The organism is Hydrogenophaga pseudoflava NBRC 102511, assembly GCF_001592285.1.
GTDB classification, from domain to species: domain Bacteria; phylum Pseudomonadota; class Gammaproteobacteria; order Burkholderiales; family Burkholderiaceae_C; genus Hydrogenophaga; species Hydrogenophaga pseudoflava.
The window spans coordinates 1-54615 of record NZ_BCWQ01000008.1; the positions used below are offsets into that span (position 1 = coordinate 1).

General features: G+C 67.5%; 56 protein-coding genes, 1 pseudogene and 1 riboswitch (1 of these 58 only partly in view). Of the genes and pseudogenes, 28 read left to right on the forward strand and 29 right to left on the reverse strand.

What is annotated here, in order from left to right; genetic code table 11:
* The 9 genes from rfbD to HPS01S_RS11015 form a co-directional block, all read right to left on the reverse strand.
* Positions 1-857: dTDP-4-dehydrorhamnose reductase (gene rfbD, locus HPS01S_RS10975; protein ID WP_066155463.1), on the reverse strand; the 857-nt coding region annotated here is incomplete at its 3' end.
* On the reverse strand, positions 854-1918 hold the full coding sequence (rfbB, locus tag HPS01S_RS10980) for a dTDP-glucose 4,6-dehydratase (RefSeq protein WP_066155466.1): 1065 nt from the start codon (positions 1916-1918) through the stop codon (positions 854-856). The genes rfbD and rfbB, both read right to left, overlap by 4 nt.
* Positions 1919-2016: 98 nt before the next feature.
* On the reverse strand, positions 2017-2748 hold the full coding sequence (locus tag HPS01S_RS10985) for a glycosyltransferase family 2 protein (protein ID WP_207959203.1): 732 nt from the start codon (positions 2746-2748) through the stop codon (positions 2017-2019).
* Entirely contained in the window at positions 2745-3704 is a 960-nt protein-coding gene (locus HPS01S_RS10990) for a glycosyltransferase family 2 protein (protein WP_084397284.1), read from the reverse strand. Before HPS01S_RS10990 ends, HPS01S_RS10985 begins: the two co-directional genes overlap by 4 nt.
* Positions 3705-3735: 31 nt before the next feature.
* Positions 3736-4689, reverse strand: coding sequence for a glycosyltransferase family 2 protein (locus HPS01S_RS10995; RefSeq protein ID WP_084397286.1), 954 nt, complete (start codon positions 4687-4689; stop codon positions 3736-3738).
* Positions 4686-5756, reverse strand: coding sequence for a glycosyltransferase (locus tag HPS01S_RS11000; RefSeq protein ID WP_066155475.1), 1071 nt, complete (start codon positions 5754-5756; stop codon positions 4686-4688). The genes HPS01S_RS10995 and HPS01S_RS11000 overlap by 4 nt, the downstream gene beginning before the upstream one ends.
* Positions 5757-5766: 10 nt before the next feature.
* Positions 5767-7563 carry a GDSL-type esterase/lipase family protein gene (locus HPS01S_RS11005; RefSeq protein ID WP_066155478.1) on the reverse strand — a complete coding sequence of 599 codons (1797 nt, stop codon included), beginning with the start codon at positions 7561-7563 and terminating at the stop codon, positions 5767-5769.
* 30 nt (positions 7564-7593) lie between these two features.
* Positions 7594-8760 (reverse strand): nucleotide sugar dehydrogenase, encoded by a 1167-nt coding sequence (locus tag HPS01S_RS11010; protein ID WP_066155481.1) that lies wholly within the window; start codon positions 8758-8760, stop codon positions 7594-7596.
* 76 nt (positions 8761-8836) lie between these two features.
* Positions 8837-9742 (reverse strand): AEC family transporter, encoded by a 906-nt coding sequence (locus HPS01S_RS11015; RefSeq protein ID WP_066155484.1) that lies wholly within the window; start codon positions 9740-9742, stop codon positions 8837-8839.
* Between the two features lie 157 nt (positions 9743-9899).
* Here HPS01S_RS11015 and HPS01S_RS11020 point away from each other — a divergent pair, with 157 nt between their 5' ends.
* From HPS01S_RS11020 to HPS01S_RS11030, 3 genes are read left to right on the forward strand one after another with little or no spacing between them, the layout of a single operon-like run.
* Positions 9900-10877 (forward strand): tripartite tricarboxylate transporter substrate binding protein BugE, encoded by a 978-nt coding sequence (locus HPS01S_RS11020; RefSeq protein ID WP_066155487.1) that lies wholly within the window; start codon positions 9900-9902, stop codon positions 10875-10877.
* Positions 10877-11797: a site-specific tyrosine recombinase XerD gene (xerD, locus tag HPS01S_RS11025; RefSeq protein WP_066155489.1), complete on the forward strand. Its 921-nt coding sequence runs from the start codon at positions 10877-10879 to the stop codon at positions 11795-11797. The genes HPS01S_RS11020 and xerD overlap by 1 nt, the downstream gene beginning before the upstream one ends.
* 41 nt (positions 11798-11838) lie before the next feature.
* A complete protein-coding gene (locus tag HPS01S_RS11030; protein ID WP_169803940.1) occupies positions 11839-13071 on the forward strand; it encodes a BCS1 and AAA domain-containing protein in 1233 nt (410 codons plus the stop codon).
* A gap of 40 nt (positions 13072-13111) precedes the next feature.
* Here the strand turns inward: HPS01S_RS11030 and HPS01S_RS11035 are convergent, their stop codons facing one another.
* The 6 genes from HPS01S_RS11035 to HPS01S_RS11060 all read right to left on the reverse strand — a co-directional run bounded on the left by HPS01S_RS11035 (position 13112) and on the right by HPS01S_RS11060 (position 18945).
* Complete coding sequence (locus tag HPS01S_RS11035) at positions 13112-13696, reverse strand: DUF1439 domain-containing protein (RefSeq protein ID WP_157576257.1); 585 nt, start codon at positions 13694-13696, stop codon at positions 13112-13114.
* An 11-nt stretch (positions 13697-13707) separates the two neighbouring features.
* Positions 13708-13953 carry a DUF3297 family protein gene (locus tag HPS01S_RS11040; RefSeq protein WP_066155501.1) on the reverse strand — a complete coding sequence of 82 codons (246 nt, stop codon included), beginning with the start codon at positions 13951-13953 and terminating at the stop codon, positions 13708-13710.
* A 55-nt stretch (positions 13954-14008) separates the two neighbouring features.
* Entirely contained in the window at positions 14009-15418 is a 1410-nt protein-coding gene (dbpA, locus tag HPS01S_RS11045) for an ATP-dependent RNA helicase DbpA (protein WP_066155503.1), read from the reverse strand.
* 34 nt (positions 15419-15452) lie between these two features.
* Positions 15453-16940: a sensor histidine kinase gene (locus HPS01S_RS11050; protein WP_066155506.1), complete on the reverse strand. Its 1488-nt coding sequence runs from the start codon at positions 16938-16940 to the stop codon at positions 15453-15455.
* A complete protein-coding gene (locus HPS01S_RS11055; protein ID WP_066155512.1) occupies positions 16937-17965 on the reverse strand; it encodes a sensor histidine kinase in 1029 nt (342 codons plus the stop codon). Before HPS01S_RS11055 ends, HPS01S_RS11050 begins: the two co-directional genes overlap by 4 nt.
* Before the next feature lie 128 nt (positions 17966-18093).
* On the reverse strand, positions 18094-18945 hold the full coding sequence (locus HPS01S_RS11060) for a ferritin-like domain-containing protein (RefSeq protein ID WP_066155514.1): 852 nt from the start codon (positions 18943-18945) through the stop codon (positions 18094-18096).
* 45 nt (positions 18946-18990) lie between these two features.
* Between HPS01S_RS11060 and HPS01S_RS11065 the strand changes: the two genes are divergently transcribed.
* Entirely contained in the window at positions 18991-19515 is a 525-nt protein-coding gene (locus HPS01S_RS11065; RefSeq protein ID WP_066155517.1) for a gamma carbonic anhydrase family protein, read from the forward strand.
* 37 nt (positions 19516-19552) lie between these two features.
* Positions 19553-20533, forward strand: a complete 981-nt coding sequence (gene hslO / locus HPS01S_RS11070; RefSeq protein WP_066155521.1) for an Hsp33 family molecular chaperone HslO — start codon at positions 19553-19555, stop codon at positions 20531-20533.
* A gap of 4 nt (positions 20534-20537) precedes the next feature.
* Here the strand turns inward: hslO and HPS01S_RS11075 are convergent, their stop codons facing one another.
* The 8 genes from HPS01S_RS11075 to HPS01S_RS11110 all read right to left on the reverse strand — a co-directional run bounded on the left by HPS01S_RS11075 (position 20538) and on the right by HPS01S_RS11110 (position 27551).
* A complete protein-coding gene (locus tag HPS01S_RS11075) occupies positions 20538-21740 on the reverse strand; it encodes an AGE family epimerase/isomerase (protein ID WP_066155524.1) in 1203 nt (400 codons plus the stop codon).
* The gene (locus HPS01S_RS11080; RefSeq protein ID WP_066155527.1) at positions 21737-22411 is read right to left on the reverse strand and encodes an AAA family ATPase; all 675 of its coding nucleotides are present in this window, start codon (positions 22409-22411) and stop codon (positions 21737-21739) included. Before HPS01S_RS11080 ends, HPS01S_RS11075 begins: the two co-directional genes overlap by 4 nt.
* Before the next feature lie 8 nt (positions 22412-22419).
* Positions 22420-22704 (reverse strand): septum formation initiator family protein, encoded by a 285-nt coding sequence (locus HPS01S_RS11085; RefSeq protein ID WP_066155530.1) that lies wholly within the window; start codon positions 22702-22704, stop codon positions 22420-22422.
* A 46-nt stretch (positions 22705-22750) separates the two neighbouring features.
* Complete coding sequence (gene eno, locus HPS01S_RS11090; RefSeq protein WP_066155533.1) at positions 22751-24037, reverse strand: phosphopyruvate hydratase; 1287 nt, start codon at positions 24035-24037, stop codon at positions 22751-22753.
* Positions 24038-24084: 47 nt separating this feature from the next.
* Positions 24085-24372, reverse strand: a complete 288-nt coding sequence (locus tag HPS01S_RS11095; RefSeq protein ID WP_066155538.1) for a DUF1330 domain-containing protein — start codon at positions 24370-24372, stop codon at positions 24085-24087.
* Positions 24369-25223: a 3-deoxy-8-phosphooctulonate synthase gene (kdsA, locus tag HPS01S_RS11100; RefSeq protein ID WP_066155541.1), complete on the reverse strand. Its 855-nt coding sequence runs from the start codon at positions 25221-25223 to the stop codon at positions 24369-24371. Before kdsA ends, HPS01S_RS11095 begins: the two co-directional genes overlap by 4 nt.
* Positions 25224-25236: 13 nt before the next feature.
* Positions 25237-26892, reverse strand: a complete 1656-nt coding sequence (gene pyrG, locus HPS01S_RS11105; protein WP_066155547.1) for a CTP synthase — start codon at positions 26890-26892, stop codon at positions 25237-25239.
* Between the two features lie 116 nt (positions 26893-27008).
* The gene (locus tag HPS01S_RS11110; protein WP_127806337.1) at positions 27009-27551 is read right to left on the reverse strand and encodes a hypothetical protein; all 543 of its coding nucleotides are present in this window, start codon (positions 27549-27551) and stop codon (positions 27009-27011) included.
* Between the two features lie 101 nt (positions 27552-27652).
* Here HPS01S_RS11110 and coaBC point away from each other — a divergent pair, with 101 nt between their 5' ends.
* Both coaBC and HPS01S_RS11120 read left to right on the forward strand, forming a co-directional pair.
* A complete protein-coding gene (gene coaBC / locus HPS01S_RS11115) occupies positions 27653-28903 on the forward strand; it encodes a bifunctional phosphopantothenoylcysteine decarboxylase/phosphopantothenate--cysteine ligase CoaBC (protein ID WP_066156032.1) in 1251 nt (416 codons plus the stop codon).
* Between the two features lie 135 nt (positions 28904-29038).
* Entirely contained in the window at positions 29039-30112 is a 1074-nt protein-coding gene (locus tag HPS01S_RS11120) for an MBL fold metallo-hydrolase (protein WP_084397288.1), read from the forward strand.
* Positions 30113-30115: 3 nt separating this feature from the next.
* Here HPS01S_RS11120 and HPS01S_RS11125 read toward each other — a convergent pair whose 3' ends face one another.
* Positions 30116-31231 carry a substrate-binding domain-containing protein gene (locus HPS01S_RS11125; RefSeq protein ID WP_066155554.1) on the reverse strand — a complete coding sequence of 372 codons (1116 nt, stop codon included), beginning with the start codon at positions 31229-31231 and terminating at the stop codon, positions 30116-30118.
* A 118-nt stretch (positions 31232-31349) separates the two neighbouring features.
* Here HPS01S_RS11125 and HPS01S_RS11130 point away from each other — a divergent pair, with 118 nt between their 5' ends.
* Genes HPS01S_RS11130 through HPS01S_RS11140 form a run of 3 tightly spaced genes read left to right on the forward strand, consistent with a single transcriptional unit; the run spans position 31350 to position 33693 of the window.
* Positions 31350-32078 (forward strand): ABC transporter permease, encoded by a 729-nt coding sequence (locus tag HPS01S_RS11130; RefSeq protein WP_066155557.1) that lies wholly within the window; start codon positions 31350-31352, stop codon positions 32076-32078.
* On the forward strand, positions 32075-32857 hold the full coding sequence (locus HPS01S_RS11135; RefSeq protein WP_084397290.1) for an ABC transporter ATP-binding protein: 783 nt from the start codon (positions 32075-32077) through the stop codon (positions 32855-32857). The genes HPS01S_RS11130 and HPS01S_RS11135 overlap by 4 nt, the downstream gene beginning before the upstream one ends.
* Complete coding sequence (locus tag HPS01S_RS11140) at positions 32854-33693, forward strand: ABC transporter substrate-binding protein (RefSeq protein WP_066155559.1); 840 nt, start codon at positions 32854-32856, stop codon at positions 33691-33693. Before HPS01S_RS11135 ends, HPS01S_RS11140 begins: the two co-directional genes overlap by 4 nt.
* 9 nt (positions 33694-33702) lie before the next feature.
* On the opposite strand, the gene modC is transcribed toward HPS01S_RS11140, so the two are convergent.
* The 3 genes from modC to modA are packed head-to-tail and all read right to left on the reverse strand — an operon-like array spanning position 33703 to position 36249.
* Positions 33703-34806, reverse strand: a complete 1104-nt coding sequence (modC, locus tag HPS01S_RS11145; protein WP_066155563.1) for a molybdenum ABC transporter ATP-binding protein — start codon at positions 34804-34806, stop codon at positions 33703-33705.
* Complete coding sequence (gene modB, locus HPS01S_RS11150) at positions 34803-35492, reverse strand: molybdate ABC transporter permease subunit (protein ID WP_066155567.1); 690 nt, start codon at positions 35490-35492, stop codon at positions 34803-34805. Before modB ends, modC begins: the two co-directional genes overlap by 4 nt.
* A 1-nt stretch (position 35493) precedes the next feature.
* The gene (gene modA / locus HPS01S_RS11155) at positions 35494-36249 is read right to left on the reverse strand and encodes a molybdate ABC transporter substrate-binding protein (protein WP_066155569.1); all 756 of its coding nucleotides are present in this window, start codon (positions 36247-36249) and stop codon (positions 35494-35496) included.
* A 94-nt stretch (positions 36250-36343) separates the two neighbouring features.
* Between modA and HPS01S_RS11160 the strand changes: the two genes are divergently transcribed.
* From HPS01S_RS11160 to HPS01S_RS11240, 18 genes and pseudogenes are all read left to right on the forward strand, one after another.
* A complete protein-coding gene (locus tag HPS01S_RS11160; RefSeq protein WP_066155572.1) occupies positions 36344-36628 on the forward strand; it encodes a VF530 family protein in 285 nt (94 codons plus the stop codon).
* 372 nt (positions 36629-37000) lie between these two features.
* Positions 37001-37241, forward strand: a riboswitch (cobalamin riboswitch).
* Positions 37242-37478: 237 nt separating this feature from the next.
* Complete coding sequence (locus tag HPS01S_RS11165; protein WP_066155575.1) at positions 37479-38156, forward strand: energy-coupling factor ABC transporter permease; 678 nt, start codon at positions 37479-37481, stop codon at positions 38154-38156.
* Between the two features lie 13 nt (positions 38157-38169).
* Positions 38170-38952: a precorrin-4 C(11)-methyltransferase gene (cobM, locus tag HPS01S_RS11170; RefSeq protein ID WP_066155578.1), complete on the forward strand. Its 783-nt coding sequence runs from the start codon at positions 38170-38172 to the stop codon at positions 38950-38952.
* Complete coding sequence (locus HPS01S_RS11175; protein ID WP_066155581.1) at positions 38949-39839, forward strand: sirohydrochlorin chelatase; 891 nt, start codon at positions 38949-38951, stop codon at positions 39837-39839. The genes cobM and HPS01S_RS11175 overlap by 4 nt, the downstream gene beginning before the upstream one ends.
* Positions 39836-40516: a precorrin-8X methylmutase gene (locus tag HPS01S_RS11180; protein WP_066155584.1), complete on the forward strand. Its 681-nt coding sequence runs from the start codon at positions 39836-39838 to the stop codon at positions 40514-40516. Before HPS01S_RS11175 ends, HPS01S_RS11180 begins: the two co-directional genes overlap by 4 nt.
* Positions 40517-41716 (forward strand): cobalt-precorrin-5B (C(1))-methyltransferase, encoded by a 1200-nt coding sequence (locus HPS01S_RS11185; RefSeq protein ID WP_066155586.1) that lies wholly within the window; start codon positions 40517-40519, stop codon positions 41714-41716.
* Positions 41713-43068: a bifunctional cobalt-precorrin-7 (C(5))-methyltransferase/cobalt-precorrin-6B (C(15))-methyltransferase gene (locus HPS01S_RS11190; RefSeq protein WP_066155588.1), complete on the forward strand. Its 1356-nt coding sequence runs from the start codon at positions 41713-41715 to the stop codon at positions 43066-43068. The genes HPS01S_RS11185 and HPS01S_RS11190 overlap by 4 nt, the downstream gene beginning before the upstream one ends.
* Positions 43061-43867: a precorrin-2 C(20)-methyltransferase gene (gene cobI / locus HPS01S_RS11195; protein WP_066155590.1), complete on the forward strand. Its 807-nt coding sequence runs from the start codon at positions 43061-43063 to the stop codon at positions 43865-43867. Before HPS01S_RS11190 ends, cobI begins: the two co-directional genes overlap by 8 nt.
* The gene (locus HPS01S_RS11200; protein ID WP_066155594.1) at positions 43864-44646 is read left to right on the forward strand and encodes a cobalamin biosynthesis central domain-containing protein; all 783 of its coding nucleotides are present in this window, start codon (positions 43864-43866) and stop codon (positions 44644-44646) included. Before cobI ends, HPS01S_RS11200 begins: the two co-directional genes overlap by 4 nt.
* Positions 44643-45014: pseudogene (locus HPS01S_RS22420) on the forward strand (cobalamin biosynthesis protein); the annotation flags it as partial. The gene HPS01S_RS11200 and the pseudogene HPS01S_RS22420, both read left to right, overlap by 4 nt.
* A gap of 18 nt (positions 45015-45032) precedes the next feature.
* Positions 45033-45767 (forward strand): 5,6-dimethylbenzimidazole synthase, encoded by a 735-nt coding sequence (gene bluB, locus HPS01S_RS22425; protein ID WP_066156041.1) that lies wholly within the window; start codon positions 45033-45035, stop codon positions 45765-45767.
* Positions 45768-45810: 43 nt separating this feature from the next.
* Positions 45811-46830 carry a precorrin-3B C(17)-methyltransferase gene (gene cobJ, locus HPS01S_RS11210; protein WP_084397295.1) on the forward strand — a complete coding sequence of 340 codons (1020 nt, stop codon included), beginning with the start codon at positions 45811-45813 and terminating at the stop codon, positions 46828-46830.
* Entirely contained in the window at positions 46827-47177 is a 351-nt protein-coding gene (locus tag HPS01S_RS11215; RefSeq protein ID WP_066155596.1) for a (2Fe-2S) ferredoxin domain-containing protein, read from the forward strand. The genes cobJ and HPS01S_RS11215 overlap by 4 nt, the downstream gene beginning before the upstream one ends.
* Entirely contained in the window at positions 47167-47925 is a 759-nt protein-coding gene (cobA, locus tag HPS01S_RS11220) for a uroporphyrinogen-III C-methyltransferase (protein WP_066155599.1), read from the forward strand. Before HPS01S_RS11215 ends, cobA begins: the two co-directional genes overlap by 11 nt.
* Before the next feature lie 217 nt (positions 47926-48142).
* Positions 48143-48910, forward strand: a complete 768-nt coding sequence (locus HPS01S_RS11225; RefSeq protein WP_066155601.1) for a TOBE domain-containing protein — start codon at positions 48143-48145, stop codon at positions 48908-48910.
* A 229-nt stretch (positions 48911-49139) separates the two neighbouring features.
* Positions 49140-50660, forward strand: a complete 1521-nt coding sequence (adh, locus tag HPS01S_RS11230; protein ID WP_066155603.1) for an aldehyde dehydrogenase — start codon at positions 49140-49142, stop codon at positions 50658-50660.
* A 78-nt stretch (positions 50661-50738) separates the two neighbouring features.
* The gene (locus HPS01S_RS11235) at positions 50739-51119 is read left to right on the forward strand and encodes a DUF779 domain-containing protein (protein ID WP_066155606.1); all 381 of its coding nucleotides are present in this window, start codon (positions 50739-50741) and stop codon (positions 51117-51119) included.
* A 94-nt stretch (positions 51120-51213) separates the two neighbouring features.
* On the forward strand, positions 51214-53304 hold the full coding sequence (locus HPS01S_RS11240) for a TonB-dependent receptor family protein (RefSeq protein WP_066155609.1): 2091 nt from the start codon (positions 51214-51216) through the stop codon (positions 53302-53304).
* 13 nt (positions 53305-53317) lie between these two features.
* On the opposite strand, the gene HPS01S_RS11245 is transcribed toward HPS01S_RS11240, so the two are convergent.
* Positions 53318-54076, reverse strand: coding sequence for a lanthanide ABC transporter ATP-binding protein PedB/LutE (locus HPS01S_RS11245; protein WP_066155613.1), 759 nt, complete (start codon positions 54074-54076; stop codon positions 53318-53320).
* Positions 54073-54615: the 3' portion of a Bug family tripartite tricarboxylate transporter substrate binding protein gene (locus tag HPS01S_RS11250; RefSeq protein WP_165961736.1), read on the reverse strand. 516 nt of this gene lie beyond the right edge of the window; only the last 543 of its 1059 coding nucleotides appear in the window; its start codon lies beyond the right edge, outside the window; it ends in the stop codon at positions 54073-54075. The genes HPS01S_RS11245 and HPS01S_RS11250 overlap by 4 nt, the downstream gene beginning before the upstream one ends.

Here is a 54615-nt window from a genome sequence, read left to right on the forward strand (position 1 = left end):
CGCCATGGCGGCAGTTCAAAGCCAAAGGTGGAGCGAAACAGGGTGGTGTCCAAGCGCGAATTCGTCGGGCGTCGGGCTGCCGTGGGGTACTGGTCGGAGCCGATGGGGTGTACTTCGTTGGGAGTGACGCGCAGGGCGTGTCCCGTGCGCAGTGCGTACCCGATCACGAAGCGGGCGTAGTCGCACCAGCTGGTTTCCCCTCCGGCCGTTGCGTGGTAGAGGCCGTAGGGGAAAGGCTCCGTGCCCGTACGTTGCAGCTGGCGCACCAGATGCGCGGTCACATCGGCGATCAGCGCGGCAGAGGTGGGTGCCCCGAATTGGTCGCTGACCACGCGCAACTCGTCGCGCTCGGCCGCCAGGCGGAGCATGGTTTTGGCGAAGTTGTTTCCGTGAGCTCCGACCACCCAGCTGGTGCGCAGCACGATGTGCCGCGGAGTGCTGCGCATCAAGGCCAGCTCGCCATCGCGCTTGCTGCGCCCATAGGCCCCCAGAGGGGCGGTCGGATCCGTTTCCACGTATGGCGTGGCCTTGTGGCCGTCAAAAACGTAGTCGGTGGAGTAGTGGATGACTGCGGCGCCCAGACGCGCGGCTTCCTCACCCATGACGCCGGGGGCGATGGCATTGACCGCGGTGGCGAGTTGCCCGCCGGCTTCATCTTCGGCACGATCCACCGCGGTGTACGCGGCAGGATTGACGATAAGGTCCGGGCACGAGGCTCTGATCAGGGCTCGCAGCGCCTGTTCGTCGGCCAGGTCGCAGTCGCTTGAATCCACTGCATGAACGGTGCCCAGTGGCGCCAGGGCTCTCTGCAACTCAAACCCGACCTGGCCGTTTTTGCCGGTCAGGAGAATCTTCATGCAAGCGCTCCGTACTGCTGGCCGATCCAGTTCCGGTAGTCGCCGCTTTGCACGTGCGCCACCCAGTCGGGATGGTCCAGGTACCACTGCACGGTCTTGCGGATGCCGGTGTCGAAGGTTTCGGCAGGCTTCCAGCCCAGTTCGCGGTGAATCTTGGTTGCGTCGATGGCGTAGCGGCGGTCGTGGCCCGGCCGGTCCTTCACGTAGGTGATCTGCGTGGCATAGGACTGGCCGTCGGCACGGGGGCGCAGATCGTCCAGCAACGCGCAGACCGTCTTGACGATCTCGATGTTCGGCTTTTCGTTCCAGCCGCCCACGTTGTATGTTTCACCAGTCGCTCCGGCTTCGAGCACGCGGCGGATCGCACTGCAGTGGTCCTTGACGAACAACCAGTCGCGCACCTGCATGCCGTCGCCGTAGACCGGCAGTGGCTTGCCGGCCAGGGCGTTGACGATCATCAGCGGGATCAGCTTCTCGGGGAAGTGGTAGGGACCGTAATTGTTCGAACAGTTGGTGGTCAGCACCGGCAGACCGTAGGTGTGGTGGTAGGCGCGCACCAGGTGGTCGCTGGCCGCCTTGGAGGCCGAGTAGGGGCTGTTGGGCGTGTAGGGTGTGGTCTCGGTGAACGGAGCATCGTTCGGGCCGAGCGTGCCGTAGACCTCGTCGGTCGAGACGTGCAGGAACCGGAAAGCAGCCCTGGCTTCACCTTCAAGAGAACCCCAATACGCACGCACAGACTCCAGCAGGTGGAAGGTGCCGACGACGTTGGTCTGGATGAAGTCCTCCGGTCCGTGAATGGATCGGTCGACGTGGCTTTCTGCAGCGAAGTTCACCACTGCCCTGGGCTTGTGTTCGGCCAGCAGGCGGTCAACAAGGGAGCGATCGCCGATGTCACCCTGAACGAAGATGTGTCCGGGGTTGCCCTGCAGGCTGGCCAGGTTCTCGGGGTTGCCGGCATAGGTCAGCTTGTCCAGATTCACGACGGGTTCCTGGGACTGTGCGACCCAGTCGAGCACGAAGTTCGCGCCAATAAAGCCTGCGGCGCCGGTAACCAGAATCATCTTTTCTCCTGCTTGGTGTGTCGGGCGAGATCGTGGAAGTCCGTCACCCACCCATCGGGATGGAGCGGCTCTGAAGGGCTTGCGTCTTGAAAGGGTGGCTATACCAGTGGCAGGCGGCCCAGGTGCTTGCCAAAGTAGCGTGCCATGCTCGCAGCATGCCAGCGCATGTACCGGAAGCTGTGCCGGCTGGCGCGCTGGGCCTCATGCACCACCGTGACCCCCGGATCGCACATCACTTTCCAGCCCGATTTCCACAGCCGGGCGCAGATGTCCACATCCTCATAGTAGAGGTGGAATTTAGCATCAAAACCTCCCACATCCCGAAACGCCTGGGCGCGAAACAGCAGGAACATCCCTGCGACCCATTCGACCGGGCGGGCATCCGACTGGGGCATGAGGTGGTAGCGACCATCGTTCACGCCAGCGAGTTTCTGCGCCAGGTTCCAGGGGGTGGGAAAGCGCCGCGCGTTGTCCTCAGGCTGTCCGGCCGGGCCGAGCACCAGCGGAGCCACCAGCCCCACTGTAGGGTCTTGCATTGCGGCCAGGAGGCCCGGGAACGGGTTGATCGGCAAACGGATGTCGGGATTCGCTACGCAGTAGAACGCTTGTTCGCATCCCTCAAAGGCCTGGTTGTGGTTGCCCGCAAACCCCAACGGCAACGGGTTGTGGTGCGCGAGGACAGTCAAGCCGGGTGGTGGGTGCATGGGCGCGTCCGGGATGTTTTCCGTGACCACCAGTTCAGCCACTTCGTGTGTTCCGGTCAGGTCCTGCAGGAACTGGTTGGCCAGCCGGGCCTGGCCGTGGCTGACCATGGACAGGCGGATGCTCACAGGCGCCTCAGCACTCGGTAGATCAGGCGCTGCAGGGGCGGAAAAGGCAGCGACAGCTGGGATGCGAGCCAGGTGGTAAGCCGCTGGCGGGCGGTCAGCTCACCGCCGAAACGTACCAAGAAGCCACGCGCCTGGCGGGCGTTGAGGCGAAAGATCTCGCCGTGCCGGTCGTCGAACAAGCGGTGCACGATGGTTTTGAAGGCCACGGGCTTGTCTCGCGCCTTGGCGCCGATGGCATTGCTGGCGTGCTGGCGGTAGTCGATCAGCGACTGGTTCAGGTAGGTCCGGCTGCCCAGGGCGCTGGCCACCAGCGACAGCCACCAGTCGTGCATGATGGCTTCGGGAGGGACCGGCAGGGCTTTCTCCAGCAGAGCCCGGTTCATCAGGCTGGTGCAGCCGGTCAGCGTGTTGCTCAGGAGCTGGGCCGAGAGGCTGCTGAGGTCGGGGCGCAGGCCCTGGTAGCGGGCCATCGAAGGAGCGATCTCACGTCCGTCTTCTTCAATGACGCGCAGGTCGCTGTGCACGAGGGCGGGTGCTCCTGGGCGTGCGTGCTCAAGCGATTGAATGGCTTTGAGTCCGATGAGCAGTTTGTCGTGGTGCCAGACATCGTCCTGATCGGAGAGTGCAATGTAGTTCGCTCTTCCGAGGCCGTTTGGCTCCAGGTCCAGTGCCTGTCGCATGAGGCATGAGAAATTGCCGCTGGCGCCCAGGTTGCCCAGATCGTCCTCGACCACCGTGATGCGCTCGGGCCAGCGCAGCCGGAGTTCGTGCAGCAGTCCGGGTGATCCATCGCCAGAGCCGTCGTCTCGGCACAGGAGGTGGGTGCTCACGCCGCTCTGGTTCAGGATGGACTCCACCTGTTGCGTGAGGAAGCGCTGGCCGTTGTACACCGGCAGCAGCACCAGCACCCAGGGTGAAGCAGGGTCAGAAAAAGTAGGAACGGGAGACTGGCTCATGGAGAGTGATGGGTGGACCGCCGGGGCCAGGTCAAAGCTGGTTGAGGGCCAGGCCCAGCCAGAACGAGGCGCGGCCGGAACGGGTCTGCCGCCAGAGGCCGCTGTGGCGTCCGGCTTGCATGCGCCCGATCAGATCGGGGCGGCGGCGCATGTCCTGGAACTTGCGCAGCACATCCAGCGCCTTGGGCTGCAGTTCATTGGCGATGTCGTTCATGGCCGCTTCCGTCTGATCGCCCCAGGTGCGGTACTGCCCCTTGAACAGCATGCCCATGCGCAGCACCTTGTCCCAGGAGCGGCCCTGCGATCCGATCAGGTTGTCGGCATGCTGGCGGTAGAGCAGACAGGGCTCCGGATCGAAGTGCATCTGCCCGCCGCAGCCGGTGACGACTTGGTATGCCGTCCAGTCGTGCAGGACCGAATGCTCGGGTTTGACCCGGCGCATCAGCCGCAGCAGGGGCTGGTTGAACACCATGGTGTTGCCGCTGGCGACGTTCTGCAGCAGGGCGTTGCCGAAGCCCAGGGGGCGTTGTGGCAGGCGGCTCACGCCGATGGGCTCCAGTCGCTCGTTGACCAGGCGGGTGCGCGCCGCATACAGCGCCGGCTGGCCCGTGGTCGGCCGCAGGGCCCGCAGTGCGTCCACGGCGCGGGAGAGCTTTTCCGGTAGCCAGACGTCGTCCTGGTCGCTGAACGCGATCAGGTCGTGGTTGGACGTGGGTTCGACGGTGCGCAGGAGGTGGAAGAAGTTGGCGGTGGAGCGCCGCCCGGGTCCTTTGACGAGCCGGATGCGGTGGTCCCCGTGCTTGTCCGCGAAGGCTTCGCACAGACGCACGGTGTCGTCCGTCGATCCGTCGTCGCTGACGGTCAGCGTCCAGTTGGGGTGGGTCTGGCCTGCGATCGACTCCAGCTGCTCACGGATGTACCTGCCACCCTGGTAGGACGCCAGCAGCACATGAACGCAGGGCGCGGCACCGGACGCTTCACTCATTCGACGGTGCGTCGCGTACCCAGCACCTCGTGCAGGATCGCGGTGAAGCGTTTTCCGAAGGTCTCGGTGGCGCACTGCTGCCTGAACACCTTGTGGCCGGCGGCCGCGATGCGATGGCGCAGCGGCTCGTCGTTCTTGAGGCGCAGGATGGCATCGGCCAGCGCCTGAGGATCGGCGGGGTTCACCAGCAGCACGCTTTCGCCGTCCTTGAGCAGCTCCTGAACGGGCTCGTTGCGGCTGGTGATCAGGGGTTTGCCCACGCCGATCGCCTCGACGACCTTGTTGGTCAGCACCAGCTTGGCGCGCTCGTTGTCGCCGAAGATCCCCAGGCACACATCGGCCCGGGACATCAGCTCGGCCAGCTTGGCGTATGGCACTGGGTCCAGAAACTTCACATGCGGCAGGCCAAGTTCGCGGGCCAGTTGCATGTCCTCTTCGTAGGTCAGGCCTTTGCCCACTATCTGGAACTTCACACCATGTGGTTCCAGCAGCTTGGCGGCCTTGAGGATGTGACGCACGCCATGGAACGGGATGTATTCGCCATGGAAGTGCACGAGGAACTCGCCATCAGCGGGCCGCAAAGGCCCCGGCTTGATCACGCTGTCGTCCACGGCCAGGAAGAGCCGGCGGAACTTGCTGGTCTCGGTGTGGATGGTGCGCCCGAAATGGCCGATGACGTGGTGGCTGTCCAGGATGGATAGCTTCGTCATCTTGTAGGACAGCCAGTCGCTGAGGCCATAGATGCGGGCCTTGAACGAGCCGGGGGCCGCCTTCTCCCGGTCGAACACCATCGTGTCGTACGTGGTGATGTACATGTCGAACAGGATGGGCTTCCAGGTCAGCAGCCGCACCAGCGGCGCGAGCAACTGGCCGTAGAAACCCACCACAACCGCATCACAGCGGGGGGCGTTCAGTAGGGTCTTGAGCAACAGGCCCGGGTAGTGCTTGAATGACTTGTTGGGCGGCAGGCATTCGATCACCTCAAAGCCGTTCTGGCGCATGGCGTTGAGCACGATGCGGGTGCGTGAGTAGGCGGCCTCCCGTCCGGCGACATACAGGATTTTCATCAAGGGCGGATCAGAAGCGGAGGTTGGCCTTGAACACCACGCTCTGTGTCTTGCGCACGTCCTGCAATTGGGCGCCGTAGGTGGCGCTGAACTGGAGGTGGCGAGCCACGTCCATGGTGGCCTGCAGACCCAGCTGCGTGCGCTCGACCTTGGACAGCGGGAAAATCTCGCGCTGCACGACGTTGGGAGAGCCCGACTCGCGCATCGACACGGTCACGGTGTCGCGCGACAGGCTGGAGGTGTGGTGCAGGCTGCCGCCGAAACGCAGCTTGCGCTGGCCGCTCAGGCTGATCGGGTCGGTCTGCAGGTCCACGCCGATCCCCGAGAGCCACTCGTTGACCCGGTTGGAGCTGAACAGCACGTCGGTTGTGTAGAGGGTGGAGGTCAGGGCAGGGTCGAGACTGTGCGACTGGTTGGTCAGAGACACCCAGGGTGTGACGCTGAAGAAGTCGCCACGCATCGGGTAACGCATCTTGTTCTCGAACGACCAGGTGCTGCCGCGCTGGCGGTTTTCCAGCGTGCGGCGGACCAGACCGTCTTGTGCGTGGCTGGAAAAACTCAGGTCCAGGTGGGAGACCTGGCTGCTCATCACCCAGCCCGACACCGGCTTGTTCCAGTACAGCGACACGGCGTCGGAGGTGTACTGCTTGGAGTTGCGCATCTCGGTGGTGGACAGGTACTTGGCCTGGTCCTGCTGGAACACGGCGATGCCCATGCGGCTGCTCTGGGCGTTGTCGGCCGATCCGACGCGCATGTCGAAGGCCAGGCCGGTCGGCGCAGAGCCTTGCGGCGTCTGGGCGAACGGCTGGAACACCCGGCTGTTGCGTGCGTTGAACTGGAAGGCATCGCCCTCTCGCAGGCCCAGCGGCAGCAACCTGAAGCCAGGCTGCAGGGTCTTCTGTTCGGCCATGGACAGCACCAGCGTGCCGTTGTCGATGTCCTGGTTGATGCGCCCGGCCGAGTCGGCGCCGGCGCTCACGCTGTTGGCCCAGTCCCAGCCGCGGGTCAGGTAGTGCTGATAGACGCGGGTGATGATGTCCTGACCACGGTTGCCGAAGTGGGTGGCGTCGTGGTAGAGCGTGTCCACTGCCGAGCGGGAGGGGTTGGCCGTCGAGACGTTGTTGAAGCCGAATTTGCCGGGTTCGTTGAAGACGCGCTGGAACACGGTGTACATGTCCACCGCGATCACGTTGGGTGTGGCGTTGGCCACCGAAGCGATGTAGTTGTTCCAGCCAATCACCTGCTGGGAGGCAAGCGACGACACGCCCGGTCCGCGGCCCCAGTCGTGCAGCTGGGTGACAAACAGTCGGCGGTTGTCGGCCGCGGCGCCGGCCGCGATCAGGCGGGCCACGCCGTCGGAGTAGCCTTTTTTGGCGTTGGTGAGGTTGTTGTCCGGAGAGCCGTTGCGGCCCATGTCGTTGTGGCCCAGGTAGACCACGGTCAGGTCGCCGTCGCCAATCGCGCTGCCCCGGCTCTGCCAGTTGTCGATCTGCTTGTCGAAGGCGCGGGCTTCGCCGTAGCTGGCGCGTGCACCACCCAGCGCGTAGATGTCGGATTTCGTGACCGTGCCACGGCCCTGCATCTGCGTGGCCCAGTTGATGGTGCCGATGGAGTTCGTGAAGCGCGGATCGGAGTAGCTGTCGCCGAACACCCGCATGGTGTTCACATGCACCTCGCCCAGCGAGCTGCCGCCGCTGCTGCTGTAGGGGTTGGCGACCGCAGGGGTGGATCCGCCGGAGCTGGCACAGCCGGTGATCAGGGCTGTGACCGCCAAGGTCATGGCTGACAGCGCGTGGTGGGACTTCATGAAGGTTCTCCCCGAAAAGTGTCTGGTGGGTCAGTCGCTGCCGAACAGGTCGCGCGTGTAGACCTTGCCCTGCACATCGGCCAGCACTGGCGTGAGGCGGTTGGTGATGATCACGTCCGATTCCTTCTTGAAGGTTTCGAGGTCGTTGACCACCGGCGAGTGGAAGAACTCGTCTTCCTGCAGGGCGGGTTCGTAGATGATGACGCGGACGCCTTTGGCCTTGATCCGTTTCATGATGCCCTGGATGCTGGAGGACCGGAAGTTGTCCGAGCCCGCCTTCATGATCAGGCGGAACACGCCGACCGTCTTGGGCTTCTGCTTCAGGATGCTCTCGGCGATGAAGTCCTTGCGCGTGGTGTTGGACTGGACGATCGCCTGGATCAGGTTTTGCGGCACGTGCTGGTAGTTGGCCAGCATCTGCTTGGTGTCCTTGGGCAAGCAGTAGCCACCGTAGCCGAAGGACGGGTTGTTGTAGTGGTTGCCGATGCGCGGATCGAGTCCTACGCCCTCGATGATCTGGCGCGAGTCCAGGTTGTGCGCAGCAGCGTAGGTGTCGAGCTCGTTGAAGTAGGCCACCCGCATGGCCAGATAGGTGTTGGAGAACAGCTTGACCGCCTCGGCTTCGGTCGAATCGACGAACAGCACCGGAATGTCCTGCTTGCGCGCACCTTCCTTGAGCAGCCCGGCGAAGGTCTCAGCCCGCTCCGAACGCTCGCCCACGATGATGCGTGACGGGTACAGGTTGTCGTGCAGGGCCTTGCCTTCGCGCAGGAACTCGGGCGAGAAGAGCAGGTTCTGGCAGCCGGTCTGCTCGCGCAGCTTGGCGGTATAGCCCACGGGCACCGTGGACTTGATCACCATCACTGCCTGCGGGTTGATCTGCATCACGTCACGGATCACCGCCTCGACCGACCGCGTGTTGAAGTAGTTGGTCTCGGGGTCGTAGTCGGTGGGCGTCGCAATGATGACGAAGCTGGCGCCTTCGTAGGCTTCGTGCTTGTCCAGCGTGGCGCGCAGGTTCAGCGGCTGGTGGGCCAGGAAGTCTTCGATGTCCGCGTCGACGATCGGACTCTTGCGCGCATTGATCAGCGCCACCTTCTCGGGAACGATGTCCAGAGCGACGACTTCGTGGTGCTGGGACAGCAGCACGGCGTTGGACAGCCCGACGTAGCCGGTGCCAGCAACCGCAATCTTCATGAGAAACCTTGTGAAAGAGCTAGGCCTAAAACCTTGGAATTTTGCCATAGGGGCCTCTGAGACCCTTATGGGTTCCTTAGGCCAGGATTCCCAGCGCGAACGGAAGGCTGGCCATGCCCAGCAGTGTGGACAGGGTCACCAGACCGGCCACATAGGGCCCGTCGTAGCCCATCCGGGCCGCCAGCACGTAGCAGCTGGAGGCCGTCGGCACGGCAGAAAACATCAGCAAGATGGTGGTCTGTGCCGTGTCGAGGCGGAAGGCCATGGCCAGCCCGAAGGCGAGCAGCGGCATGCCCAGGTGCTTGACGCACAGCACCATCGCGCCGAGTTGCTTGGCCTTGGTCAGGCTGCCCAGCCGCATACCCGCGCCAGCGGCCATCAGCCCCAGGGCCAGCGAGGCCTGCCCGATGCGGTTGACCGTCGGTTCCAGCCAGGACGGAACCGTGAAGCCGAGCAAATTGGCGACGAGCCCGCTGGCGGTGGCGATGATCAGCGGGTTTCGCACCAGCTCGCGGGCGAAGCCCTTGTTGGCGCGGCGGGCCATCGGCCATACGGCACCCACGTTGAACAATGGCACGCAGACCCCGATCAGCACCGCAATCATCAGCAGCCCCTGGGGGCCGGCGATCTTGTCGGCCAGTGCCAGGGCGATGAAGGAGTTGAACCGGAACCCCACCTGTGCGCTGGCGGCGTGCAACCGCGGGTCCAGCCGGCGCCCCAGCCAGGGCCAGTGAGGCAGCGAATAGGACAGCGCGATGCCACAGATGCCCAGTGCCAGGCCGGCCGCCATCAGGCTGGAGGCGGCACCTATGTCCAGCGGGCTCTTGACGATCGAGTGGAAGAGCAGGACCGGGAACAGGAAGAAATACACCAGGCTTTCCAGTGGCTCCCACACCGTCCGGTTCAGGGCGGTAAAGCGGCAGACCAGGTAGCCGCAGAGGATCAGCGAAAAGTCCGGAAAGAGCAGTTGGGCAAAGTTCACCGGGCGAGCATAGCGCCCGGACGTGCCTGCTTCCGGGGGTTTGTACTTATGTAGTCTCCCCATGGTCAACCGGGTGCAGCCTGTCTACAGTCCCGGGGGGCTGGCAGGGGTAATATGACCGTTGCTATTGTTTTGTGTACAACGAAGGAGAGATCGCATGTTTGCTCGCCGTTCCCTGATGGGGCTGGGTCTGGTTGCCATGTCGCTGGGTGCGACCGGAGTGGCCTGGGCGCAGGCCTACCCGACCAAGGTCATCCGCCTGCAGGTGCCGTTCGCACCAGGCGGTACGACCGACATCGTCGCGCGCGTCATGTCCGAGCCGCTGGGCAAATCGCTGGGCCAGAGCGTGGTGGTCGAGAACAAGGCTGGTGGCGGCGGTGTGATCGGCGCCACCGAGCTGGCACGTGCCGCCGCCGACGGTTACATCATCGGCATGGCCACGGTGTCCACCACGGCGGCGAACCCGGCGATCAACCCCAAGATCCCGTACAACACGCTCACCGACTTCACCCCCATCACCAACATCGCCGCCACGCCCAACGTGATCGCGGTGCACCCCAGCTTCCCGGCCAAGGACTACAAGGCCTTCATCGCCGAGCTCAAGAAGAGCCCTGGCAAGTACAGCTACGCCAGCTCCGGCACCGGTGGCATCGGCCACCTGCAGACCGAGCTGTTCAAGAGCCTTGCGGGTGTGTTCATGACCCACATTCCCTACCGTGGCGCCGGTCCGGCCCTGAACGACACCGTGGGCGGCCAGGTGCCCATCATCTTTGACAACCTGCCGTCGGCCCTGCCGCACATCAAGGCTGGTCGCCTGGTGCCCATCGTGGTGGCCGCGCCGCAGCGCCTGCCGGTGCTGCCCGACGTGCCGACCTTCAAGGAAGTGGGGCTGGAGCCTGTGAACCGCATGGCCTACTACGGCCTCATCGGCCCCAAGGGCATGCCGAAGGACGTGGTGGACAAGCTCTACAACACCACCAAGACGGCCCTGACGGACCCGGCGGTCCGCAAGCGCATCGAGGACACCGGTTCGCTGATCGTGGCCAACACACCCGAGCAGTTCACGGCCCAGATCAAGGCCGAGTACGAGGTGTACAAGGAAGTCGTCACCAAGCAGAAGCTCTCGCTGGACTGATGGACCCCACGGCGCTCGCGCGCAGCGAAGAGAGCGCGGGCGCCTTTGTCGATGCCCTCTGGCTGGAGGAGGGCCTCTCGCGCAACACGCTCGACGCCTACCGGCGCGACCTCGTGCTGTTCGGCCAGTGGCTGGCGGCCCATGGCGCGCGTTCCCTGCCGCAGGCGGGCGAGGCCGACATCCATGCCTACTTCGCCAACCGCCACGCCGAGACCCGGGCGACCACCGCCAACCGGCGCCTCACGGTGTTCAAGCGCTATTTCCGCTGGGCACTGCGCGAGCGCCTCATCGACGCCGATCCGACTCTGCGGTTGACCGCGGCGCGTCAGCCGCTGCGCGTGCCCAAGACGCTGTCCGAAGCCCAGGTCGAGGCGCTGCTGAACGCACCCGACACCGCCACACCGCTTGGCCTGCGCGACCGCGCCATGCTGGAGCTGATGTACGCCAGCGGGCTGCGGGTGAGCGAGCTGGTGACGCTGCGCACCTTTCAGGTCGGCCACCAGGACCACGTGCTGCGGGTCACCGGCAAGGGCAACAAGGAGCGGCTGGTGCCGTTCGGGCAGATCGCGGGCGAGTGGCTGCAACGCTATCTGAAGGAGGGCCGCCCCGAGATCCTCGGTGGGCAGGCCAGCGAAGACCTGTTCGTCACCGCGCGCGGCAGCAAGGCCGGTGAGGCCATGAGCCGGGTGATGTTCTGGAACCTGGTCAAGCGCTACGCGCTGGCCGCCGGCATCACCTCGCCGCTGTCGCCCCACACGCTGCGCCACGCCTTCGCCACCCATCTGCTCAACCACGGCGCCGACCTGCGTGCCGTGCAGATGCTGCTGGGGCACGCCGACATTTCGACCACCACCATCTACACCCATGTCGCGCGCGAGCGGCTCAAATCGGTCGTGGCGCAGCACCATCCGCGCGGCTGAGGGGATGGTCCTGGGGGTATAACCCGGGTATGGATGGCTTCTTGCAAACCCCCGTGGCGCAGGCCGCGATGCTGGCGCTGGCCGGCGCGCTGGCGTTCTGGCTGAAAGACGTGCCCGGGCTGGTGGTGTCCTGGGGCAAGCGCTTTTTCATCTCCACACTCACCATCGACTCGCGCGACGAGTTCCTGTTTTCGGCGCTCGTGGAGTACATGGACACCCATCCCTCGCTGCGGCAGGTCAACCAGTTCACGGCCCGCAGCGTGCGCCAGGGCACGGAATACCAGAGCCTGGCCGAGGACCTGCGGGCCGGCCAGGCGCCCCGGGCCTATCTGTCGCCTGGCGAAGGCCTGCACATCCTCTGGATCGACGGCCGGCTGGTCTGGATCCGCCGCGAACTGCAGGTGACGCAAAGCGTGTTCGAGCGCATCAGCCTGTCGCACTTCGGTCGCTCCGGTGACTGGCTGTCGGCCTTCCTGCAGCGCGCCATCGACGCGCGCGCAAGCCGCGAGAGCGACACGCTCTCGGTCTATATCCCCAACCCGTTCCACGGCGGGGACTGGATGCGGGCACGGCTGGGCTCGCGCCGCCCGCTGTCGTCTGTGGTGCTCAAGGCCGGGCAGGCCGAAGCGCTGCTGGCCGACCTGCAATCGTTCTACGCCGCCCATGGGCGCTACGCCGAGCTGGGCATTCCCTGGCGCCGCGGCTACCTGCTCTACGGGCCTCCGGGCACCGGCAAGACCTCGCTGGTCACCGCGCTGGCGTCCGAGCTGCACCTGAACGTCTGCACGCTCAGCCTGGCTTCGCCCATCGTGACCGACGAGAAGATCCACACCCTGCTGGCGGCCGTGCCGCAGCGTTCGCTGCTGCTGATCGAGGATGTCGACGCCTTTTTCCGCCAGCGCGACGCGGCGCACGCCCAGGTGCGGCTGTCGTTCTCCGGTTTCCTCAATGCGCTGGACGGTGTGGCGACGCAGGAGGGCAATGTGCTGTTCATGACCACGAACCACGCCGAGCGGCTGGACGAGGCGCTGATCCGCGCCGGGCGCATCGACGAGCGGGTGGAGCTGGGCGCGTGTGATGAAGAGCAGCTGCGGCGGCTCTACCTCAAGTTCGATCCGGACGAGGTGGCGGCGCTGGCGTTCGCCTCGAAGCACGCCCCGCAGGGCCTGTCGCCGGCGCAGGTGCAGGGCATGCTGATGCGGCGCTTTGGCGCAGCATGTGGCCAGCCCCCACGCTCCGCCGCTGCGCGGGTCGCTGCCCCCCGAGGGGGCTGATCCGGCTTGGGGCGGCCTGGCGCCGGATCGTGCGCCCCGGCTATTGCGGCGGCCGCTGCACCAGCTCCACCAGCAGCCCCTGCTCGGTGACCGTGATCTGTCCGGGCCGCAGGCCCAGCAAGTCGGCCATGGCGGCTTCCTTCTGTGGCAGCTGGTAGAGCACCACTTCGCGCAGCGACTGCTCGGCCAGCGCGGGGGCGTAGGTGTTGAGAAGGTCCACCGCCTCGGGCTGCAGGCCGGGGAAACGGAAGCGGTAGACCTTGAGCTGGTGGGCCCGCAGCGAGCGGTCGCTGTGTTCGTAGCGCAGCGCGAAGTCGACCGTGAAGCTGCCCTGCTGGGTGCGGGCCAGCGCCACGCCGGCGGCGGTCACCGGCATCTCGGCGCGCAGCCGGTTCTGTGCCGGCAGCAGGCCCAGGCGCGGTGCGCCGAGGTCCAGGTTCACCAGGCCGGCGACCGGGTAGCGCACCGGAAAGCGTTTGGCCACCTCGGTCTGCAGCAGATCCTGCGGCACCGTGATGCGGGGCAGGGCGGGGGGCGGTTCGGCCGACGCGGCGCCGGTGGTCTGCGCCAAGCTGTGCCCGCACAGGCCCACCGTCACCAACGAAAGAAGCAGGCGGCGGCGCACGCGGACTCCGCTCAGCGGTAGAACACCTCGACTGGGCCCTTGAGCTGGATCAGCACAGGCTGGCCACGGCGGTCCACCGTCTTGCTCGACTGCACCTTGACCCAGCCTTCGCTGATGCAGTACTCGGCGACATCGAAGCGCTCCTTGCCGTTGAAGCGGATGCCGATGTCGTGTTCGAACACGGCGGCCACATGGTGGGGGCTGCGCGGGTCGATGCTCAGGTGGTCGGGGAGTTCGGGGCGGGCGGTGTCGGACATGGTGGCGGCGTGCGGGAATCGATAAAGCGCGATTGTCCCGCATCACGGCCGGCGTTCAGTCCTCCAGCACGCGCACCTTCACGCTTTTACCCTTGACCTTGGTGGTGGCCAGCCGGCTGGCCACCTGCTGCGCGATGGCGCGGTCCACCGCCACGTAGGTGGACCATTCGTTCACGTTGATCTTGCCCACCTGTTCCCGCGTGTAGCCCAGGTCGGCGGTGAGCGCACCCAGCACGTCACCGGGGCGGATCTTCTCCTTGCGCCCGCCCTGGATGTGCAGTGTTGCCATGGGGGGCTGCAGCGGCTCGGCGCTGGCGGGCACGAGTTCGCTCACCGGGTGCCATTCGGACTCGCGTTTCTGCAGCTGTTCGATGCGGCCCACGTAGCCCATCTCGTCCATGCTCACCAGGTTCAGCGCCAGACCGCTCTCACCCGCCCGGCCGGTGCGGCCGATGCGGTGGATGTGCACCTCGGGGTCGGGCGTCACATCCACGTTGATGACGGCGGCCAGGCTGGCGATGTCCAGCCCGCGCGCAGCCACGTCGGTGGCCACCAGCACGCTGCAGCTGCGGTTGGCAAAGCGCACCAGCACCTGGTCGCGTTCGCGCTGCTCCAGTTCACCGAACAGGGCCAGCGCGCTGAAGCCCTGGGCCTGCAGCACGGCCACCAGGTCGCGGCACTGGGCCTTGGTGTTGCAGAAGGCGATGGTGCTGGCCGGGCGGAAGTGCAGCAGCAGCTGGCCCACCACGTGCAGACGCTCCTTGTCGCTCACCTCGTACCAGCGCTGTTCGATCTGCGCGCTGCTGTGCTGGGCCTGCACGGCAATCGTCTGCGGATCGCGCATGAACTGCGCCGCCAGCTTGGCGATGCCTTCAGGGTAGGTGGCCGAGAACAGCAGGGTCTGGCGCTCTTTGGGGCACTGCTTGGCGACTTTGACGATGTCGTCGAAGAAACCCATGTCCAGCATGCGGTCGGCCTCGTCCAGCACCAGGGTGTTGAGCGCGTCCAGTTGCAGGCTGCCGCGTTCCAGGTGGTCCATGATGCGGCCCGGAGTACCCACCACGATGTGTGCACCGTGTTCCAGCGTCGCCAGCTGACCGCGCAGCGGCACGCCGCCGCAGAGCGTGACAACCTTGATGTTGTCCTCCGCGCGCGCCAGGCGCCGGATTTCGGTGGTCACCTGGTCGGCCAGCTCGCGCGTGGGGCAGAGCACCAGGGTCTGCACCGCGAAGCGCCGCGGGTTCAGGTTGGCCAGCAGGGCCAGGGCGAATGCGGCGGTCTTGCCGCTGCCGGTTTGGGCCTGGGCGATGAGGTCCTTGCCGAGCAGCGCAGGGGGCAGGCAGGCCGCCTGGATCGGCGTCATGCGCAGGTAGCCCAGTTGCTCCAGGTTGGCCAGGGTGGCGGGTGAGAGCGGAAGCTGGCTGAAACCGGCGTCGGAGGATGCGGCGGGGGAGGCGGAGGTCATCCGCGATTATCCGCACATGCCGGCTGTTGGGTGTTCAGGCGCTCAGGGTGAAGTGGAAGGCCGCCCCCAGCCCGGGCTCGGAAAACGCCCACACGCGACCGCCGTGGCGCATGACGATGCGCTGCACGATGGTCAGCCCGATGCCGGTGCCGATGTATTCATCCTCCCGGTGCAGGCGCTGGAAGGGGCCGAACAGGCGGTCGGCCGAGGCCATGTCGAAGCCGCAGCCGTTGTCGCGCACGAAGAACACCGTTTCCCCGCCGAGCGTCTTGGCACCGACGTCGATGCGCGTGATCTTGCTGTGGGCGCTGAACTTCCAGGCGTTGCGCATCAGGTTGTCGAGCAGGGCGCGCACCAGCGTCGGGTCCGCCATGGCCTCGAGCTTGGGTGAAATCCGGATCTCGGCGACACGTTGCGGCTCGGACTCCATCAGCTGGCTGGCGATCTCGCCGGCGATGCCGCTGATGTCGACCAACCGCAGCTGCATGGGCACCTGGTTCAGACGGGCCATGTGCAGCAGGGCGTCGATCAGCGCCCTCATGCGCTGGCCGGTGGCGGCAATCCGCTGGACCAGGTCGATCCCGTCCTGGTCGAAGCGGGTCGGCTGTGTCTGCAGCAGCATTTCGCTCAGGCCGATGATGGCGCGCACCGGCGCTCGCAGATCGTGCGCCACCGAATAGCTGAACGCCTCCAGCTCCTTGAGACTCTGGTGGAGCTGATCGGTGCGCGCCGTGACCAGATGCTCCAGGCTCTCGTTCAGGGTCTTGAGCCGCAGTTCGCTCTGCTTGCGCTCCGACACGTCCTGCACCACCCCGGTCACGCGCTGGTCGGAGACGTGGCCGGCGTCGATCTTGATCCACCGGGGCGTGCTGCCTTCTGCGAGCACACGGAACTCTTCGCTGAAATGCCTGAGGTCTTTCAGGCAGTGGTGGAGTTTGGCCGCGATGGCGTCCCGTTCGGTGGCGTCCACGCGCGCGAGCAGGTCGGGCAGTGTCAGCGGCTGGTCGTGTGGCCAGCCGATCAGGTCGGCGGTGCGGGGCGAAGGGGTGATGGTGGTGGTGTTCTTGTCCAGCTCCATGACCCCCAGGCTGGCGGCATCGAGTGCCTGCTGCAGCAGGCGGCGGCTGTCGTTCAGCTCGTTTTCCAGTCGCTGGCGCTCGAACGCCATCTGGATGGTGGCGTGCAGCTCGCGCTCCGAAAAGGGCTTGAGCAGGTAGCCGTAAGGTCGTGTCCTGCGGGCACGCTCCAGGGTCGAGTCCTCGGAGTAGGCCGTCAGGTAGATCACCGGGACAGCGTGCGTCTCGCGCAGCTTCGCGGCCACCTCGATGCCGTCCATGTCGCCCTGGATGTGGATGTCCATCAGCACCAGGTCGGGCCGCATCTGCGACACCAGATCAATGCTCTCCTGGCCCGAGACCGCGATGGCGGGCACGTCGTACCCCAGCATCGACAGGCGCTGCTGCAGGTTGAAGGCCACGATGCTTTCGTCTTCCACCACGAGGATGCGGGCGGGCTGGTTCATGGCGGGCCTCCGGGAGGGATGTGGACGGTGAACCGGGTGGGGTCGGCGCGCTGCACCTCCAGCGTGCCCTGCAACTGGCGTGTCAGCAGCCGCACGAGCTGCAGGCCCAGCGAACCGGTTCGCTCCAGATTCTGATCCTCCGGGATGGCGACGCCGTCGTTGCTGATGGAGAGACTGACACTGCCATCCTCTGCCTGCTCCAGCACCACCTGGATGGTGCCGCGCCGCTGGCCGGGAAACCCGTGCTTGAGCGCGTTGCTCACCAGCTCGTTGACGATCAGGCCACAGGGTATCGCCTCGTTGATCGGCAGCTTGACGTGGGTCGACTCGATGTTGATCGCAACATGACCCGCCACCATGCCGTAGGAGTCCATCAGGCTGGGCAGCAGCTCGCCCAGGAACTGCTGGAAATCGACCCGGGCAAAGTCGTGCGACTGGTACAGCGTCTGGTGGATCATCGACATCGAGCGGATGCGGTTCTGGCTGTCGCGCAGCATGGCCACCAGATCCGGGTCGCCGATCTTGAGCATTTGCAGGTCGAGCAGGCTGTGGATCACCTGCAGGTTGTTCTTGACCCGGTGGTGCACCTCTTCGAGCAGCAGCTCCTTCTCGCGCAGTGCGTCGCTGATGCGGCGTTCGTTCTGCTTGCGCTCGCTCAGGTCCAGGATCACCGACAGGATCATCGGGCCCTCACCGGTGTCCACCGGGTTGATGCCGATCTCCACCGGGAACTCGCTGCCGTCCTTGCGCAGTCCGCTCAGATCGCGTCCCGCGCCCATCGGTCTCGCGGTGGCCTCGGTCTGGAAGCCGCGTCTGTACCCGGGGTGTGCGTGCCGGTAGCGTTCTGGCACCAGCATTTCCACCGGCTGTCCCAGCATCTCTTCGCTCGTATAGCCGAAGGTGGCCTCGGCGAGCCGGTTCACGCGGGTGATCATGCCTTGCTGCGTGACCACGACCATGGCCACCGGAATGCGGTCAAACGCCTGTCCGAGGTATTCGTCCAGCTGGATGTTTCGTGTGCTCATGGCCAACGTGCGGGAGTGATGCCAGGTGGTGGCCCAGCATAAAGGGGAATGGGCCACGCTGCGCGGGGAAAAACACCGTCCGGGCGCGCGTCGCACCCTCGCTTGATACAAACGAATTCGTTTTCGGCTCAGGCGCTGAGCAGATAGTCGAGTTCGGCCTGACTGAAACCCGCCGCCCGGCGGGCCTCATTGTTGAAAGGCGGGCGCAGCCGGGGCGCCGTGTGCACGCGCGCCAGGTGCCGGTAGTGAGACAGCGGTTCCAGGCCCTGCCGTTCGCACAGCCAGCCATACCAGCGGTTGCCAATCGCCACATGCCCGACCTCGTCGCGCAGGATGATGTCCAGGATGTCCACGGCGCGCAGAGCGGCCGGGGTGCCGACCTTGCGCAGCCGGGCCTGGATCAGCGGCGTGGCGTCCAGTCCGCGCGCTTCCAGCGTGCGCGGGACCAGGGCCATGCGGGCGGTGATGTCGTGCTGCGTCTTCACGCACATTTCCCACAGGCCGTTGTGAGCGGGAAAGTCGCCGTAGTCGTGGCCCAGGCTCTGCAGGTGATCGCGCAGCAGCCCGAAGTGGGTGGCCTCTTCATCGGCCACGCGCAGCCAGTCGCGGTAGAAGTCGGCGGGCATGCCGGGGAAGCGCCAGACCGCGTCGAGCGCCAGATTGATGGCATTGAACTCGATGTGGCAGACCGCGTGCAGCAGGGCGGCCAGGCCTTCCGGCGTGAACGGTGAGCGCTGCGCCACCGCCATGGGCGGCACCAGCACCGGCTGCGCCGGGCGACCCGGCAAGACCCGGTCATCGGGCGCAAGGATGGACTGGGCTGGCGCCAGCGCCTGCTCGCGTGCGGCCTCGTCGGGCAGCGCCAGCAGCCGCTGCCACAGCGCATGGGCCGCCTGCACCTTGGCCTGAGGGACCGGCAGGCACAGGGCGTCGAGCGCTGCCTCGCGCAGGCTGGGTTCGGGGCTGGTGACGGTGGGCATCTCTACAATTCTAGGTTTGCCCCGCAGCCCACAGGAGACCTTCGCATGGCGATCTATGAACTCGATGGCACCCGCCCGCAGGTGGCCGAATCGGCCTGGGTGGCCGAGAACGCGCAGGTGATCGGCGACGTCCAGCTCGCGCCCGGCAGCAGCGTGTGGTTCGGCGCCACGCTGCGGGGCGACACCGAGCCCATCGTGGTGGGCGAAGGCAGCAACATCCAGGATGGCTCGGTGCTGCACACCGACAAGAACCTGCCGCTGACCATCGGTCGCCACGTCACCGTGGGTCACCAGGTCATGCTGCACGGTTGCACCATCGGCGACGAGTCGCTGATCGGCATCGGCGCCATCGTGCTCAACGGCGCGAAGATCGGCAAAAACTGCCTGGTCGGTGCGGGTGCGCTGGTCACCGAAGGCAAGGAATTCCCGGACGGCTCCATGATCATCGGCAGCCCGGCCAAGGCCATGCGCCAGCTCACACCCGAGCAGATCGAAGGGCTGCGCCGCAGCGCGCTGCATTACATGGAGAACGCCGAGCGCTACCGCCAGGGCTTGAAAAAAATCGGCTGACCCCGATCTGCCAACGTTCTTTTTCTGAAAGCACAGAGTGTCCGAACTCCACAAATTCCTGTTTGAAGGCCTGCCGGTGCGCGGCATGCTGGTGCGGCTGACCGACAGCTGGCAGGAGATCCTGCGCCGCCGCCAGCAGGCCGGTGGCTACCCGGCGGCGGTGACCGAGCTGCTGGGCGAGATGGCCGCGGCGGCCACGCTGATGCAGGCCAACATCAAGTTCAATGGCGCGCTGATCCTGCAGATCCAGGGCGACGGTCCGGTCAAGCTGGCTGTGGCCGAGGTGCAGCCCGACCTGGCCCTGCGCGCCACCGCTTCCGTGACCGGCGAGGTGGCGGCCGACGCGCCGCTCTCGCACATGGTCAATGTCAACAACCAGGGACGCTGCGCCATCACGCTCGACCCCAAGGACCGCCTGCCGGGCCAGCAGCCTTATCAAGGCGTGGTGCCGCTGTTCGGTGACCGCCACGAAAAGCTGGAGAAGCTCAGCGAAGTGATCGAGCACTACATGCTGCAGAGTGAGCAGCTCGACACGCGCCTGGTGCTGGCCGCCAACGACCAGGTCGCCGCGGGCCTGCTGATCCAGCGTCTGCCGCTGCAGGGCGAATCCAACCTGGCTGGTGCGGGGGCGATGGCGCGCGACGAAGACCAGATCGGCCGCAACGAGGACTACAACCGCATCGCCATCCTGGCCGCGAGCCTCAAGCGCGAAGAGCTGCTGACCCTGGACGCCGACACCATCCTGCACCGCCTGTTCTGGGAAGAGGACGTGCGCCGCTTCGAGCCGCAGATCGGCGCCGAAGGTCCGCGTTTTGCCTGCACCTGCTCGCGCGAGCGCGTGGCGGGCATGCTCAAGTCGCTGGGACGCGAGGAGGTCGAGTCCATCATTGCCGAGCAGGGACAGGTGGAGGTGGGTTGCGACTTCTGCGGCGCGCAGTACCACTTCGATCCGGTCGACGCCGCGCAGGTCTTCCTGCAGGCGGCGGCGCAGCCACCCGTCGCGGGCGGCACGCACTGAGCCTTTACTTCAGAGCATCGAGCACATCGTGGCAGGCGCCCATGGTGTGGTAGTCGACCTTGCCGGCCGGGCTCTTTTCGTCGCTGTACTTGCGGTTGTCGGCCGTCAGGATGCGCCACCAGGCGCCGTGTTCGTGGTCCACGAAATGGCGCCATGAGTAGGCCCAGAGGTGCTCGTAGGCCGCCCAGTAGCGCGGCTCGCCGGTGACGGTGGCCAGCCGGGCCGCGGCGGCCAGCGACTCGGCCTGGACCCAGAAGTACTTGTCGCTGTCGCAAATGCTGCCGTCGGGCGCGAAGCCGTAGTAGAGGCCGCCGTGCTCGCCATCCCAGGCCTTGTGCATCGCGGTGTCGAAGAAATGGCGCGCGCGGTCGATCAGGGCCGCATCGGGGCGGCGCTCATGCAGCTGCAGCAGCAGCTTGGTCCACTCGGTCAGGTGGCCGGGCTGGAAGCCCCAGGGCCGGAAGATGTTGGTCTTGTCGTCCTTGTTGTAGTCCCAGTCCACCGACCAGTCGGCTTTGTAGTGCTCCCAGACCAGGCCGTCGGCCAGGCCCGCCTGCCGGATGGTGATGTGTTCGGCCAGCAGCGCGGCGCGGTCCAGGTAGCGCGCCTCGCCGGTGGCGTCGTAAGCCGCCAGCAGGGCCTCGCACAGGTGCATGTTGGCGTTCTGCCCGCGGTAGGGCAGCACGCGCCAGTCGGCCGTGGCTTCGTCGGCGTACAGACCGTGGGCCGGCTCCCAGAAGCGCTGCTCCAGCAGGTCGTAGGTCTGCGCGATGCCGGCTTGTGCGCCGGTCACGCCGGCCATGTGCGCGTGGGCGTGGGCCAGCAGCACGAAGGCCAGGCCATAGGCGTGGTTGGTGGCGTCCAGCACCCGGGCCTGGCCGTCCCGCCAGTCGAGCAGCCATGCGTAGCCGCCGGTGTCCGGGTTGCGGTGCACCGGCAGGAAGTCGAAGGCCTGCTGCAGCGCACGGCGCACCTCTTCGCCGCCCAGCCCGCGGCGCGCGGCCATCGCCAGGGTGACCACGTAGCGCGTGCTGCTCACCAGGTGCCGGGTGTGGGCCTCGTAGACGCTGCCGTCGTCGCGCAGGAAATGGAACAGCCCGCCGTTGGGGTCGATGGCGCGCGGCAGGTAGAACGACAGCGTGTCTTCGATGTGGTTGCGCAGGAATGCCGGCGAGCGGAAGTCGGGCAGGGGTGTTGCAGGAATCATGGGCGTGCGTCTCCAGTGTGGTTGCGTGCCAGCAGGCCGCTGAACAGCCGGTGTTCGCAGGCCGGGTCGCTGCATTTGTCGCAGCTCCAGGCGCGGCGGCCGCTGGTCAGGGACGGTTCGGTGGTGGTGAGGTCCTGCCCCAGGCAGCGGCCGATGGCGCGCAGGGCTTGTTCGGTTCGGGTCTGCCCGTGGCCGTGGATGGTCTGGAAGGCCAGTCCCGCGGCCTGCAGTTCGCGCCGGATCGCTGCGTCCACCGCATCGCGCACGGCGGGGCTGTCGCGGAAGAATCCATCGGCGACCCAGGGCAGGTCCAGACCCATGAGCAGGGTCAGGTCCACACAGCGCTGCCAGGCCAGGGCCTCGTGCCAGAGCGAGTGGTCCTTGAAATAGAGCTCGCTGTAGGCCGCGATCACGAGCGGAGAGGTGTCGGCGACGACGATGTCCACCCCATGCAGGGAAGCCATCTCGTCGGTGAGGCGGGCCTGCTCGCGGGCCACGGCGGCCTGCTCGTGCGAGTAGGGCGCACGGCCCTGCTGTTCGCACCAGTGGCGCAGATGCTCGGACACCAGCTCGGTGGTCAGACCCCTTGCCATGAGGTGCCCGCACAAGGCACGGGCCAGGGATGTCTTGCCGGTGGATTCGCCGCCGAGCAGCGTGACCACAAGTGCCACGGCGCAGCTCAGGGCTTCTTGTGGGCGATCTGCACGAAGATCTCGTTGGGCCGGACCATGCCCAGATCGTTGCGGGCCAGTTCTTCGACCATGCCCAAGCCTTCTTCGAGGTCGCGCACCTCGTTGGCCAGCCGCTCGTTGCGCTGCCGCGCTTCCTGGTTGACCGACTCCAGCACGGCCAGTTCGGTCTTCATGCGAGAGACCTTGGGCACGCTGCCCCGGCCGAACCACAGCTGCGCGTGCAGCACGAGCAGCAGCGTGATCAGCAGGCCGGGGACGATGCGATGTGCCATTGGACTGGATGGGTTGGTCTGGCGACCCTGGAGCCGCCAGTCCTGATCACTTCAGGTTGTAGAAGGCCGCACGACCGGGGTACACGGCCACGTCGCCCAGGTCTTCCTCGATGCGCAGCAGCTGGTTGTACTTGGCCATTCGGTCCGAGCGGGACAGCGAACCGGTCTTGATCTGGCCGGCGTTGGTGCCCACGGCGATGTCGGAGATCGTGCTGTCCTCGGTTTCGCCCGAGCGGTGGCTGATGACAGCGGTGTAACCGGCACGCTTGGCCATCTCGATGGCGGCGAAGGTTTCGGTCAGGGTGCCGATCTGGTTGATCTTGATCAGGATCGAGTTGGCAATGCCCTTCTCGATGCCTTCCTTGAGGATCTTGGTGTTGGTGACGTACAGGTCGTCGCCCACGAGCTGGACCTTCTGGCCCAGGCGCTCGGTCAGATGCTTCCAGCCGTCCCAGTCGCCTTCGGCCATGCCGTCTTCGATGGAGACGATGGGGTACTTGTCGACCCAGGTGGCCAGCATGTCGGTCCACTGCTCGGCGGTGAGTTGGATGCCGCCTTCGCCTTCGAGCACGTACTTGCCGTCCTTGTAGAACTCGCTGGCGGCGCAGTCCAGGCCCAGGGCGATCTGGTCGCCGGCGGTGTAGCCGGCCTTGTCGATGGCCTGCAGGATCAGCTGCAGCGCGGCTTCGTGGTTCTCGACCGAGGGGGCAAACCCGCCTTCGTCGCCCACGGCGGTGCTGATGTGCTTGTCGTGCAGGATGGCCTTGAGGGCATGGAACACCTCGGCGCCCCAGCGCAGGGCTTCGCGGAAGCTCGGGGCGCCCACGGGGATGATCATCAGCTCTTGAAGGTCGAGCGAGTTGTTGGCGTGTGCGCCGCCGTTGATGATGTTCATCATGGGCACGGGCATCTGCACCGCGCTCATGCCGCCGAAGTAGCGGTACAGCGGCAGGCCGGCTTCTTCAGCCGCAGCGCGGGCCACGGCCATCGACACGGCCAGCATGGCGTTGGCGCCCAGGCGGCCCTTGTTCTCGGTGCCGTCCAGGTCGATCAAGGTCTTGTCCAGGAAGGCCTGCTCGGAGGCGTCCAGTCCCAGCACGGCTTCGCTGATCTCGGTGTTGATGTTCTCGACGGCCTTGAGCACGCCCTTGCCGAGGTAGCGCTTCTTGTCGCCGTCGCGCAGCTCGATGGCCTCGCGCGAGCCGGTGGAGGCGCCCGACGGCACGGCCGCACGACCCATCACACCCGACTCCAGCAGCACGTCGCATTCGACGGTGGGGTTGCCACGGCTGTCCAGGACTTCGCGGCCGACGATATCAACGATTGCACTCATGGTTTCTACCTTTGGAACAAGTCAAAAAAGAAATCGGAACGGGGCGCTCAGACGCCCTCTACGGCAAACATGCGGATCGAGCCCGCACCCTCACGCAGCGTGCGCGCATGGGTGTAGGTTTCGGAGTGGTAGTAGGCCTGCGCGGTGGCGATGTCCTTGAACTTCAGCACCACAACCCGCTGCGGATGCCAGCCACCTTCGAGCGGCTCGATACGGCCACCGCGCACCAGCACCTCGGCGCCAAACTCCTGCATGGCGCGGGTGCTCCACTCGCGGTAGACCTTCATCTGCGCTTCGTCGGTGACGGTCACATCCGCAATGATGTACGCGCTCATTGGAAATCGTTCTCCAGCAGCGGATTTGTTTTGGTTACGGAATCGAGCGCGACCAGGGTTTCCAGCAGCGCCTTCATGCGGCCCAGCGGCACCGCGTTCGGTCCGTCGGACCAGGCCTCGGCCGGCTTCGGGTGCGTTTCCATGAACAGGCCGGCCACACCCACGGCGACACCCGCGCGGGCCAGCACCGGCACCATCTCGCGCGCACCGCCGCTGACGGCGCCCAGGCCGCCGGGCTTCTGCACCGAGTGGGTGACGTCGAACACCACCGGCGCGCCGGACTTGCGCATTTCGGCCAGGCTGGTCATGTCGGCCACCAGGTTGTTGTAGCCGAAGCTCACGCCGCGTTCGCAGGCCAGGAATCGGTCTTCCGACAGGCCGGCGTCCTTCGCGGCGGCGCGGGCCTTGTCGATGACGTTCTTCATGTCCCAGGGGGCGAGGAACTGGCCCTTCTTGATGTTCACCGGCTTGCCCGACTGCGCCACGGCGCGGATGAAATCGGTTTGGCGGCACAGGAAGGCCGGCGTCTGCAGCACGTCCACCACGGCTGCGACCTCGGCCACCTGCGACTCGTCGTGCACGTCGGTCAGCACGGGCAGCTGCAGCTGGCGGCGCACTTCGTCGAGGATCTTCAGTCCCGCGTCCAGTCCAACGCCGCGCTGGCTGCTGCCAGACGAGCGGTTGGCCTTGTCGAAGGAGCCCTTGTAGATCAGCGGAATGCCCAGCGCGCCGCAAATTTCCTTGAGCTGACCGGCGACATCGAGCGACATCTGCAGACCTTCGATGGAACAGGTGCCCGCGATCAGGAAGAAGCGCCGGTCCAGGCCGACGTCGAATCCGCAGAGTTGCATGGCGGTGTTCCGATCAGGCCTTGGCGGCCTTCTGGTGCTGGACCGCCGCCTTGACGAAGGCGTTGAACAGCGGGTGACCGGCCCAGGGAGTGGACTTGAACTCGGGGTGGAACTGCACGCCGATGAACCACGGGTGCTCGCTCTGCGGTAGTTCGACGATCTCGGTCAGCTGTTCGCGCTGGGTCAGAGCCGAGATCACCAGACCGGCCTTACGCAGCTGGTCGAGGTAGTTGACGTTGGCCTCGTAGCGGTGGCGGTGGCGCTCGGTCACCACGTCGCCATAGATGCTGTGCGCCAGCGTGCCGGGGGCCACGTCGGAGCTCTGCGCGCCCAGGCGCATGGTGCCGCCCAGGTCGGAGCTGGCGTCGCGCTTCTGGATGCTGCCGTCCGCGTCTTTCCATTCCTCGATCAGTGCGATCACCGGGTGCGGCGTGGCGGCATCGAACTCGGTGCTGTTGGCACCTTCGAGGCCCGCGACGTGGCGCGCGTACTCGATGGTCGCGACCTGCATACCGAGGCAGATGCCCAGATAGGGGACCTTGTGTTCGCGGGCGAAGCGGGCTGTGGCGATCTTGCCTTCCACGCCGCGCTGACCGAAACCGCCGGGCACCAGGATGGCGTCGTACTGTGCCAGCTTGGTCGCCACATCGGCACCCTCCATGGTTTCGGAGTCGACGTGGTCGATCTTGACGCGCACATGGTTGCGCATGCCGGCGTGGCGCAGGGCCTCGTTGACCGATTTGTAGCTGTCCGAGAGGTCGACGTACTTGCCGACCATGGCGATCTTCACCTCGCCTTGCGGGTGTTCGGTCTCGTAAACCAGGTCGTCCCAGCGCTTGAGGCTGGTGGGTGGGGTGTTCAGGCGCAGCTTGTCGCAGATCAGGCCGTCCAGGCCCTGCTCGTGCAGCATGCGCGGCACCTTGTAGATCGTGTCCACGTCCCACATGCTGATCACGCCCCACTCGGGCACGTTGGTGAACAGCGAAATCTTGGCGCGCTCCTCTTCGGGAATGCGGCGGTCGGCACGGCACAGCAGGGCGTCGGCCGAGATGCCGATCTCGCGAAGTTTCTGCACCGTGTGCTGGGTCGGTTTGGTTTTGAGCTCACCGGCCGCGGCAATCCACGGCAGGTAGGTCAGGTGCACGAAGGCCGAGTTGTTCGGGCCCATGCGCAGGCTCATCTGGCGCACGGCTTCCAGGAAGGGCAGGGACTCGATGTCGCCCACCGTGCCGCCGATCTCGACGATGGCCACGTCCACGGCATCGGGCGTGCCGATGCCGGCGCCGCGCTTGATGAACTCCTGGATCTCGTTGGTGACGTGCGGGATAACCTGCACGGTCTTGCCGAGGTAATCGCCGCGGCGTTCCTTCTCCAGCACCGACTGGTAGATCTTGCCGGTGGTGAAGTTGTTGGTCTTCTTCATGCGCGTTTCGATGAAACGCTCATAGTGACCAAGATCCAGGTCGGTTTCGGCGCCGTCGTCGGTGACGAACACCTCGCCGTGCTGGAAGGGCGACATGGTGCCCGGGTCCACGTTGATGTACGGGTCGAGCTTGATGAGGGTGACTTTGAGGCCGCGCGATTCAAGGATCGCAGCCAGGGAAGCAGAAGCAATGCCCTTGCCAAGGGAGGACACCACACCGCCGGTGACGAACACGAATTTGGTCATGACTCGGGCGAGCCGGGCGCTCGCAGGAGGTGGAAATGGCGATTATAGGCGCCACCCCCCTGTTGGCCCGGCCGCACGGACCGGTCACGACACGGTCGGTCCGCGGGCTGTGGTGCTCAGCGGTTGCCGCGCACCCGCAGCAGGAAATTCCTCTCCAGCTTGCCGCCGCCACTGGCCTGGGCCGTCACCGTCACAAGGAAGTCCTCGTCCTGGCCAGAGGTGTTGTCGTAGCACTCGGGAAAGCCCTTGCACGTCTGGGTGATGAGGCCGGTGCTGCTGTTGATGCGCAGATTGGTCAGCAGTGCCGCCACCGCGCTGCCCGAGGCGCTGACGCCGTCCAGCTTGAACGAGTAGCTCAGGGTTTCGCCGGCGGGCGGGGTGGCCGAGGTGTCTATGGCCCAGCGCGACTGGGTGGCGGTGCTGCCGGCGTACGCGGGATTGACCGGGCCGAAGTCGGCCTCGTTGCCCGAGTAGAAGCTGCCATCGGGCCTGATCTTGTCCAGCGGGTGGTAGCTGTCGCTGTCGGCAAACCAGACGTTGGCCAGGGCACCCCCCGTGGGCGCTTCGCCTTCCGGTCCGTCGGAGCCTCCTCCACAGGCTGCAAGGGAGGCCAGGACAAGGCTGGCGCTGAGGAGCATGGGAAGGCGGGTCAAGTGCATGGCCAAGGGTGTCCTGATATGGAAGGTTGGTCAAAGCGCAGATTATGGGTTCGCGCGGCCGTGGCCTGCTGGCAGGCGTTTCAAACTGCTACATTGCGGCCATGAGCGAACTCGCCGGCAAACACATTGTCCTGGGGCTGTCGGGCGGGATCGCCTGCTACAAGGCGGCCGAATTCTGTCGCGCCCTGATCAAGGCCGGTGCCTCCGTCCAGGTGGTCATGACCGAAGCGGCCACCCAGTTCATCACACCGGTCACGATGCAGGCCCTGTCAGGTCGCACGGTGTTCTCGTCCCAGTGGGACAACCGCAACGCAGCGGGCGTGGACAACAACATGCCCCACATCAACCTGAGCCGGGAAGCCGACGCGATCGTGGTGGCCCCCGCCAGCGCCGACTTCATGGCCAAGCTGCTGCACGGCCGGGCCGACGACCTGCTCAGTCTGATGTGCCTGGCGCGCCCGATCGACAAGGTGCCACTCATCCTGGCGCCCGCCATGAACCGCGAGATGTGGGCCCACCCGGCCACGCAGCGCAATGTGGCCCAGCTCAAAGCCGATGGCGCCATGGTGCTGGACGTGGGCGTGGGTGATCAGGCCTGTGGCGAGATTGGCGACGGGCGCATGCTCGAACCGGACGAACTGCTGTACGAGCTCATCCGCTTCTTCACGCCCAAGCTGCTGGCCGGCCAGCAGGTGCTGGTCAGCGCCGGCCCGACCTTCGAGGCGATCGACCCGGTGCGGGGTCTGACCAACCTGTCCAGCGGCAAGATGGGTTTTGCCATTGCCAGGGCCGCGCACGAGGCGGGCGCCCATGTGACGCTGGTGGCTGGGCCGGTGAGCCTGCCGACCCCCCGAGGCGTGGGGCGCATCAACGTCAAGTCCGCGCTGAACATGCAGAAGACGCTCGGCGTACTGAGCCAGAACGCCACGGTGTTCATCTCGGCCGCCGCGGTGGCCGACTGGCGTCCAGCCGACATCGCCGTGCAGAAGATCAAGAAGGACGGTTCGGGGCAGGTGCCGACCCTGGGATTCGTCGAGAACCCCGACATCCTCGCTGGCATTGCCCAGACCGCACGGGCGCAGAGCCGGGCGCTGTACTGCGTCGGGTTTGCCGCCGAGAGCGAGGACCTGCTGGCCCACGCACAGGCCAAGCGGGTTCGCAAGGGGGTGCCGCTGCTGGTGGGCAACATCGGCCCGGACACCTTCGGCCAGGACGACAACGCCCTGCTGCTGGTGGATGAGCAGGGCAGTTCGGAGCTGCCCCGGGCGTCCAAGCTGCAGCTGGCGCGGCAGCTTGTGGCGGAGATCGCGCGGCGTCTGCCCAACCCCTCGCCGCTGCCAGCCACGACCTGACCTGACCTGACCTGACCTGACCTGACCTGACCTGACCTGACCTGACCTGACCTGGTAACGCCGGTTGCCCGGCGCTGGCAAGCTCGCTATCATCGAATAAGCAATTGCTTATTCGATGATTTGGAGGAGACGCCCATGCCATCCCGAATTCAGAACCACCGGCCCCCGGTGCCAGGGGCCTCTTCCGGCGCTGTCAACGAATCCCGGCGCCACTGGGTGCGGGCCGCCGCCGGCCTGGGGGCCGCCGGGCTGGGCCTGGCCCTGGTGCCCGAGGTCCGGGTGTTCGCCCAGCAGGTGCAGGAATTCATCGAAGGCCCGCCGGTGCCGGACGTCCAACCCGAGCAACTCTCGCCGCATGTCTGGATGGTCTATGCGAAGGAGGGCTTCCCGACGCAGGACAACCAGGGCCTGATGGCGAGCGTGATTTTCGTGGTGACCCAGAAGGGCGTGGTGGTGCTGGACAGCGGTGCCTCGCTGCAGATCGGCCAGATGGCGATCCGCATGATCAAGACGGTGACGCCCAAGCCGGTGATCGCGGTGTTCAACAGCCACTACCACGGCGACCACTGGCTGGGCAACCACGCCTTCGCCGACGCCTACGGCAAGGACCTGCCGATCCATGCGCTGGCCTACACGCGCGAGCAGATTGCCGGCCACGAGGGCAACCTCTGGCGCAGCCTGATGGAGCGCTGGACCAACCAGGCCACCCTGGGCACCAAGGTGGTCGCGCCGAACCAGACCGTGGAACATGGGCAGGTGTTCGACTATGGCGATGTGCAGATCCGGCTGCACCACTACGGCCGGGCCCACACGCCGTCGGACCTGTGTTTCGAGGTCGTGCAGGACCAGCTGACCTATGTGGGCGACATCGCGATGGCGAACCGTATCGCCAACATCGACGACGGTTCCTACCCGGGCACCTTCAAGTACTACGAGGCACTCAGGAAAGCCGCGGGCGACCAGCTCTGGGTGCCCGGCCACGGCCGGGGCAGCAAGGACCTGCTGGACACCTATGGCACGTTCATGAAGGGTATCTGGGAACCGTGTGTGCAGGCGGTCAAGGACGGCATTCCGCTGGATGGCGCCAAGGCGCTGGTGATGAAAGACCCCCGTGTCGCCAGCCGCGCGAAGACCATGGACGGCTTCGACAGCAACATCGGCAAATACACCAGCCTGGCCTACCTGGAGGCGGAGAAAGAGGCGTTCTGATTTTCAGCGCCACCAGGGCAGCAGCCGCTTCATCGCGGCGACTTCACCCGGGTGATCCGGCAGGTAGCCGGCCATCGACTGCAGGCGCTGTTGCCAGCGCGTGCTGTGCAGCAGCCTGAGCAGGTTCTGCACCGGCGCCTGCTCCAGTGCCGATTTCAGGCACACCAGCAGGTAGCGCTCGTCCGTCAGCGGCACAAAGCCGAGTCCCTGGATGCGCGCTGTGTACTCGGTGCCCAGGCCCACGTCGGCGTCGCCACTGGCCACGGCCTGGGCCACTGCCGCATGGGAGCTTTCCTCGCGGTCGAAGCCGTTGAGGTCGGCGCTGCTCAGGCCGTCCTGGCTCAGCAGCTCTTCCAGCAGCAGCCGGGTGCCGGTGCCGATGGCGCGGTTGACGAAGCGGGCGCGCTGCAGAGACACATCGCGCAGATCGCGCAAGCGCAAGGGGTTGCCCGGCGCCACCATCAACCCCTGCGAGCGGCGCGCAAAACCGATGATCTTGTGTGTGCCGGGCTTGAGCAGCGGGCGGTAGGTGCGGGCGCTGCGGCTGTCGGCGTCCGCAAACGGCTGGGTGTGGAAGCCCGCCAGCAGGCAGCGGCCTTCGTTGAGGGCGCGGATCGCGTCGACGCTGCCGGTGAAGCGGATGTCCAGATGCACGCCGGGCTCGTTCGCCGTCTGCGACGAGGCGGCCAGTTCCTGCAGCTCGGCCAGCGCATGGTCGTGGCTGGCGTACAGCGTCAGGACCTCGCGGGGGCGCTGCGCGTCGTCGAAAGCCAAGGCAAAGGCCCGTTCCAGCTCCGCGCGCAGGCTCTCCATCTGCGGGCCCAGCCGCGCCTGTGCCAGACGCTCGGCCATCAGCAGGCGCTGGCCGAAGGGTGAGAGCAGGGCGGACTGCCCGCGTTCCCAGACCAGCAGTTCGCGCCCCAGCTGCTGCTCCCACTCCTTGAGCTGGCCCCAGACATGGCGGTACGAGAGGCCCAACTGCCGGGCCGCCGCGGAAATCGAACCCTGCTCGTGCACGGCGTGCAGCACATCCATCATCGGGTTGCTCAGCAACGCCGAGCCCCGCCCGCGCTCCGGGCGTTCGGCCATCAGCGAATAGGACATCGCAATCCGTTTCATGGGCGTCGAGTGTGCCTGAGAGCTTCCATATGCAAACAAGTTCCTATGTTGATTTGTTCATACCGAGTTGCCACGTACTCTCAAACCCGTAGCGCCCGCTTATGCTGCGGCGCAACGTATGAACACTTTTTCCGATAGCGCAGTCACCGCGCTCGAACTCATCCTCTCGGGCGATGCCAGTCTCTGGGCAATCGTGACGCGCTCCCTCGCCGTGAGCGCCACGGCCTGCCTGTTTGCCTGCGGCCTGGGGCTCTTGCTCGGCGCCTGGCTGGCGGTGGCGCGGTTCCCGGGTCGGCCGATGGTGCTGACCGTGCTCAACACCTTCCTGGCCATTCCGTCGGTGGTGGTGGGTCTGGTGATCTACCTGCTGCTCTCGCGCTCCGGCCCGCTGGGTTTCCTGGGCTGGCTGTTCAGCTTCCAGGCCATGGTGCTGGCGCAGGCGATCCTGGTGCTGCCGCTGGTCACTGCGCTCACGCGCCAGGTGGTCGAAGACGCAGACCGCAGCCACGGCGAGCAGCTGTCTTCGCTGGGAGCGGGTCTGGGCCTGCGCAGCCTGCTGATGGCCTGGGACGAGCGCTACGCGCTGCTCACGGTGCTGATCACCGCCTTCGGCCGCGCGGTGTCCGAGGTGGGCGCGGTGATGATCGTCGGCGGCAACATCGACGGCTTCACCCGCGTCATGACCACCGCCATCGCGCTGGAGACCAGCAAGGGCGACCTGCCGCTGGCGCTGGGTCTGGGCATCGTGCTGCTGGCGGTGGTGCTGCTGCTCAACAGCCTGGTGGCGCTGCTGCGCCGCTGGCGCGAACACCTGGACGGTGGCGATCTGCGGATGGCCACGACATGAAGGTGGAACTCTCCGCAACGGGCGAGGTGTTCGGCCGCGCAGGCGCAGCGCCGGCCGTGCTGACGCTGGCGTCGGTCCACGTGAGCCTCGGGCCCGCCGCGCAGGTGGAGGCGCTGCGGAACATCACGCTGGCCATCCACGCGGGCGAGCGCGTGGCCCTGGTCGGCCCCAACGGCTGCGGCAAGAGCACGCTGCTGCGCACGCTGCACGGCCTGCTGCCCATCGCGCAGGGCCGGCGGGAGGTGCCCCATGCCTCGCGCATCGCCATGCTGTTCCAGCGCCCGCACATGCTGCGCATGTCGGTGCGGCGCAACCTGCAGCTGGGCCTGTGGCTCAGCGGCGTGCCCTGGGGACAGACCAAGGAACGCGCCCGGCAGGCGCTGGAGCGCGTGCAGCTGGCGTCGCTGGCCGAGCGCAACGGCCGCGCGCTGTCGGGCGGGCAGCAGCAGCGCGTGGCGCTGGCGCGGGCCTGGGCGCTGCGGCCCGATGTGTGGCTGCTGGACGAGCCCACCGCGAGCCTGGACCCACACGCCAAACGCGATGTCGAGGCGCTCATCGCTGATTTCGGCGACGAAGCGCCTGTGCCTGGCCACCTGCCGCCCACGCTGGTGTTCGCCAGCCACAACCTCGGCCAGGTCAAGCGCCTGGCCAGCCGCGTGGTCTACATGGAGCAGGGGCGCGTGCTGGCCGACCTGCCCGTGCAGCAGTTTTTTGATCAGTCCCTGCTGGAAGAGCGCTTTCCGCAGGCCAGTGCTTTTGTCAAAGGAGAAACCACATGAAGTCGTTCACCGCTTCCCGTCGCACCGTCGTGCAACTGCTCACCGCTGCCGGCCTCGTGTCGGCTGGCCTGCTGGGCGCCACTTCCGCACTGGCCCAGAGCAGCATCGTCGTGGCCTCGACAACGTCCACCGAGCAGTCGGGCCTGTTCGGCCACATCCTGCCGGCCTTCAAGCAGGCCAGCGGCATCGACGTCAAGGTGGTGGCGCTGGGCACTGGCCAGGCCATCGACATGGCGCGCCGCGGCGACGCCGACGTGCTGTTCGTGCACGACAAGGCCGCCGAAGAGAAGTTCGTGGCCGACGGCTTTGCCGCCAAACGCCAGGAGGTCATGTACAACGACTTCGTGCTGATCGGTCCGAAAGCCGACCCGGCCGGCACCAAGGGCACCGACATCGTGGCCGCGCTCAAGAAGATCGCCACCGCCAATGCGCCCTTCGTTTCGCGCGGCGACAAGAGCGGCACGCACGCGGCCGAGCTGCGCTTCTGGAAGATGACCGACACCGATGCCAACAAGGGCAGCGGCTACAAGGAATGCGGCTGCGGCATGGGCCCGGCCCTGAACATCGGCGCGAGCAGCGGAGCCTACGTGCTGGCCGACCGCGGCACCTGGCTCAACTTCAAGAACCGCGCCGACATGGCCGTTCTGGTGGAAGGTGACAAGCGCCTGTTCAACCAGTACGGCGTGATGCTGGTGAGCGCCGCCAAGCACCCGCAGGTGAAGACGGCCGACGGCCAGAAGTTTGTCGACTGGGTCACCGGCCCCGCCGGCCAGAAGGCCATCGCCGAGTACAAGATCGGCGGCGAGCAGCTGTTCTTTCCGAACGCCACGAAATGACGGTGCGCCTCAGCGCACCATCGCCACGCCCTTGATCTGGGCGTAGACCAGCTGACCCGGCGCCAGCGCCAGGCGCCGGGCCGACAGGCTGCTGATGCGCGAGAGCAGGGTGGCGCCCTGGCCGTCGGCGCCCAGGCGCAGGCTCACCACCACCTGCGCCGGGGCGTTGTCCGTCAGGCTGTCCACCACCGCCGGCAGCACGTTGAGCACGCTGGTCTGCGCAGGCATCACCAGCGACAGGCTCACATCCCGCGCCTGAATGTGCAGGCGCGCGCGCGTGCCAGGCTGTGGCACGCCCTGGCGCGACTGCGGCAGCAGCAATTGCCCACCGTCGATGTCGTAGACCGCGAGCTGGTCCGCGGGCGAATAGCCGCTGCAGTGGCCCTGCAGCACCGAGACCGCACTGTCACCGCGCGCGAGCGGCAGGTTGCTGCGCGTGAGCATCTGGGCCAGCGGGCCGTCGGCCAGCACCCGGCCCTCTTCGAGCAACACCACGTGGTCGGCCAGCCGCGCCACCTCGTCCAGCGAATGCGTCACATAGACCACCGGCACGTCCAGCGCCTCGTGCAGCTGCTCCAGCCAGGGCAGGATCTCGGCCTTGCGCGCCGTGTCCAGGGCGGCCAGCGGCTCGTCCATCAGCAGCAGCTGCGGGCTGGTGGCCAGCGCGCGGGCAATGGCCACGCGCTGGCGCTCGCCGCCCGAGAGCTCGTGCGGCCGGCGCTGCAGCAGGTGGCCGATGCCCAGCAGCTCCAGCCCGTGGCGCCAGTCGTGCCGGCGCTGCGCGGCCGGTGTGCGGTCGAAGCCGAAGCGCAGGTTGCCCTCCACCGTCAGGTGGTCGAACAGGCTGGCCTCCTGGAACACATAGCCCAGTGCGCGCTGGTGCGTGGGCAGGAACACACCGCGCGCGCTGTCCTGCCAGGTCTGGCCGTCCACCACCACCGCGCCGGTGGCCTGGCGTTCCAGCCCGGCGAGCACGCGCAGGCAGGTGGTCTTGCCACTGCCTGAGGGGCCGAACAGCGCGGTGATGCCGTGGCCCGGTAGGGCCAGCCACACGTCCAGCGCGAAGTCGCCCCGGTCCAGCCGGGCGTTCAGGGTCAGTGTGGTCTTGCTCATGAGGTGCGCACCCGGCGCGCCTGCCGCGCGTTGTAGACCTGCAGCGTCATCAGCACCACGAACGCGAACACCAGCATCACCGCCGCCAGCCGGTGGGCGTCGGCATACTCCAGCGCCTCGACGTGGTCGAAGATCTGCACCGACACCACCCGCGTCACGCCCGGAATGTTGCCGCCCACCATCAGCACCACACCGAACTCGCCCACCGTGTGCGCGAAGCTCATGATGCAGCCGGTCACGATGCCCGGCCGGCACAGCGGCAGCACCACATGAAAGAAGCGGTCCAGCGGCGAGGCGCGCAGCGTGGCCGCCACCTCCAGCGGCCGCTCGCCCAGCGCCTGCATGCTGTTGAGGATGGGCTGCACCATGAATGGCAGCGAATAGAACACCGAGGCCACCACCAGCCCGGTGAATGTGAAGGGCAGGGTGGGCAGGCCCATGGAAACCATCCAGGCGCCGATGGGCCCGTTCGGCCCCAGCCCCACCAGCAGATAGAACCCGAGCACCGACGGCGGCAGCACCAGCGGCAGCGCCACCAGCGCGCCCACGGGCCTGGCCACCCAGCTGCGCGAGCGCGCCAGCCACCAAGCCAGCGGCGTGCCCAGCAGCAACAGGATCAGCGTGGTGAGCGCAGCGACTTTGAAGGTCAACCACAGCGCCTGGAGGTTGTCCGGGGTGAGGAACATGTCAGAGGTCGTAGCCGTAACTGCGGATCAGGTCCTTGATGTTCGGGCTCTGCAGCAGCTTGAACAACTCTTTCGCCGCCTCGTTGTTCGCTCCCCGCTTGAGCAACACCGCGTCCTGCCGGATGGCGTCGTAATGGGTCTGCGGAATCACCCACATCGCCCCCCCCTTGAGTTGGCCGCCTTCCAGCACCTGCGACATCGCCACAAAGCCCACGTCGGCGTTGCCGGTCTTCACGAAGTTGAAGGTCTGGCCGATGCTCTCGCCCTGCACCAGCTTCGGCGCCAGCGCGTCCTTCAGGCCCAGCTTGTCCAGCACCTGCAGCGCGGCGGCGCCGTAGGGCGCGGTCTTGGGGTTGGCGAAAGCCACCTTGCCCAGGTCGGCCGCCTTGAGCACCGCGCCCTGGCCGTCCACACGACCTGGCTTGACCGACCACAGCACCAGCTTGCCGGTTGCGTAGGTGAAGCGCGTGCCCGGCTGCGCCAGATCGTCCTTCTCCAGCATCTCGGGGCGTTCGTTGTCGGCCGAGAGGAACACATCGAACGGCGCGCCGTTCTTGATCTGCGTGTAGAACGCGCCCGACGCACCGGTGGAAATCTTCAGCGTGTGGCCGGTGGTCTTTTCCAGCACCGCGGCGATGGCCTTGATCGGCTCGGCAAAGTTGGCCGCCACCGCCACCTGGGCTTCGGCGGCGTGGGCGGCGGTGTGCGTGAACGCGACCCACAGGAGGGCGGAAAGGGAAGACAGCAGCAGACGCATGGGCACCTCGGTGTGAAGCAGAAAGGTGGCGGGGATCGTTATCCCATAATGGAATAGCGAGTGTAGCGCGTGGCCAGCCGGGCAGAATTGCGGCATGACAGACGCACCACCGCCGGCCGAACAGCCCCGCAACCTCCTCCACGGCGTGACCCTCGAGGCGATGGTCCGCGCACTGGAGGCGCACTACGGTTGGGACGAGCTTGCGCGGCGCGTCCCCATCCGCTGCTTCGCGATCGACCCGAGCGTCAAGTCCAGCCTGACGTTCCTGCGCAAGACGCCATGGGCGCGGGAGAAGGTGGAGGGGCTTTACCTGTTCATGCTTCGGGAGGCGCGGCGGTCGCAGCGGGGTGGCGTCAGAGGTTCCCCGGGCGGAGGCTGAGAAGCAAGGCCGCCGTGGCATTGGCGGCAAAGCAGCGATTGCCGTGGTTCATGGGTATCCACTCCAGGACTGCTTTGGTAGACGAGGCGGTCATTCAAATACCTTCAGCGGTCCTGTCCAAAGACGAGCTTCACCTTGGGATGAATCGGCAACAAGCAAGTTGCGCCCACCTGTGTGATGGCACTGATCCCGAGGGTGCCGCTCAGCCGCGAAACAGTACTCACCCAGCACCCTTGCTTCAAGATCGCAGCATTGGAATTCAGAGTGCCCATGTCATCCACGACGAATGGCTCTCAGGTGCTCTATGTCCCGATGCACGGGATCTGATATCGCAACGTCGCCCCTCAAAAGGCCTTGAGCTGTTTTTCGGGGTATAGAATAAAAACTGTTGGTGCTCGCAGTGCTGTTCAGGCATTGCAGTTCAACGGGAAGCAGGAGGGCGAGTCCCACACGGACGAACCTAACCTGCGCTGCCCCCGCAACGGTAAGCAGACGGGTGGTCCAAGGCATTGCCAGGGCCCCCATTTCTCAAAATTTCGCCACTGGGTCACACCGGGAAGGCTTTGGGAAACGCTCTGCCAGCCCGGATACCGGCCAACAAGGAGGCTGCGCCCCAAAGCGCAGCCGCATTACCCAAACACCGTCGGGGAAGGCGGTGAGGGGTCTTCGCCGGTGTCCTCATGTCGTCCCTTCGCATGTTTTTGCGAGTCTGTGCCAGCGCCTGCGCCTGCGCGTGCGCTCGCCGGGGGCTGCCCGTTCGCCGCTGGAACCTGTCCTCGCCTCTCCCTTGGGTCTTTGCCGACTTTTCAACCGCGTTGTGTCCAACGCATCCAACCCAAGGAGTCACTTCATGCACATCGAACCAGGTCTGGTGGACGGGGCCAAGCTCGCCCTGAGCGTCGCCACAGCGGCCGCCTGCATCGGCTACACGGCCAAGCTGTCGGCGGACACGATCAGAAAGGACGGCGCAGCGGCCCTGCTGTTGCGGGCCCTGCTGGCGACAGCGCTGGTGTTCTGCTTCTTCGAGGTGCTGCCGCACCACCCGGTGGGCGTGTCCGAGGTTCATCTGATCCTGGGCACCACGCTGATGCTGCTGTTCGGCGCGGCACCAGCGGCCATCGGGCTGGCCGGCGGCCTGCTGGTCCAGGGCCTGTTCTTTGCGCCCTTCGATCTGCCGCAGTACGGCATGAACCTGACCACGCTGCTGGTGCCGCTGTTCGCCACCGCGGCCCTCGCGCGGCGCGTGATTCCCGACCAGATGGCCTATGTGGACCTGCGCTACAGCCAGGCCCTGAAGCTGTCCCTGGCCTACCAGGGCGGCATCGTGCTGTGGGTGGGTTTCTGGGCGCTCTATGGGCGTGGCCTGGGCGTCGACAACCTGGTGAGCATCGGCAGCTTCGGCGCCGCCTACATGAGCGTGGTGCTGGCCGAGCCGCTGATCGACCTGGCCGTCCTGGCCCTGGCCAAGACGCTGCGCGGCCTGCAGGGCAGCGCGGTGGTGGAACGCCGCCTGCACCAGGCCGCCTGACCGCGCACGCACCATGGGTGTCGGAACGGTCTGGTTTGTGGGTGCGGGGCCGGGCGATCCGGAACTGATCACCGTCAAGGGGCGCGACCTGATCGCGCGCGCCGGGGCCATCCTGTTCGCCGGTTCGCTGGTGAACGAGGCGGCCACCCGCTGGGCACCGCCGGGCTGCCTGATTGCGGACAGCAAGGACATGACGCTGGAGCAGATGTCCGCCTGGCTGATCGCGAACGCGGCGCGCTGCGACACCGTGGTGCGCCTGCAGACCGGCGACCCGGCTCTCTACGGCACGCTGATCGAACTGGTGCAGCCGCTGGACGCCGCGGGCGTGCCGGTGGCGGTGGTGCCGGGCGTGTCCTCGGCCATGGCCTCGGCGGCGGCGGCGGTGGAGAGCTTCACCCTGCCCGAGGTCACGCAGACCACCATCTTCACCCGGGTCGAGGGGCGCACGCCCATGCCCGACGGCGAAGACCTGGCCGCCCTGGCGACCCACCGCTGCACGCTGTGCATCTTCCTGTCCATCACGCTGCTGAACAAGGTGGAGGCCGGCCTGCGCGCCGCCGGCTGGGCCGAGGACGCGCCCATGCTGGTGGTGCACAAGGCCAGCTGGCCCGGCGAGGAGCGCATCGTGCGCGGCACGCTGGCCACCATCAAACAACAGTGCCGCGACGCCGGCATCGTCAGCCAGGCCATGGTGATCGCCAGCCCCACGCTGGGCGCGCGCCACTGGCCCGAGCTGGCCAGATCCAAGCTCTACGACCCCAGCTTCACCCACCGTTTCAGGAAAGCCACGACATGAACCACACCACGATCCTGCTGGTGGGCCACGGCTCGCGCGAGGACGCCGGCAACCAGGAAATCCGCGACTTCGTCGACCAGTGGCGCGCGCGCCAGCCGGACTGGCGCATCAAGGTCTGCTTCATCGAATTTGCACCGCCGTCGCTGCACGATGGCCTGCTGGCCGCGGCGCAGTCGGCGCGCCGCGTGCTGGTGCTGCCGCTGATCCTCAACGCCGCCGGCCACGCCAAGATGGAGATTCCCGAGGCGATCGAACACGCCCGCGCACACGCGCCCGGCACCGAGTTCCTCTACGGTCCGCACCTCGGCGCCTGCGACCCCATCCTCGCCATCCTCCAGCGCCGCCTGCGCCAGGCCATGGCCGAGCTGGACATGCCCGACCCCACCACCACCGGCGTGGTGCTGCTGGGCCGGGGCTCGTCGGACCGCGGCGCCAACGGCGACATGGCCCGGATGGCGCGCTGGCTGCAGGAGGAAAGCGACCACGAACTGGTGGACCTGGCCTTCACCGGCATCACCTTTCCGCGGCTCGAACGCGTGGTGCAGCGCCAGGTGCTGATCGGCCTGCGCCAGGTGGTGGTGCTGCCCTACTACCTCTACACCGGCACGCTGATGCAGCGCATCCACCGCCAGGTCGCCCACCTGCGGGTGCAGTACCCGCAGATCCGTTTTGCCTGCGGCACGCACTTCGGCTTCGAGAAGGAAATCTTCGAACTGGTGGAGCAGCGCGTGCACGACCTGCTGGCCGGCGTGCCCGACAGCCGGCTGCCCTGCGACGGCTGCAGCTACCGCGAGATCGCGCACGACCTGGGCCACGGGCACTCGCACGAGCACACGCACACCGCCGTCCATGTGCATCCGCACACCGCACAAGTGCAACCTGCATGAGCACCGTCAACACCGTCACCGAGCAGCTCACCGCCGCCGGCCAGGCGATCGAGCACGACAGCTTCGCCATCATCGACGCCGAGGCCGGCCCGCACGCCTACACGGCCGGGCAGTGGCCCATCGTGCGCCGCATGATCCACGCCAACGCCGACTTCGAGTTCAACGGCCTGACCGCCTTCCACCCCGACGCGGTGCAGGCGGGCATGGCCGCGGTGCTGCGTGGTGGCACGCCCGTGGTGGCCGACGTGGAGATGATCTGCTCGGGCCTGTCCCGGCCGCGCCTGGCGCACTTCGGCATGGCCACGCACCAGTTCATCAGCGATGCCGACGTGATCGCCCAGGCACAGGCCGACAACACCACCCGCGCCGTGCAGGCCATGCGCAAGGCGCACCGCCTGGGCCTGCTGCAGGGCGCCATCGTCGGCATCGGCAACGCGCCCACCGCGCTGATCGAGCTGGTGCGGCTGATCGTGGAAGACGGTGTGCGCCCCGCCCTGGTGGTCGGCATGCCGGTGGGCTTCGTGTCGGCCGCAGAGTCGAAAGACCTGATGGCGCAGATCGCCGACGTGCCCTGGATCGTCATCCGCGGCCGCAAGGGCGGCTCTACCCTGGTGGTCGCCGCCCTGCACGCGCTGCTGGCGCTGGCCGAGGCGCAGCAACGCACCGAGGGCGCCTGAATGGACAGCACCACCCCGCGCGGCACCCGCACCGGCTTCACCACCGGCGCCTGTGCGGCCGCGGCCGCCCGGGCCGCCGCGCAGGGACTGGAAACCGGTGCGGTCCCCGATGCCATGGAGAGCCTGCTGCCCAACGGCCAGCGCGTGCGTTTTGCCGTGCACGACGGACGCTGCGATGCGCACAGCGCCCACGCCATGGTGGTGAAGTTCGCGGGCGACGACCCGGACTGCACCGACGGCGCCCACCTCACGGTGGACCTGTGCCTGCTGCCCGGCCGCGCGGGCGAGATCAGCTTCGTGGCCGGCGACGGCGTGGGCACGGTGACTCTGCCTGGCCTCGGGCTGGCGGTGGGCGGTCCGGCCATCAATCCGGTGCCGCGCCAGAACATCGCCGACAACCTGCGCGAGGCCGCGCCGAGGCTGCTCACACAGCACGGGCTGGAGGTCACCGTGAGCGTGCCCGGCGGCCAGGAGATGGCGAAGAAGACCACCAACGCGCGGCTGGGCATCCTGGGCGGCATCAGCATCCTGGGCACCACCGGCATCGTCAAACCCTATTCCACCGCCGCCTGGCGGGCCAGCGTGGTGCAGGGCATCCAGGTGGCGGCCACGCTGGACCACGGTGTGGTGGCGCTGACCACCGGCGGCCGCACCGAGACCTTTGCCATGCAGACGCTGCGTGCGGAACGCCCTGGCCTGCCCGCCGCCTGCTTCGTGCAGATGGGCGACTTCCTGCGCTACGCGTTGGATGAGGTGGTGGCCCAGGGCCTGCCCGAGGTGGTGCTGGGTGTGATGGTGGGCAAGCTGACCAAGATCGCCCAGGGCGAGACCATCACCCACGCCAACCGCAACGTGGTGGACACCGACCTGGTCGCCGAGATCGCCCGGCAGATCGGTGCCACAGCCGAGGACTGCGCGGCCATCGCCGCCGCCGAGACCGCGCGCTTCGGCGCCGAGCTGATGGTCGAACGCGGCCTGGGCCCGGCCTTCCACCAGGCGCTGGCACAGCGCGCCATCGACACCCTCACCGCGCCCGAGCGCTACGGCCACGCTTTTGCGCTGCGCGTGCTGGTGTGCGACTTCAGCGGCCAGCCGGTGGCCGACGTGCGCTCGGCGCCCGCCGACGCGCGGCCCCGTCCCGCCACCGCCGGACGCACCGGCATCGGCCACACCCACCACTCCGACTTCGACACCGAATGAACGACCTGCCCTCCCACGATCCCAACCGCTGCCGCGTGATCGGCGTGCTCGACGACGGCGTGGCCAGCCTCGGCGCCACCGCACTGGCCCACCTGCGCACGGCCGACGTGGTGATCGGCGGCGCGCGCACGCTGGCGCTGCTGCGGCACGCGCTCAAACCCGGCGCCGTCACCCACGACCTGACCGGCCAGCTGAAGGCGGTGCCCGGCTGGGTGCGCGCCGCGCGCGAGGCCCACCAGGCCTGCGTGGTGCTGGCCACCGGCGACCCGCTGTGCCACGGCATCGCGCCCTACCTGGCCCAGCACCTGTGCCTGGAGGCGCTGGAGATCCTGCCCAACCTGTCCACGCTGCAACTGGCCTGCGCCCGCGTGGGCCTGGCCTGGCAGGACGCGCGCATCGTCTCCGTGCACGCCGCCGATGCCGGCGAGTGGCAGCGCGGCGCCCCGCCCACCCACGGTCTGTACGCGCTGGCCCAGGCCCTGCGCGCCGAGCAGCGCCTGCTGCTGCTGACCAGCCCGGCGAACAGCCCCGACCGCATCGCCCGTCTGCTGCTGGCCGAAGGCCTGGGCAGCGACTTCCACATGGCCGTGGCCGAACACCTGCTGCAGCCCGGCGAGCGGGTGCATGCGCAACTCAGCCCGGCGGAAGCGGCCCGCATGCGCTTTGCCGAACCGAACGTGGTGCTGCTGTGGCGCACCCGGCCGCGGCCGCAGCCGGTGCGCTTCGGCCTGGCCGACAGCGCCTTCGAGCAGCGCCAGCCCGAGAAGGGCCTGATCACCAAGCAGGAGGTGCGTGCCGTCAGCCTGGCGCGGCTGCAGCTGCGCACCGACAGCGTGGTCTGGGACATCGGCGCCGGCAGCGGCTCGGTGGGGCTGGAGGCCGCCCGCCTGTGCCCGCAGGGCCATGTGTTCGCCATCGAGAGGAACGAGGCCGACCACGCCATCGCCCGGCGCAACCACGCGGCCTTCGGCGTCAGCAACTACAGCCTCCACCTTGGCAAGGCGCCCGAGGGCCTGGACACCTGGCCCGACCCCGACGCGGTGTTCATCGGCGGCTCCGGCGGCGAGCTGGCCGGGCTGATCGCGCAGGTGTTGCGACGCCTGCGGCCGCAGGGCCGGCTGGTGATGAACTTCGTGACCCTGGAGAACCTGGCCACCGCCACCCAGGCCCTGCAGCAGCTGAACGCCGACTGGGACGTGCTGCAACTGCAGGCCGCGCGCAGCCGCCCCATCCTGCACATGCACCGCATGGCCGCCGAGAACCCGGTGTGGCTGGTGTGCGCCGGCGTAGGCCCCATGGGCCACGGCGCACACGGGCCGGTGGTGGCGGCCGAGGAGACGGCGCATGGCTGACATCGCGCCCGCCACCGCCCCCCGCATGGGCACCCTGCACGGCATCTCGCTCGGCCCGGGCGACCCCGGCCTGATCACCCGCGCCGCCTGGGCCGCGCTGCAGCGGCGCGACGCGGTGTGGGTGTACCCGGTGCGCAGCGGCAAGACGCCCAGCTACGCGCTGGACATTGTGCAGCGCGCCGGCCTGGCGCCGCCCGAGACCCACACGCCGCTGCTGTTCCCGATGACGCACGACGGCGAGAAGCTGGCGCGCGCCTGGCTGAAGGCCGCGCAGACCGTGCTGCCCTGGCTGCAGGCCGGGCGCGACGTGCTGTTCCTGGTCGAGGGCGACGCCTCCACCTACGCCACCTTCGGCCACCTCGCGCGCACCCTGCGCGGGCTGGACGAGCGGCTGCCGGTGCGCACCATCGCCGGAGTCAATTCGTTCACCGCGGCCTGTGCCGATGTGGGCGAACCGTTCGCCGAGCAGGACGACACCGTGGCCATCGTGCCGGCGGCCTACGGCGTGGGCGCGGTCGACCGGCTGCTGCCCGACTTCGACACCCTGGTGCTGATGAAGATCAAGCCGCTGATCGAGGACCTGCTGGACTGGCTGGAGGCGCGCGACCTGCTGGCCGGCGCGCACTTCGTCGAACGCGTTGGCGCGCTGGACGAGCGGCACCTCTCGGGCCCCGCGCTGCTCACGCTGCGCGGCACCAAGGTCAGCTACCTCTCGCTGCTGATCGTGAAGAACCCCCACCGCGTGCGCGGTGAGCGCATCAAGGGCTGTCTCAAGAAAACCCCGGAACCCGCTGCATGAACCCCGACCATCCCCATCCTCTTCCCCGCACCGTCCTCGTCGCCATCACCAAACACGGCGCCGCGCAGGCCGCCACTCTGGCGCGCGCGCTGCCTGGGGCCAGCGTCTGCGTGGCCGCCCGGTTTGCCGACGCCTGCGCCGGCCTGCCCAACCCGGTGCTCGCCTACGACGGCCCGTTAAAGGAACAGATCGGCGAGCTGTTCGCGCAGTTCGACCAGATCGTGTTCTTCGTCTCGCTCGGCGCCGTGGTGCGCCTGATCGCGCCGCACCTGAAGAACAAGGACGAAGACCCCGGCGTGCTGGTGGTGGACGATGCCGGCCAGTTCGCCATTCCCGTGCTCTCAGGCCATGTGGGTGGCGCCAACGCCATGGCCGAGACCGTGGCCGCGCTGCTGGGCGCCACGGCGGTGCTCACCACGGCATCGGACGTGGGCAGGACCATCCCGGTCGACATCCTGGGCCGCGAACTGGGCTGGCAGGTCGAGGCGCCCAAGCTCAACATCACCCGCGTCTCCGCCGCCGTGATCAACGAAGAACCGGTGGCCCTGGTGCAGGAAGCCGGCAGTCCACACTGGTGGACCCGCCCCACCCCGCTGCCGCCGAACATCCACCGCCACGCGCGGCTGGAGGACGTGGACCTGGCCCGCTACCGCGCGGTGCTGTGGATCACCCACCGCCCGGTGGACGACGCGCTGTGGCAGACCCTGCACGAACGGTTGGTGGTGTACCGCCCGCCGCAGCCGGCAGAGACCGGCGCCCCCACCGGTGTGGCTGCATGACGGTGGCCCTGGGCATCGGCTGCGACCGCGGCACCCCGCTGGCCACGCTGGAGCGCGCGGTCGACGAGGCCCTGGCCGTGGTCGGCCTGGACCGCCGGCAGGTGGCGGGCCTGGGCAGCATCACGCTCAAGGCCGACGAGCCCGGGCTGCTGGCGCTGGCGGCGCAGGCCGGCTGGCCGCTGCACTTCTACCCCGCCACCCAGCTGGCCGAGGTGGTCGTACCCCACCCGTCGGAGACTGTGCGCCGCCACACCGGCACCCCCTCGGTCTCCGAAGCCGCGGCGCTGCTGGCCGCGGGCACCACCGAGGCCGCCGCCCTGTGCGTCGAGAAGCACCGGCTGCGCGGCGACGATGGGCGCCATGCCACCGTGTCCGTGGCGCGCGTGATGCCCCGAACGGCCATCCCGCCTTGCGTCGCCAGCACCGACCCCAACCGCCGCTTCACGGTCGCCGAGCGCGAGGCGGTGCAGTCGCTGATGCAGGTGCGGCGCGACATGCGCCACTTCAGCGCCGGTACGCAAATCGCCGACGACGTCAGGGCGCGCCTGCAGTCGGCGCTGCTCGCCGCGCCGTCGGTGGGGCTGATGCAGCCCCTGCGGGTGCTGCGCATCACCGCCCCGGCGTTGCGCGACCGGCTGGCCGCCGCCGTGGACGCGGAGCGGATGCGCACCGCCCAGGCCATGGGATCGCGCGCGGCCGAGTTCCTGGCGCTGAAGGTGGAAGGGGTGCGCGAGTGCGCTGAACTGTGGGCGCTGGTGCTGGCGCCAGACGACGGCACGCTGTTCGGTCGCCGCACGCTGGCGAGCGAAATGGCCTGGTGTTCGGCCGGCGCCGCCGTCCAGAACCTCTGGCTGGCCGCACGCGCCGAAAACCTCGGTCTCGGATGGGTGTCGCTGTTCGAGCCCGTCGACCTGCGCAGGCTGCTGGCGCTGCCCGAGGGCGCGGCGCCGCTGGGCTTGCTGTGCATCGGTCCGGTGGACCGCTTCTACGAAACACCCATGCTCATCCAGCAACAGTGGCGCCAGGCGCGTCCGGTGTCGGCCGTGTTCACCGAGAACGGCTGGGACCCGTCCTGGAACACCGACACCAGCGCCATCACCGAACAACCGCTGCATGGCTGACCGCGGCCTTGCCATTGAACCCCCGCCCGTCCCAAGGAACGACATGACCACCGACACCCCCGTCACCACCCCGCACAACGCGTGCACCACCGGCCGCATCAGCCTGGTGGGCATCGGCCCCGGCCACACCGACCACATGACCGCCCGCGCGCGCGCCGCCATCGCCGAGGCCGACGTGGTGGTGGGCTATGTCACCTACATCAAGCTGGTGGCCGACCTGCTGGACGGCAAGGAAGTCGTGCGCAAGGGCATGACCGAAGAGCTGGACCGCGCCGTGCACGCGCTGGCCGCGGCCCGCGCCGGCAAGAAGGTGGCCCTGATCTCGTCGGGCGACGCCGGCGTCTACGGCATGGCCGGCCCGACCTACGAGGTGCTGTTCCAGGCCGGCTGGACGCCGGAAGACCAGGTGGCGGTGGAGATCGTGCCCGGCGCGTCGGCCATCAACGCCTGCGCCGCCCTGGTCGGCGCGCCGCTGACGCACGACTTCTGCTCCATCTCGCTGTCCGACCTGCTGACGCCCTGGCCGGTGATCGCTCGGCGCCTGGACGCCGCCGCCGCGGCCGACTTCGTGGTGGCGCTCTACAACCCCAAGAGCGGGCGCCGCACGCGCCAGATCGTCGAGGCGCAGCGCCTGTTCCTGCGGCACCGCCGGGCGGACACGCCGGTGGCGATCGTCAAGAGCGCCTACCGGCGCCGCCAGCACATCGTCCACACCACGCTGGACCAGATGGCCGAACAGGAGATCGGCATGCTCAGCACCGTGCTGATCGGCAACAGCAGCACCTTCCTGCGCTCGGGGCTGATGGTCACGCCGCGCGGCTATGCCAACAAGTACGACTCGGACCAGGGCTTCGAGACCCGCGAAGGCGAAAAGGCAGGCCGATCGCTCTCCAGCGGCCTGCTGGGCTGGATCGAGGGGCTGCGGGCCGAGCAGGCGGCAGGCCTGGACCTGGCCGAACTCGCCAGCCGCCACAGCCTGCCTGCCGACTACATCGCGCAGGTGCTGGCGGCACCCGACGCGCCCGAAGCGGCCGACGCCGGCACAGAGGAAACAGAACAATGAGCACCACGGAGAAACCCCGCATCGGTGACTACCGCCGGCACCTGCTGGTCTGCACCGGCGCACGCTGCACGCAGGACGGCGCATCGCAAGCGCTGTTCGACAGCCTGGGCGAGAAGTTCAAGGCCGCCGGGCTGCACGAGGGCGCGCTGCGCGTCAAGCGCAGCCGCGTGAGCTGTTTTGCGGCTTGCAAGGGCGGCCCCATCCTGTGCGTTCAGCCCGACGGCACCTGGTACCACGGCGTGACCCCCGACAACATGGACCGCATCATCCGGCAGCACCTCGTGGGCGGAGAGGTGGTCGCTGATCTGGTGTTCCACCAGGGACCGGGGGTCATCGATGGCGAGTGAGACACCGGCCGCTGGCTCGGTCTGCATCGTTGGTGCCGGGCCGGGACCGGCCGACCTGATGACGCTGCGCGCGCTGAACCGGCTGCAACAGGCCCAGGTGGTGGTGCACGACCGGCTGATCGCCGAGGATGTGCTGGCGCTGATCCCGGCCACCGCCCGGCGGGTGTACGTCGGCAAGGCCCTGGGACACCACGCCGTCCCTCAGGAGGAGATCCATGCGCTGCTGGTGGCGCATGCGCGCCAGGGCCTGCGCGTCGTCCGCCTCAAGGGCGGCGACCCCTTCGTGTTCGGACGCGGTGGCGAGGAAGTGCTGGCGCTACAGGCGGCCGGCATTGCGTTCGAGGTGGTGCCCGGTGTGACGGCGGCCAGCGGCTGTTCGGCCGCCGCGGGCATTCCGCTGACACACCGCCACCTGGCGGCCAGCTGCGTGTTTCTGCCGGGCCATCTGGCGGACGCCCAGGCCAGCCACGACTGGCAGGCTCTGGCGCGCGCGGGGCAGACTCTGGTGTTCTACATGGGCGTTCAGCGACTGGCGCAGATCGCCCAGGCCTTGATTGCCCATGGACTACCGCCCGACACACCTGCGGCCATCGTCCAAGACGGTACCCGACCTACACAGCGTGTACTGGCCCACCCTTTGCGCCTGTTGGTCGAGATCGCTCCTCCGTATGGTCCACGACCGGGCTTGCTCATTGTTGGCGAAACGGTGCGACTGAGTCCGTCATATGAAGGAAATGCGCGTGTCTGAATTGGCGGCATGGGCGCTGACGCTCCTTGGAGCTGATCGCTCCTGCAGGGCGCAGAAGGCAATTTGAGGATTCGGACACATTTGCGCCAGCCAAGGCATGCGTTGCACTGCTGTATCAGCGGTCATTGAGTCGGACGCCACAGGTGACAGCAGACTGCCTTGACCAGACTCAGGCCCCCATCCCTCCCGCGACACCGCTGCATGGAACAATTCAGCGATGACCGCCACCGCCCCTCACGCCTCACTCTCCGAAGCCCTGGGCCACGCCCCCGCCGACAAGCGCCTGGAAGTCCTGCGCCGCGTGGCAGAGACCGGTTCCATCTCGCAGGCCGCGCGCGACGCGGGCATCAGCTACAAGGCGGCCTGGCAGGCCATCGACACGCTGAGCAACCTCAGTGGGCAGACGCTGGTGGAACGCACGGTGGGCGGTTCGGGCGGTGGCGGGGCGCGCATCACGCCGCAGGGCCTGCAATTGCTCTCCCTGGCGGACGAGCTGGCGCGGGCGCGGGCGGCGGTGCTCTTGCGGTTCTCAGGCGGCGCCGCCTTGCCGATGGGCTTGGGCCTGCGCACCAGCATGCGCAACCAGCTGCCGTGCCGTGTGGAGGCGGTGGAGCCGCTGGGGCCTGACGACCCCGCGGTGCTGGTCCGCTTGCGCACGCCGGGGCAGTCGCTGCTGACGTCCAGCATCACGCGCGAGAGCGCCGATCTGCTGGCGCTGGCCGCGGGGCTGGAGGTGCTGGTGCTGAGCAAGGCGACGGCGGTGCGCATCGGCCGTGGTGAGGTGGAGGACGCGCCTGGCCAGTGTGTGTTGCACGGCCGCATCGAGCGTCTCGCGCGCGGGCAGGGACGTGACGAGGTGGTGCTCTCGCTGGACGGTGGCGGGCAGTGGGTGGGCTTTGCAGAGCATCCGTTTGCCGCGCGCAAGGGACAGTGGGCCTGGGCCACCATGGCGTCCAGCGCGCTGGTGGTGGGGCTGGCAGGCTGACACGCGGGCCGGCGTTGGCAGCGTGGTTCATATGAACACGCGTGCCGTGGCAGCTTGACGCAGTGCGTGCGCTGCTGGGCCTGAATGGCGCAACCCTTCGGTTTGTGCTGTCAAAAAAGTGAGCAGTTGTCTCAGATTGAGCCACACCGGCCGTGTGGCACGGATGTTGTGAACAGACAGGTCAGCCGATCCGGCTTTGTTCACAACCACCCCTTTCAGAGGACGACACATGATCTACGCAGCTCCCGGCGCCGCAGGCGCCAAGATCACCTACAAGCCCAAGTACGACAACTTCATCGGTGGCAAGTGGACGCCTCCGGTCAAGGGCGAGTACTTCGAGGTCGTCACGCCCACCACGGGCAAGCCCTACACCATGGCGGCCCGCTCCACGGCGGAAGACATTGAGCTGGCGCTGGACGCCGCGCACGCCGCCGCCGACAAGTGGGGCAAGACCGACGCCGCCACGCGCAGCAACATCCTGCTGAAGATCGCCGACCGCCTGGAAGCCAACCTGGAACTGCTGGCCTACGCCGAGACCATCGACAACGGCAAGCCGATCCGCGAGACGCTGAACGCCGACATCCCGCTGTCCGTCGACCACTTCCGCTATTTCGCCGGTGCCCTGCGCGCCCAGGAAGGCGGCATCAGCGAGATCGACGAGAACACCATGGCCTACCACATCCACGAGCCGCTGGGCGTGGTGGGCCAGATCATTCCCTGGAACTTCCCGATTCTGATGGCCGCCTGGAAGCTGGCTCCCGCCCTGGGCGCCGGCAACTGCGTGGTGCTCAAGCCGGCCGAGAACACCCCCATCTCCATCCTGATCCTGGCCGAGCTGATCGCCGACCTGCTGCCCCCGGGCGTGCTGAACATCGTCAACGGCTACGGCCGTGAAGCGGGCATGCCGCTGGCCACCAGCAAGCGCATCGCCAAGATCGCCTTCACCGGCTCCACCACCACCGGCCGCGTGATCGCCCAGGCCGCCGCCAACAACCTGATTCCCGCCACGCTGGAACTGGGCGGCAAGTCGCCCAACATCTTCTTCGCCGACGTGATGGACAAGGACGACTCGTTCCTGGACAAGGCGATCGAAGGCCTGGTGCTGTTTGCGTTCAACCAAGGCGAGGTTTGCACCTGCCCCAGCCGCGCGCTGATCCAGGAGAGCATCTACGACAAGTTCATGGAGCGCGTGCTCCAGCGCGTGGCCGCCATCAAGCAGGGCGACCCGCTGGACACCGACACCATGATGGGTGCGCAGGCTTCCAAGGAACAGCTGACCAAGATCCTGTCTTACCTGGATCTGGGCAAGCAGGAAGGCGCCGAGGTGCTGTGCGGCGGTTCGCAGGCCAAGCTCGGCGGTGAGCTGGGCGGCGGCTACTACGTGCAGCCCACGCTGTTCAAGGGCCACAACAAGATGCGCATCTTCCAGGAAGAGATCTTCGGCCCCGTGCTGGCTGTGACCACCTTCAAGGACGAAGCCGAAGCGCTGGAAATCGCCAACGACACGCTGTACGGCCTGGGCGCCGGCGTGTGGAGCCGCAACGGCAACGTGGCCTACCGCATGGGGCGCGCCATCAAGGCCGGCCGCGTGTGGACCAACTGCTACCACGCCTACCCCGCGCACGCCGCCTTCGGTGGCTACAAGGAATCGGGCATCGGCCGCGAAACCCACAAGATGATGCTGGACCACTACCAGCAGACCAAGAACCTGCTGGTCAGCTACAGCGAGAACAAGCTCGGCTTCTTCTGATCCTCACCAGGGTTTCGGAGTGCGAGGGGAGGCGGGCAACCGCTTCCCCTTTTCGGTTTTCAGAACAAGGAGACAGACATGGTTGAAAAAGTCGTGGCGACACCGGAGGCGCTGGAACTGATCGAGTTCCTCAAGGCCAAGCACGGCCCCGGGCTGATGTTCCACCAGAGCGGCGGCTGCTGCGACAACAGCGCGGCCAACTGCTATTTGCTGGGCGAGATCACCATGGGCCCGGGTGACGTGTTCCTGGGCACCATCGGCGGCTGCGAGTTCTACATGAGCAAGTCGCAGTACGCCACCTGGCGCCACACGCAACTGATCATCGACGTGATCGAAGGCCACGGCGGCACCTTCTCGCTGGAGGGGCCGGAAGGCAAGGCCTTCCACACGCGCTCTCGGGTGTTCACGCCGGAAGAAATGGTGCAGATCGAGGCGGAGGAACGCGCGGCCGGGCACTGAACAGCCGTCGGGTGTTCCATTCCTGAACAGTGCGCCGGCCGGGGCACATGGCATGGAACTTGTTGGAAGATCGGCCCCTTCCGGAGACAAGACCATGACCCCACGCCCCACCTTCGCCCTGCGGCGCCTGAACGCTGCGCTGCTCATGACCCTGGCCGGCACCGCTGGTGCCCAGACCCTGCAGGAGGTTGTCGTCAGCGCCTCGCGGCAGGAGCAGCAGAGCTTTGACGCGCCGGCCTCGGTGCAGGCCGTGGGCCAGGACGCGATCGAGGCTGCCGGCCCGCGCGTGAACCTGTCGGAGGTGATGACCCGGGTGCCCGGCATCACGGTGCTGAACCGCCAGAACTACGCGCAGGACCTGCAGCTGTCGATCCGCGGCTCGGGCTCGCGCTCGCCCTTCGGCATCCGTGGCGCACGGCTGATCGTCGATGGCATTCCCGCCACCATGCCCGACGGCCAGGGCCAGGCTTCGACCATCAGCCTGCCCTCGGCCCAGCGCATCGAGGTGTTGCGCGGGCCGCTGGCCCAGCTCTACGGCAACTCGGCCGGCGGCGTGCTGCAGGTGTTCACCGCCGACGGACCGGCAAAACCCGAGGTCCGCTTCAGCGTGGATGCGGGATCCGAACAGCTGCGCCGTTATGGCTTGCAGGCGGCGGGGCAGAGCGGTTCGCTGAACTACGTGATCGACCACAGCGACTTCTCCACCGACGGCTGGCGTGTCAACAGCGCGGCCAAGCGCAAGCACACCAACGCCAAGCTGCGCTGGGCGGCCAGCGACGCCACGAAGGTCACCCTGGTGGCCAATGCGTTCGACCAGCCCGAATCGGGCGACCCGCTGGGCCTGACGCGCGAGCAGTTCGAAGCCAACCCACGCCAGGCGGTGGCGAACTCCACGCTCTACAAGGCCGGCAAGGACGTGTCGCAGAACCAGGTCGGCCTGGTGGCAGAACACCAGCTGGATGCGAAGAGCGAACTCTCGGCGCGGGTCTATGCGGGCCAGCGCGACCTGGACAACCGGCTCTCGATCCCGCTGATGGCGCAGACCTCGCCCACGGCGGCGGGCGGCGTGGTGCAGCTGGACCGCAGCTACAGCGGCACTGGCCTGCGCTACGCACGGCGCATCGCGGCAGGCGAGGGCGAGGTCCGGCTGAGCGCGGGGCTGGACGTGGAGCGCATGAGCGAGCGCCGCCGCGGCTTCATCAACAACTTCGGCGAGCCGGGCGAGCTCAAGCGCGACGAGGACGACAGCGTGGACAGCACGGGCGTCTACACCCAGGCCGACTGGGCGATCAACGAGGGCTGGAGCGCGGTGGCCGGGCTGCGCGCCAACCGGGTGAGCTTCAAGGTGAAGGACTTTTTCGTGCGCCCCGGCAACCCCGACGACAGCGGCCGCGCACGCTTCAACGCCACCAACCCGGTGATCGGTCTCACGCGCCACCTCAGCCCCGACACCAACCTCTACGCCAACATCGGCAAGGGTTTTGAGACGCCGACGCTGACCGAGATCGCCTACACGGCAGACGGCAGCGGCCCCAACCTGAACCTCAAGTCCGCGCGCAGCACCCACGTGGAACTGGGCCTGAAGACCAAGCTGGGCGAAGGCCAGCGGCTGGACGTGGCGTTGTTCCACATCGGCACCACCGACGAAATCGTGGTCGCGTCCAGCAGCGGCGGGCGCACGGTCTACACCAACGCGGGCAAGACCAGCCGTTCGGGCATCGAGCTGGCGCACAGCGCGCAGTGGAGCCCCGAGTGGCGCACGCACCTGGCGTTCTCCACGCTGAACGCGCGCTTCGACCAGGCCTTCACCAGCAGCAGCGGCGCCACCGTGGCCAAGGGCAACCGCATTCCCGGCACGATGAACCGCACGCTGTTCGGCGAGCTGGCCTGGCAGCCGCGCGCCTGGCCCGGCTTCACGGCCGCGCTGGAGGTGGTGCACCGAGGCTCGATGGTGGTGGACGACGTGAACAGCGACCGCACCGACGCGGCCACGCTGTTCAACCTGCGGCTGGGCTGGGAACAGAAGCTGGGCGCGTGGAAGCTGCGAGAGTACCTGCGCGTCGACAACCTGGCCGACAAGGCCACCATCGGTTCGGTGATCGCCAACGACGGCAACCGCCGCTTCTTCGAGCCGGCGCCGGGCCGGCAGTGGGGTGTCGGCGCCACGGTGAGCTACGCGTTCTGAACCCGGCCGGGGTTCAGAGCCCCGGCTTCTGCAGCGCCTTCAATACCTCTGTCTGGAAGTCCGGGCCTTCGGCGGCGGCCATGAAGGCGCCGATGGCGCCGTCGAAGCGCACCGTGCCCTGGTGCAGCAGCAGCAGCCGGTCGGCGGTCTTCACCTCTTCAATGAGGTGCGTGGCCCAGAGCACCGCCAGGCCCTGCTCGCGGCAGAGGCCGCGCACCGTGTCCAGCAGCTGCTGGCGCGAAGCCGGGTCCAGGCCCACGGTGGCCTCGTCCATCAGCAGCAGGCGCGGGCGGTGCAGCAGCGCGCGCACCAGCTCCACCTTGCGCCGCGTGCCGCCCGAGAGGCTGCGCACCACGGCCTTGGCCTGGTCCTGCAGGCCGATGGCGGCGAGCTGCGCGTCGATGCGCTCGCGCGCCGTCTTGCGCGGGATGCCGTGCAGGTCGGTGTGGAACAGCAGGTTGGCCATCACCGTCAGGTCCAGGTCGAGCGCGCTCTGCTGGAACACCACGCCCAGGCCCGCGAGCGCGCGCGCGGGGTGCTGGCGCATGTCCTGGCCGAGCACATGGATCGTGCCCTGGTCGGGGGTGAACAGGCCGGTGAGCAGCTGCAGCAGGGTGGACTTGCCGGCGCCGTTGGGGCCCAGCAGCGCCACCATCTCGCCGGCTTGCAGCGACAGGCTCACGCCCTTGAGTGCGGGTTTGCCGTTGTAGGCCTTGTGCAGGCCGTCGGCCTTCAGCACGGTGTCGGAGGCGAGGGCGGTGGGCTCGGTCATGAGGCGGTTTTGGCCAGCAGGTTCATGCGCGCGAGCAGTTTCTTCTCGCGCTCGATGGTGGCGAGCACGGCCTGGCGGTAGTCGCGCGTGCCCAGGTAATCGAGTGACTGATCGTAGCGGGCGAGCGCGCTGGCATGGCGCTCACTGAACATGGCCTTGTGGAACACGTCGTGCAGCTTCTGAACCACCGCGGGCGGTGTGGCGGCCGGCGCGGCCAGGCCCCATGGCGAGGTGTAGACCGCCTGCGGATAACCCAGTTCGCGCATGGTGGGCGCGTCGGGCCAGCGCGGGTTGCGCGTGGCGTTGAAGGTGGCGAGCACGCGCATCTGGCCTTTCTCGACCCAGGGCGCGAAGCCGGTGGAGTTGACGCCCGCCATGATCTGCGCGCCCGCGATGGCCAGCATCTGGTCGGCCGTGCCCTTGTAGGGCACGTGCACGTACTTCACGTTGTGCTGCAGCAGGATCTCTTCCATTGCCAGGTGGGCGGTGGTGCCGATGCCGGTAGAGCCCAGGATCAGCTCACCGGGGTGCTTGATGGC

What these genes read in the sequence shown, in the direction of transcription:
- HPS01S_RS11125 (WP_066155554.1), bottom strand. Translation starts at nt 31,231, where the DNA reads ATGAAACGGATTGCGATGTCCTATTCGCTGATGGCCGAACGCCCGGAG.
- cobI (WP_066155590.1), top strand. Translation starts at nt 43,061, where the DNA reads ATGGCTGACATCGCGCCCGCCACCGCCCCCCGCATGGGCACCCTGCAC.
- HPS01S_RS11020 (WP_066155487.1), top strand. Translation starts at nt 9,900, where the DNA reads ATGTTTGCTCGCCGTTCCCTGATGGGGCTGGGTCTGGTTGCCATGTCG.
- HPS01S_RS11240 (WP_066155609.1), top strand. Translation starts at nt 51,214, where the DNA reads ATGACCCCACGCCCCACCTTCGCCCTGCGGCGCCTGAACGCTGCGCTG.
- HPS01S_RS11185 (WP_066155586.1), top strand. Translation starts at nt 40,517, where the DNA reads ATGGACAGCACCACCCCGCGCGGCACCCGCACCGGCTTCACCACCGGC.
- HPS01S_RS11200 (WP_066155594.1), top strand. Translation starts at nt 43,864, where the DNA reads ATGAACCCCGACCATCCCCATCCTCTTCCCCGCACCGTCCTCGTCGCC.
- HPS01S_RS11245 (WP_066155613.1), bottom strand. Translation starts at nt 54,076, where the DNA reads ATGACCGAGCCCACCGCCCTCGCCTCCGACACCGTGCTGAAGGCCGAC.
- HPS01S_RS11235 (WP_066155606.1), top strand. Translation starts at nt 50,739, where the DNA reads ATGGTTGAAAAAGTCGTGGCGACACCGGAGGCGCTGGAACTGATCGAG.
- modC (WP_066155563.1), bottom strand. Translation starts at nt 34,806, where the DNA reads ATGAGCAAGACCACACTGACCCTGAACGCCCGGCTGGACCGGGGCGAC.
- modA (WP_066155569.1), bottom strand. Translation starts at nt 36,249, where the DNA reads ATGCGTCTGCTGCTGTCTTCCCTTTCCGCCCTCCTGTGGGTCGCGTTC.
- HPS01S_RS11120 (WP_084397288.1), top strand. Translation starts at nt 29,039, where the DNA reads ATGCCATCCCGAATTCAGAACCACCGGCCCCCGGTGCCAGGGGCCTCT.
- HPS01S_RS11060 (WP_066155514.1), bottom strand. Translation starts at nt 18,945, where the DNA reads ATGCCCACCGTCACCAGCCCCGAACCCAGCCTGCGCGAGGCAGCGCTC.
- HPS01S_RS10995 (WP_084397286.1), bottom strand. Translation starts at nt 4,689, where the DNA reads ATGAGTGAAGCGTCCGGTGCCGCGCCCTGCGTTCATGTGCTGCTGGCG.
- cobA (WP_066155599.1), top strand. Translation starts at nt 47,167, where the DNA reads ATGGCGAGTGAGACACCGGCCGCTGGCTCGGTCTGCATCGTTGGTGCC.
- HPS01S_RS11065 (WP_066155517.1), top strand. Translation starts at nt 18,991, where the DNA reads ATGGCGATCTATGAACTCGATGGCACCCGCCCGCAGGTGGCCGAATCG.
- coaBC (WP_066156032.1), top strand. Translation starts at nt 27,653, where the DNA reads ATGAGCGAACTCGCCGGCAAACACATTGTCCTGGGGCTGTCGGGCGGG.
- HPS01S_RS11110 (WP_127806337.1), bottom strand. Translation starts at nt 27,551, where the DNA reads ATGCACTTGACCCGCCTTCCCATGCTCCTCAGCGCCAGCCTTGTCCTG.
- HPS01S_RS11095 (WP_066155538.1), bottom strand. Translation starts at nt 24,372, where the DNA reads ATGAGCGCGTACATCATTGCGGATGTGACCGTCACCGACGAAGCGCAG.
- pyrG (WP_066155547.1), bottom strand. Translation starts at nt 26,892, where the DNA reads ATGACCAAATTCGTGTTCGTCACCGGCGGTGTGGTGTCCTCCCTTGGC.
- HPS01S_RS11140 (WP_066155559.1), top strand. Translation starts at nt 32,854, where the DNA reads ATGAAGTCGTTCACCGCTTCCCGTCGCACCGTCGTGCAACTGCTCACC.
- HPS01S_RS10990 (WP_084397284.1), bottom strand. Translation starts at nt 3,704, where the DNA reads ATGAGCCAGTCTCCCGTTCCTACTTTTTCTGACCCTGCTTCACCCTGG.
- HPS01S_RS11180 (WP_066155584.1), top strand. Translation starts at nt 39,836, where the DNA reads ATGAGCACCGTCAACACCGTCACCGAGCAGCTCACCGCCGCCGGCCAG.
- HPS01S_RS11130 (WP_066155557.1), top strand. Translation starts at nt 31,350, where the DNA reads ATGAACACTTTTTCCGATAGCGCAGTCACCGCGCTCGAACTCATCCTC.
- cobM (WP_066155578.1), top strand. Translation starts at nt 38,170, where the DNA reads ATGGGTGTCGGAACGGTCTGGTTTGTGGGTGCGGGGCCGGGCGATCCG.
- dbpA (WP_066155503.1), bottom strand. Translation starts at nt 15,418, where the DNA reads ATGACCTCCGCCTCCCCCGCCGCATCCTCCGACGCCGGTTTCAGCCAG.
- HPS01S_RS11075 (WP_066155524.1), bottom strand. Translation starts at nt 21,740, where the DNA reads ATGATTCCTGCAACACCCCTGCCCGACTTCCGCTCGCCGGCATTCCTG.
- HPS01S_RS11215 (WP_066155596.1), top strand. Translation starts at nt 46,827, where the DNA reads ATGAGCACCACGGAGAAACCCCGCATCGGTGACTACCGCCGGCACCTG.
- HPS01S_RS11175 (WP_066155581.1), top strand. Translation starts at nt 38,949, where the DNA reads ATGAACCACACCACGATCCTGCTGGTGGGCCACGGCTCGCGCGAGGAC.
- HPS01S_RS11000 (WP_066155475.1), bottom strand. Translation starts at nt 5,756, where the DNA reads ATGAAAATCCTGTATGTCGCCGGACGGGAGGCCGCCTACTCACGCACC.
- HPS01S_RS11135 (WP_084397290.1), top strand. Translation starts at nt 32,075, where the DNA reads ATGAAGGTGGAACTCTCCGCAACGGGCGAGGTGTTCGGCCGCGCAGGC.
- HPS01S_RS11085 (WP_066155530.1), bottom strand. Translation starts at nt 22,704, where the DNA reads ATGGCACATCGCATCGTCCCCGGCCTGCTGATCACGCTGCTGCTCGTG.
- rfbB (WP_066155466.1), bottom strand. Translation starts at nt 1,918, where the DNA reads ATGATTCTGGTTACCGGCGCCGCAGGCTTTATTGGCGCGAACTTCGTG.
- eno (WP_066155533.1), bottom strand. Translation starts at nt 24,037, where the DNA reads ATGAGTGCAATCGTTGATATCGTCGGCCGCGAAGTCCTGGACAGCCGT.
- HPS01S_RS11010 (WP_066155481.1), bottom strand. Translation starts at nt 8,760, where the DNA reads ATGAAGATTGCGGTTGCTGGCACCGGCTACGTCGGGCTGTCCAACGCC.
- bluB (WP_066156041.1), top strand. Translation starts at nt 45,033, where the DNA reads ATGCCCCGAACGGCCATCCCGCCTTGCGTCGCCAGCACCGACCCCAAC.
- HPS01S_RS11165 (WP_066155575.1), top strand. Translation starts at nt 37,479, where the DNA reads ATGCACATCGAACCAGGTCTGGTGGACGGGGCCAAGCTCGCCCTGAGC.
- adh (WP_066155603.1), top strand. Translation starts at nt 49,140, where the DNA reads ATGATCTACGCAGCTCCCGGCGCCGCAGGCGCCAAGATCACCTACAAG.
- HPS01S_RS11225 (WP_066155601.1), top strand. Translation starts at nt 48,143, where the DNA reads ATGACCGCCACCGCCCCTCACGCCTCACTCTCCGAAGCCCTGGGCCAC.
- HPS01S_RS11040 (WP_066155501.1), bottom strand. Translation starts at nt 13,953, where the DNA reads ATGTCCGACACCGCCCGCCCCGAACTCCCCGACCACCTGAGCATCGAC.
- HPS01S_RS11190 (WP_066155588.1), top strand. Translation starts at nt 41,713, where the DNA reads ATGAACGACCTGCCCTCCCACGATCCCAACCGCTGCCGCGTGATCGGC.
- HPS01S_RS11055 (WP_066155512.1), bottom strand. Translation starts at nt 17,965, where the DNA reads ATGAGCACACGAAACATCCAGCTGGACGAATACCTCGGACAGGCGTTT.
- HPS01S_RS11160 (WP_066155572.1), top strand. Translation starts at nt 36,344, where the DNA reads ATGACAGACGCACCACCGCCGGCCGAACAGCCCCGCAACCTCCTCCAC.
- HPS01S_RS11050 (WP_066155506.1), bottom strand. Translation starts at nt 16,940, where the DNA reads ATGAACCAGCCCGCCCGCATCCTCGTGGTGGAAGACGAAAGCATCGTG.
- modB (WP_066155567.1), bottom strand. Translation starts at nt 35,492, where the DNA reads ATGTTCCTCACCCCGGACAACCTCCAGGCGCTGTGGTTGACCTTCAAA.
- cobJ (WP_084397295.1), top strand. Translation starts at nt 45,811, where the DNA reads ATGACCACCGACACCCCCGTCACCACCCCGCACAACGCGTGCACCACC.
- HPS01S_RS11005 (WP_066155478.1), bottom strand. Translation starts at nt 7,563, where the DNA reads ATGAAGTCCCACCACGCGCTGTCAGCCATGACCTTGGCGGTCACAGCC.
- xerD (WP_066155489.1), top strand. Translation starts at nt 10,877, where the DNA reads ATGGACCCCACGGCGCTCGCGCGCAGCGAAGAGAGCGCGGGCGCCTTT.
- kdsA (WP_066155541.1), bottom strand. Translation starts at nt 25,223, where the DNA reads ATGCAACTCTGCGGATTCGACGTCGGCCTGGACCGGCGCTTCTTCCTG.